This window comes from Mesorhizobium shangrilense (genome assembly GCF_028826155.1).
Classification (GTDB): Bacteria; Pseudomonadota; Alphaproteobacteria; order Rhizobiales; family Rhizobiaceae; genus Arvimicrobium; species Arvimicrobium flavum.
Window position 1 is genome coordinate 3078651 of sequence record NZ_JAQGPN010000001.1, and the last position, 57671, is coordinate 3136321.

Annotated in this window: 50 protein-coding genes and 2 tRNA genes (2 of these 52 cut by a window edge); 38 read left to right on the forward strand and 14 right to left on the reverse strand. The window is 62.9% G+C overall.

Going from position 1 to position 57671, the window contains the following annotated elements; genetic code table 11:
* From PD284_RS14900 to PD284_RS14910, 3 genes are all read left to right on the forward strand, one after another.
* A protein-coding gene (locus PD284_RS14900) for an alpha/beta hydrolase (protein ID WP_274628966.1) crosses the window boundary here: on the forward strand, positions 1-147 show its 3' end. 765 nt of this gene lie to the left of the window's left edge; 147 of the gene's 912 nt are visible here — the last part of the coding sequence; the start codon falls outside the window, past its left edge; it ends in the stop codon at positions 145-147.
* A gap of 197 nt (positions 148-344) precedes the next feature.
* Entirely contained in the window at positions 345-2216 is a 1872-nt protein-coding gene (locus PD284_RS14905; protein ID WP_274628967.1) for a L,D-transpeptidase family protein, read from the forward strand.
* A 146-nt stretch (positions 2217-2362) separates the two neighbouring features.
* Positions 2363-3877 (forward strand): malonate--CoA ligase, encoded by a 1515-nt coding sequence (locus tag PD284_RS14910; RefSeq protein WP_274628968.1) that lies wholly within the window; start codon positions 2363-2365, stop codon positions 3875-3877.
* Between the two features lie 237 nt (positions 3878-4114).
* Here PD284_RS14910 and PD284_RS14915 read toward each other — a convergent pair.
* Positions 4115-4189: transfer RNA gene (locus tag PD284_RS14915), tRNA-Val, on the reverse strand.
* A 117-nt stretch (positions 4190-4306) separates the two neighbouring features.
* Entirely contained in the window at positions 4307-5002 is a 696-nt protein-coding gene (locus PD284_RS14920; protein WP_274628969.1) for a phosphoglycolate phosphatase, read from the reverse strand.
* A gap of 134 nt (positions 5003-5136) precedes the next feature.
* Between PD284_RS14920 and rpiA the strand changes: the two genes are divergently transcribed.
* The 5 genes from rpiA (at position 5137) to PD284_RS14945 (ending at position 10670) form a co-directional block, all read left to right on the forward strand.
* Positions 5137-5859, forward strand: coding sequence for a ribose-5-phosphate isomerase RpiA (gene rpiA / locus PD284_RS14925; protein ID WP_274628970.1), 723 nt, complete (start codon positions 5137-5139; stop codon positions 5857-5859).
* Positions 5856-6440 (forward strand): DUF2059 domain-containing protein, encoded by a 585-nt coding sequence (locus PD284_RS14930; protein WP_274628971.1) that lies wholly within the window; start codon positions 5856-5858, stop codon positions 6438-6440. Before rpiA ends, PD284_RS14930 begins: the two co-directional genes overlap by 4 nt.
* A gap of 116 nt (positions 6441-6556) precedes the next feature.
* Entirely contained in the window at positions 6557-7948 is a 1392-nt protein-coding gene (gene gor, locus PD284_RS14935; RefSeq protein WP_274628972.1) for a glutathione-disulfide reductase, read from the forward strand.
* Between the two features lie 6 nt (positions 7949-7954).
* Positions 7955-9166: a gluconeogenesis factor YvcK family protein gene (locus PD284_RS14940; protein ID WP_274628973.1), complete on the forward strand. Its 1212-nt coding sequence runs from the start codon at positions 7955-7957 to the stop codon at positions 9164-9166.
* Positions 9167-9293: 127 nt separating this feature from the next.
* Positions 9294-10670 (forward strand): class II 3-deoxy-7-phosphoheptulonate synthase, encoded by a 1377-nt coding sequence (locus PD284_RS14945; protein ID WP_274628974.1) that lies wholly within the window; start codon positions 9294-9296, stop codon positions 10668-10670.
* 73 nt (positions 10671-10743) lie between these two features.
* Here the strand turns inward: PD284_RS14945 and PD284_RS14950 are convergent, their stop codons facing one another.
* The gene (locus PD284_RS14950; protein ID WP_274628975.1) at positions 10744-11817 is read right to left on the reverse strand and encodes a GGDEF domain-containing protein; all 1074 of its coding nucleotides are present in this window, start codon (positions 11815-11817) and stop codon (positions 10744-10746) included.
* A 331-nt stretch (positions 11818-12148) separates the two neighbouring features.
* Here PD284_RS14950 and PD284_RS14955 point away from each other — a divergent pair, with 331 nt between their 5' ends.
* Entirely contained in the window at positions 12149-12508 is a 360-nt protein-coding gene (locus PD284_RS14955; protein ID WP_274630648.1) for a diacylglycerol kinase, read from the forward strand.
* 27 nt (positions 12509-12535) lie between these two features.
* Here the strand turns inward: PD284_RS14955 and PD284_RS14960 are convergent, their stop codons facing one another.
* Complete coding sequence (locus tag PD284_RS14960; RefSeq protein ID WP_274628976.1) at positions 12536-13096, reverse strand: DUF1003 domain-containing protein; 561 nt, start codon at positions 13094-13096, stop codon at positions 12536-12538.
* A gap of 80 nt (positions 13097-13176) precedes the next feature.
* On the opposite strand from PD284_RS14960, the gene PD284_RS14965 reads away from it, so the two are divergent.
* The 5 genes from PD284_RS14965 (at position 13177) to gltX (ending at position 18922) form a co-directional block, all read left to right on the forward strand.
* Positions 13177-13890, forward strand: coding sequence for a DNA-3-methyladenine glycosylase I (locus PD284_RS14965; RefSeq protein ID WP_274628977.1), 714 nt, complete (start codon positions 13177-13179; stop codon positions 13888-13890).
* 53 nt (positions 13891-13943) lie between these two features.
* Positions 13944-15629 carry an NAD+ synthase gene (locus tag PD284_RS14970; RefSeq protein WP_411956216.1) on the forward strand — a complete coding sequence of 562 codons (1686 nt, stop codon included), beginning with the start codon at positions 13944-13946 and terminating at the stop codon, positions 15627-15629.
* A gap of 10 nt (positions 15630-15639) precedes the next feature.
* Positions 15640-16053 carry a GNAT family N-acetyltransferase gene (locus PD284_RS14975; RefSeq protein ID WP_274628978.1) on the forward strand — a complete coding sequence of 138 codons (414 nt, stop codon included), beginning with the start codon at positions 15640-15642 and terminating at the stop codon, positions 16051-16053.
* Between the two features lie 169 nt (positions 16054-16222).
* Entirely contained in the window at positions 16223-17431 is a 1209-nt protein-coding gene (locus tag PD284_RS14980; RefSeq protein WP_274628979.1) for an MFS transporter, read from the forward strand.
* Positions 17432-17548: 117 nt separating this feature from the next.
* A complete protein-coding gene (gene gltX, locus PD284_RS14985; RefSeq protein ID WP_274628980.1) occupies positions 17549-18922 on the forward strand; it encodes a glutamate--tRNA ligase in 1374 nt (457 codons plus the stop codon).
* On the opposite strand, the gene PD284_RS14990 is transcribed toward gltX, so the two are convergent.
* The 3 genes from PD284_RS14990 to PD284_RS15000 all read right to left on the reverse strand — a co-directional run bounded on the left by PD284_RS14990 (position 18840) and on the right by PD284_RS15000 (position 23250).
* Positions 18840-19970: a DUF2865 domain-containing protein gene (locus PD284_RS14990; protein WP_274628981.1), complete on the reverse strand. Its 1131-nt coding sequence runs from the start codon at positions 19968-19970 to the stop codon at positions 18840-18842. The genes gltX and PD284_RS14990 overlap by 83 nt on opposite strands.
* 100 nt (positions 19971-20070) lie before the next feature.
* Positions 20071-22392: an NADP-dependent malic enzyme gene (locus tag PD284_RS14995; protein WP_274628982.1), complete on the reverse strand. Its 2322-nt coding sequence runs from the start codon at positions 22390-22392 to the stop codon at positions 20071-20073.
* 93 nt (positions 22393-22485) lie between these two features.
* Positions 22486-23250: an SDR family oxidoreductase gene (locus tag PD284_RS15000; protein ID WP_274628983.1), complete on the reverse strand. Its 765-nt coding sequence runs from the start codon at positions 23248-23250 to the stop codon at positions 22486-22488.
* A 189-nt stretch (positions 23251-23439) separates the two neighbouring features.
* On the opposite strand from PD284_RS15000, the gene PD284_RS15005 reads away from it, so the two are divergent.
* Entirely contained in the window at positions 23440-23940 is a 501-nt protein-coding gene (locus PD284_RS15005) for a hypothetical protein (protein ID WP_274628984.1), read from the forward strand.
* A 42-nt stretch (positions 23941-23982) separates the two neighbouring features.
* On the opposite strand, the gene PD284_RS15010 is transcribed toward PD284_RS15005, so the two are convergent.
* Entirely contained in the window at positions 23983-24591 is a 609-nt protein-coding gene (locus PD284_RS15010; RefSeq protein ID WP_274628985.1) for a transglutaminase-like cysteine peptidase, read from the reverse strand.
* Between the two features lie 640 nt (positions 24592-25231).
* Here PD284_RS15010 and PD284_RS15015 point away from each other — a divergent pair.
* The 12 genes from PD284_RS15015 (at position 25232) to PD284_RS15070 (ending at position 41528) form a co-directional block, all read left to right on the forward strand.
* Positions 25232-26197 (forward strand): glycosyltransferase, encoded by a 966-nt coding sequence (locus PD284_RS15015; protein WP_274628986.1) that lies wholly within the window; start codon positions 25232-25234, stop codon positions 26195-26197.
* A 207-nt stretch (positions 26198-26404) separates the two neighbouring features.
* Complete coding sequence (locus PD284_RS15020) at positions 26405-28612, forward strand: glycosyltransferase (RefSeq protein WP_274628987.1); 2208 nt, start codon at positions 26405-26407, stop codon at positions 28610-28612.
* On the forward strand, positions 28609-30642 hold the full coding sequence (locus PD284_RS15025) for a polysaccharide pyruvyl transferase family protein (RefSeq protein ID WP_274628988.1): 2034 nt from the start codon (positions 28609-28611) through the stop codon (positions 30640-30642). Before PD284_RS15020 ends, PD284_RS15025 begins: the two co-directional genes overlap by 4 nt.
* Positions 30639-32681: a glycosyltransferase gene (locus tag PD284_RS15030; RefSeq protein WP_274628989.1), complete on the forward strand. Its 2043-nt coding sequence runs from the start codon at positions 30639-30641 to the stop codon at positions 32679-32681. The genes PD284_RS15025 and PD284_RS15030 overlap by 4 nt, the downstream gene beginning before the upstream one ends.
* 133 nt (positions 32682-32814) lie before the next feature.
* Positions 32815-33705: a class I SAM-dependent methyltransferase gene (locus PD284_RS15035; RefSeq protein ID WP_274628990.1), complete on the forward strand. Its 891-nt coding sequence runs from the start codon at positions 32815-32817 to the stop codon at positions 33703-33705.
* Positions 33702-35735 carry a hypothetical protein gene (locus PD284_RS15040; protein ID WP_274628991.1) on the forward strand — a complete coding sequence of 678 codons (2034 nt, stop codon included), beginning with the start codon at positions 33702-33704 and terminating at the stop codon, positions 35733-35735. Before PD284_RS15035 ends, PD284_RS15040 begins: the two co-directional genes overlap by 4 nt.
* Positions 35728-35961: a hypothetical protein gene (locus PD284_RS15045; protein ID WP_274628992.1), complete on the forward strand. Its 234-nt coding sequence runs from the start codon at positions 35728-35730 to the stop codon at positions 35959-35961. Before PD284_RS15040 ends, PD284_RS15045 begins: the two co-directional genes overlap by 8 nt.
* Complete coding sequence (locus tag PD284_RS15050) at positions 35945-37357, forward strand: methyltransferase domain-containing protein (protein ID WP_274628993.1); 1413 nt, start codon at positions 35945-35947, stop codon at positions 37355-37357. The genes PD284_RS15045 and PD284_RS15050 overlap by 17 nt, the downstream gene beginning before the upstream one ends.
* A gap of 246 nt (positions 37358-37603) precedes the next feature.
* The gene (locus tag PD284_RS15055) at positions 37604-38746 is read left to right on the forward strand and encodes an acyl-CoA dehydrogenase family protein (RefSeq protein ID WP_274628994.1); all 1143 of its coding nucleotides are present in this window, start codon (positions 37604-37606) and stop codon (positions 38744-38746) included.
* Positions 38743-39522 (forward strand): 3-ketoacyl-ACP reductase, encoded by a 780-nt coding sequence (locus tag PD284_RS15060; protein WP_274628995.1) that lies wholly within the window; start codon positions 38743-38745, stop codon positions 39520-39522. Before PD284_RS15055 ends, PD284_RS15060 begins: the two co-directional genes overlap by 4 nt.
* A gap of 9 nt (positions 39523-39531) precedes the next feature.
* Positions 39532-40683 (forward strand): dihydrodipicolinate synthase family protein, encoded by a 1152-nt coding sequence (locus PD284_RS15065; protein WP_274628996.1) that lies wholly within the window; start codon positions 39532-39534, stop codon positions 40681-40683.
* Positions 40680-41528, forward strand: a complete 849-nt coding sequence (locus tag PD284_RS15070) for a sugar phosphate isomerase/epimerase family protein (protein WP_274628997.1) — start codon at positions 40680-40682, stop codon at positions 41526-41528. The genes PD284_RS15065 and PD284_RS15070 overlap by 4 nt, the downstream gene beginning before the upstream one ends.
* Positions 41529-41636: 108 nt before the next feature.
* Here the strand turns inward: PD284_RS15070 and PD284_RS15075 are convergent, their stop codons facing one another.
* From PD284_RS15075 to PD284_RS15090, 4 genes are all read right to left on the reverse strand, one after another.
* On the reverse strand, positions 41637-42455 hold the full coding sequence (locus PD284_RS15075) for an aldo/keto reductase (RefSeq protein ID WP_274628998.1): 819 nt from the start codon (positions 42453-42455) through the stop codon (positions 41637-41639).
* A 129-nt stretch (positions 42456-42584) separates the two neighbouring features.
* Entirely contained in the window at positions 42585-43643 is a 1059-nt protein-coding gene (locus PD284_RS15080; RefSeq protein WP_274628999.1) for a LacI family DNA-binding transcriptional regulator, read from the reverse strand.
* Between the two features lie 57 nt (positions 43644-43700).
* The gene (locus tag PD284_RS15085; RefSeq protein WP_274629000.1) at positions 43701-44204 is read right to left on the reverse strand and encodes a MaoC family dehydratase; all 504 of its coding nucleotides are present in this window, start codon (positions 44202-44204) and stop codon (positions 43701-43703) included.
* Between the two features lie 8 nt (positions 44205-44212).
* Positions 44213-45370 (reverse strand): acyl-CoA dehydrogenase family protein, encoded by a 1158-nt coding sequence (locus tag PD284_RS15090; RefSeq protein WP_274629001.1) that lies wholly within the window; start codon positions 45368-45370, stop codon positions 44213-44215.
* Between the two features lie 156 nt (positions 45371-45526).
* Here PD284_RS15090 and PD284_RS15095 point away from each other — a divergent pair, with 156 nt between their 5' ends.
* Genes PD284_RS15095 through PD284_RS15125 form a run of 7 tightly spaced genes read left to right on the forward strand, consistent with a single transcriptional unit; the run spans position 45527 to position 52482 of the window.
* Entirely contained in the window at positions 45527-46501 is a 975-nt protein-coding gene (locus PD284_RS15095) for a TRAP transporter substrate-binding protein (protein ID WP_274629002.1), read from the forward strand.
* Between the two features lie 14 nt (positions 46502-46515).
* On the forward strand, positions 46516-47058 hold the full coding sequence (locus tag PD284_RS15100) for a TRAP transporter small permease (protein ID WP_274629003.1): 543 nt from the start codon (positions 46516-46518) through the stop codon (positions 47056-47058).
* A complete protein-coding gene (locus tag PD284_RS15105) occupies positions 47058-48332 on the forward strand; it encodes a TRAP transporter large permease (RefSeq protein WP_274629004.1) in 1275 nt (424 codons plus the stop codon). Before PD284_RS15100 ends, PD284_RS15105 begins: the two co-directional genes overlap by 1 nt.
* Before the next feature lie 19 nt (positions 48333-48351).
* Entirely contained in the window at positions 48352-49863 is a 1512-nt protein-coding gene (locus tag PD284_RS15110; protein ID WP_274629005.1) for an acyl CoA:acetate/3-ketoacid CoA transferase, read from the forward strand.
* Complete coding sequence (locus PD284_RS15115; RefSeq protein ID WP_274629006.1) at positions 49860-50633, forward strand: enoyl-CoA hydratase/isomerase family protein; 774 nt, start codon at positions 49860-49862, stop codon at positions 50631-50633. Before PD284_RS15110 ends, PD284_RS15115 begins: the two co-directional genes overlap by 4 nt.
* Positions 50576-51475: a shikimate dehydrogenase family protein gene (locus tag PD284_RS15120; protein WP_274629007.1), complete on the forward strand. Its 900-nt coding sequence runs from the start codon at positions 50576-50578 to the stop codon at positions 51473-51475. The genes PD284_RS15115 and PD284_RS15120 overlap by 58 nt, the downstream gene beginning before the upstream one ends.
* A complete protein-coding gene (locus PD284_RS15125; protein WP_274629008.1) occupies positions 51472-52482 on the forward strand; it encodes a Gfo/Idh/MocA family protein in 1011 nt (336 codons plus the stop codon). The genes PD284_RS15120 and PD284_RS15125 overlap by 4 nt, the downstream gene beginning before the upstream one ends.
* A gap of 36 nt (positions 52483-52518) precedes the next feature.
* Here the strand turns inward: PD284_RS15125 and PD284_RS15130 are convergent, their stop codons facing one another.
* Positions 52519-53172, reverse strand: a complete 654-nt coding sequence (locus tag PD284_RS15130) for a TetR/AcrR family transcriptional regulator (protein WP_338036686.1) — start codon at positions 53170-53172, stop codon at positions 52519-52521.
* A 337-nt stretch (positions 53173-53509) separates the two neighbouring features.
* Between PD284_RS15130 and PD284_RS15135 the strand changes: the two genes are divergently transcribed.
* Both PD284_RS15135 and PD284_RS15140 read left to right on the forward strand, forming a co-directional pair.
* Positions 53510-53764: a hypothetical protein gene (locus PD284_RS15135; RefSeq protein WP_274629010.1), complete on the forward strand. Its 255-nt coding sequence runs from the start codon at positions 53510-53512 to the stop codon at positions 53762-53764.
* On the forward strand, positions 53722-55158 hold the full coding sequence (locus PD284_RS15140) for a hypothetical protein (RefSeq protein ID WP_274629011.1): 1437 nt from the start codon (positions 53722-53724) through the stop codon (positions 55156-55158). The genes PD284_RS15135 and PD284_RS15140 overlap by 43 nt, the downstream gene beginning before the upstream one ends.
* 50 nt (positions 55159-55208) lie before the next feature.
* On the opposite strand, the gene PD284_RS15145 is transcribed toward PD284_RS15140, so the two are convergent.
* Positions 55209-55298 (reverse strand) — tRNA-Ser (locus tag PD284_RS15145).
* A gap of 434 nt (positions 55299-55732) precedes the next feature.
* Between PD284_RS15145 and PD284_RS15150 the strand changes: the two genes are divergently transcribed.
* Positions 55733-56941: a septal ring lytic transglycosylase RlpA family protein gene (locus PD284_RS15150; RefSeq protein WP_274629012.1), complete on the forward strand. Its 1209-nt coding sequence runs from the start codon at positions 55733-55735 to the stop codon at positions 56939-56941.
* An 86-nt stretch (positions 56942-57027) separates the two neighbouring features.
* Positions 57028-57671, forward strand: partial view of a D-alanyl-D-alanine carboxypeptidase family protein gene (locus PD284_RS15155; RefSeq protein WP_274629013.1) — the 5' portion only. It continues 523 nt past the right edge of the window; only the first 644 of its 1167 coding nucleotides appear in the window; it begins with the start codon at positions 57028-57030; the stop codon falls past the right edge of the window.

Genomic DNA, 57671 nt, shown 5'->3' on the forward strand with positions numbered 1-57671 from the left:
GCCCGGCGCTATGCCTCTGCGGGGGAGCATGTCCGTCTTCACTGGGCAGAGGGGCTCGGCCACCGCCGAATTCTGGCGGATGCGGAAGTGGTGGACGCGACGGTGCGCTTTGCGGCCGGAGCGGCTGCGCTGACGCCGGTGCATTGAAGCGCGCAACACCGTTGCCCGAGAGCGCCGGGGCTGTCACAGCCTAGTTTCATGCACATGGGCCGGGCGACGCCGCGGCGGAACTTCCGCGTGCGCAAATCCTTCACACTTTCGTGCGAGCGATGGCTGGTCGAATTGAGGACATCCGTCCTGTAGTATGACCGCCCGCTGCGTCGCGGATGCAAAGAGGGGAACGCATGACCAAGGGAAACCGCAACGGACGTGTCGTGGCCTGGACCTTGGCGCTCTCGCTGACTGCTTCCCTCGTTCCCCCGCCGGCAAGCGCGCAAAACCTTTTCGAGATCCTGTTCGGCGGCCCCGTCAAGCATCGCAAGCAGCGAGGCGAACTCCTGGGCCCGGTGTCTCGGGCCAAGTCGCGCGACGGCGCTAGGGCAGCCGCGCCCAAGATTGCCGCGCCGATCTATTATACCTACAAGGCCGCGTCGCCCGAGAAGGTCGACTTCACGGCCCTCCGGAGCCTGCCGCAGACGGTTTCCGCCTTGCCCGTGCTGACGCTCTCCAACTTCCGTGAGGCGGCAGCCGGGCTGACCGGCTTCGAGCTGTCGGCAGAGAAGGAGGTCGCCAAAGCGCTGACCGAGTATTACGCCGCCAATCCCGAATTCATCTGGGTCAGCGGTTTCAGCGCAAACGGCAGGGCGCAAGAGGCATTGCGCGTGTTCGGCGAAGCGGCCAGTCACGGACTGGTGCCTGCGGAGTATGCGGTCGCCGTCCCCCCAGCCGGGTTCTCCATCGACGATACTGCAAACCGGCTGCAGGAGCTCATCCGATTCGAGATGACGATGTCGGCCCGCGCCCTGCGCTACATACGCGATGCACAGAGCGGTCGCGTCGAGCCCAACAAGCTGTCGGGCTATCATGATTTTCCGGTCGAGGCGCTCGACATGCTGGGGGCCTTGAGGACGCTGGCGACGGGCTACGAGACGCGGGAGTTCCTCGAATCCTTCCATCCGAGGACGCCGGAATATGCTGCGCTCAGGGTCGAGCTCGAGGCGCTCGACGCGAGCGAGGAGAACGACATCGTCGTCGACGCGAAGCTGTTGCTTCGGCCGGGCGAAACGAGCGCCGAGCTTCCGAAGATGGTGACGCTGGTGTCGACAAAGGGCGACGAGGCGCTGGGGACGGAGTTTGCCGACGTCATCGCACAGCATGGCGCCTCGGAGGTCTACGCGCCCGAGCTCGTGCCGCTCTTCAAGGCTGCGCAACAGTCGGTTGGCCTCAAGCCGGACGGCGTCATCGGTCCGCGCACAGTCGCCGCGTTTGCGGGTCGCTCGAAGGCGGACAGACTGCAGAAAGTCCTCTATGCCCTGGAGCAGTTGCGCTGGCACCCCTCGGAGCTTGGTCCGACGCGCGTCTTCATCAACCAACCCGCCTATAGTGCGAGCTACTACGAGAACGGTGTCGAACAGCTGGCCATGAGGACGGTGATCGGCACGGCCTCCAATCAGACTACGTTCTTCTATGACGAGATCGAACAGGTGGACTACAACCCCTATTGGGGCGTTCCACAGTCGATCATCGTCAACGAGATGCTGCCCCGGCTGCGGCAGGATCCCGGCTATCTCGACCGCGCGGGCTATGAAGTGACGGACGCCAAGGGGCGGCGGGTGAGTTCGTCCTCCATCAATTGGGGCGCCTACGGGAGCAAGATTCCGTTCAGCGTGCGTCAGACCCCGAGCGAGGCAAACTCCCTCGGCGAACTGAAGATCCTGTTTCCAAACAAACACGCCATCTACATGCACGATACGCCGCAGAAGGCGCTGTTCGAGCGTGACGCGCGCGCCTTCAGCCACGGCTGCGTTCGGTTGCAGGATCCGCGTGGCATGGCCGCCGCCGTCCTCGGCAAGTCACGCGACTATGTCGCCGAGAAACTCGCCAAGGGACATTCCACGGAAAAGGTCGCGCGCAAGATCCCGGTCTATGTGGCCTATTTCACCGCCTGGCCAGCGCCGTCCGGCGAGGTTCAGTATTTCGACGACGTCTACGATCGCGATTCGCATCTGAAGGCGGCGCTCGACGCGACGGATGCGGCGCGGCTGCCGAGCAGCTGAACGATCTCAAGGAGCCGCCGGTTGTTCGGGCGCCACTTTGGCACGTGAGCCATCGTCTCCTTCGCTCCCGGCCTGAAGCATTTCCGGGAAATTCATGGCAAGTAGGAGACGCAACCAGCCGTGGAAAGCGCAGCCTGAGGAAGATCATGTCGCATAACCTGTTTTCACAGATTTTCTCTCGCCTCCAGGATCTCGACGTCCCGTTCATGCGCACCGCCGAGGGGCGGATCATCAGCTATCGCGACGCGTTCGCGCTCTCGGCGCGCTATGCAAACGTCCTGCGGAACAAGGGCGTCGACATCGGCGACCGTGTCGCAGCTCAGGTCGAGAAATCGCCGGAAGCGATTATTCTCTACCTTGCATGCCTGCGGTCAGGCGCGGTTTTCCTTCCTCTCAACACCGCCTACACCGCGGCGGAGCTGGAATATTTCATCGGCGACGCCACGCCCCACGTCTTCCTGTGCGACCCGGCCCGAGAAGCGCAGATCACGCCGCTTTGCAAAAGCCTGAACGTCGCGTCGGTGTTGACGCTGGGCGCGAGCAACGACGGCACCTTGCCGGAGCTTGCGGCGGAAGCCGGGGAGACATTTCCTACGGCAGCGGTCGAGGCCGGCGACCTCGCGGCGATGCTCTATACGTCAGGCACGACGGGGCGTTCGAAGGGCGCGATGCTGACGCATTCGAATCTGTCCTCGAATGCGTCCACGCTGGTGGACTACTGGCGCTTCACCAGGGAAGACGTGTTGCTGCACGCGCTGCCGATCTTCCACACTCATGGACTGTTCGTCGCCACCAACGTCGTGCTGTTCGCCGGCGCATCCATGATCTTCCTGCCGAGGTTCGACGTAGAGGCGATCAGGAAGGAACTGCCCGCCGCCACGACGATGATGGGCGTGCCCACGTTCTACACCCGCCTCGTCAAGGAGCAGTGGCTTAACCGTGAGAACACCGGCCACATGCGGCTGTTCATATCGGGGTCGGCGCCGCTGCTGGCGGAGACGCACCGTCAATGGACCGATCGCACCGGGCATCACATCCTCGAACGCTACGGCATGACCGAAACCAACATGATCACCTCGAACCCGTACGACGGAGAGAGAGTGCCGGGCGCGGTCGGCTTCGCTCTGCCCGAGGTCAACGTGCGGATCACCAATCTGACAGACGGCAGGACCGTCGCCGCCAACGAGGTGGGGATGATCGAGGTGAAGGGGCCGAACGTCTTCAAGGGTTACTGGCGCATGCCGGAAAAGACGCGGGCAGAGTTCCGCGACGACGGCTATTTCGTGACCGGCGACCTCGGTGTCGTCGACGATCGAGGCTACATATCGATCGTCGGCCGCAACAAGGATCTCGTCATTTCCGGCGGCTACAACGTCTATCCCAAGGAGATCGAAACCGAGATCGACGGCCTTGCCGGCGTCAACGAAAGCGCGGTGATCGGCCTGCCGCACGCCGACTTCGGCGAGGCTGTCACGGCGGTGGTGGTGCTGGAGCCGGGCGTCCAACTGACCGAGGCCGCAGTTCTGACGGCGCTCGATGGCAGGCTTGCCAGATACAAGCTTCCCAAGCGGGTGCTGTTCGACGAGGCGCTGCCGAGAAACACCATGGGCAAGGTGCTGAAGGCCGAACTCAGGAAGACATACGAGGATCTCTACAAATAGAGCGAATCGCGGTCTGCGCGGGATCCCAGGGGGATGCCGGCGCCATTTCAGCGAATCGTTCGCGCTCGCACGCATTCGCTGCATCGCGGGGCTATCTGGCGCGCACGATATTGCGGGAGCGCGGGACTGTGCGCAGAAATGCTCACCGAGCCGGATACTGCGGACTGGTCGCCAAGGTCTATTTTGTGGGTTTTGGTGCGGGGAGGGAGGCCGCCAGAGCAACGCTCATGAGCGCCATGGTGGGCGATGCAGGGATTGAACCTGCGACCCCACCCGTGTGAAGGGTGTGCTCTCCCGCTGAGCTAATCGCCCGCCTGAAGCCAAGTGGCTTGGCGCGCCGCGGATATAGTTCGGCTCGGTCTGTGAAGTCAAGCGATGCGAATGGCAGAAATTGACCGGCGTTGGGCGCGTCGGCCGTCGCGTGCCTTTTCAGGCCCGGACGCGCCCGTTGGTTGCCGCGATCAGTCCTGCCGCCATGTCGAGCGTGAGCGAATCGTAATGGGAGATGATGGCGGACGGCTCGAATTCACGGACGTGCCGGTCCGTGTAGCCGAAGTCCACCGCCACCACGGGAATGCCGGCGGCCTTCGCCGTATCTATGTCGGTCCGCGAATCGCCGATCATGAGCGCGCGCGCAGGATCGCCCTTGGCTAGAGCGATGGTTTCCAGAAGATGGCGCGGGTCGGGCTTGCGGAAGGCGAACGTATCCTGCCCCGTAATCGCGGCAAAGCGTGGGGAAAGTCCGAGCGCCGCGATCAGGCTGCTGGCAGTGGCAAAGTGCTTGTTGGTGCAGATGGCGAGCAGGTAACCCGCAGAGGCGAAGCGGTCGAGCGCATCGAGAACGCCGGGGTAGGGGACCGACTTGCCGGGAATGCCCTCTGAATAGTGATCGATGAACGTCTTGAAGAACTCGCGCCTGACGTCCTCCGTCAACGCCTTGTTCTGCGCCGCAAACGCCTTTTCGATCATGACCAGCCCGCCCAGGCTGACGAACGCGTTGAACCCTTCCGCTGAAACCGGCGGGATGCCGCCCGCCGCCAGGCTGTGGTTCAGGCTGTCGAGCAGATCGGGCGCGGTGTCGATCAAGGTCCCGTCGAGATCGAAGACGACAATAGGCTGGCTCATGGCTTCCTCGTTTCCATCCAGTCTCGACTAGCGCGTGTGTCTCTCCGCGGCAATTCCCTTCCAGGTGCGAGATGCTTTGCCATGGCCGGCAAAAATGATACGAGCGGCGCCGATACAACGGAACCCGACGCCGCATGGATGCTACAGCCCTGAAGATAGAAGCCGCCCGCATTGCGCTCGGCTATGTCGAGGACGGCGTGAAGCTGGGCATCGGCACGGGATCCACGGCGAACGAGTTCGTCCGGCTCCTGGCGGAACGCGTGGCGGCCGGGATGAAAGTGGTGGGGGTTCCGACGTCCGAGAGGACCGCTTCGCTCTGCCTGCAACTTGGCGTTCCGCTCGCGACCCTCGATGAAATGCCGCAGCTCGATCTCACCGTCGACGGCGCGGACGAGGTCGATTCGCACCTCTCGCTGATCAAGGGCGGGGGCGGCGCGCTGCTGCGCGAGAAGATCGTCGCTGCCGCCTCGGCGCGCATGATCGTCATCGCTGACGACACGAAGCTGGTCGACACGCTCGGCCGCTTCCCGCTGCCCATCGAGATAAACCCCTTCGGCATGCGGGCGACCGAACTCGCGATCGCTGGCGTCGCCCAGAGCCTGGATCTCACCGGGCCGATCACATTGAGGATGACGCGCGACGCGCCGTTTGTTACAGACGGCGGACATTTCATCCTCGATGCATCTTTTGGCCGCATTCCGGATCCAAGAGCGCTCTCGGATGCCCTTCATGCCGTCCCGGGGGTGGTGGAGCACGGACTGTTTCTCGGCCTGGCGACGACCGCGATCATCGCCGGCAGCGACGGCATCAAAACCTTGCACGCCAAACCCGCACCAGGGAGTTTGAGACAGACATGAAATTTGCCAATCGCGTCCGCCGCACTGCGGCCGCCGTCGCCGCAGTCGCCATGGTGGCTGTCGCGTCTCCGTCCTTCGCGCAGGAGATCTCCGAAGCCCACATGAAGGCGGCGCGCGCTGCAGTCGATGCGATCAACGCCACCGACTTCTACGACGACATCCTGCCGAACGCTGCGGCCGCGTTGAAGCGCGAACTCATCCAGAAGAACCCGGACCTGACGCCGGACATCACCGCGATCGTCGACGCCAAGGCGCTGGAGCTGGCCGGCCGCCGCACCGATCTCGAAAAGGAATCGGCGATGGCCTATGCGCGTGTGCTGTCGGAAGAAGACCTGAACGCGATCGCCGCATTCTACACGTCTCCGGCCGGTCTCAATCTCCTCAAGGATGGGCCGATCGTCACCCGCGAGGTCGCCAAGGCCGCGGAGATCTGGAAGAACGGCATCGCTCGTGATCTCGCCGAGCAGGTCGGCAAGCAGCTCGAAGAGAAGGTCGGTCCGCCGAAGCAGGCCGCTCCGGTGACGGTCGATCCGTCGGCCGCCGGCGCGCAGGCCCCAACAGAGGCCGCCCCCGCCAATTGATATCGGCTTGGGCATATGCCCGCCAGTCCTCTATCCGGCCCGGCTTCATGCCGGGCTTTCTTTTTCGACGTCCGCCTCCTAACTGTTGACCTAACTTTGCAGCCAGGAGTCGCGTGATGGCGAATTATGATTACGACCTTTTTGTCATCGGAGGCGGCTCGGGGGGCGTGCGGGCCGCACGCGTGACCGCCGGGCTCGGCAAGAAGGTCGGCGTTGCCGAGGAATACCGCTACGGCGGGACCTGCGTGATCCGCGGCTGCGTGCCAAAGAAGCTTTTCGTCTACGCTTCCCAGTTTCCCGAGCATTTCGAGGACGCAGCCGGCTACGGATGGTCGGTTCCAAAATCAACCTTCGACTGGCCGACGCTCATCGCCAACAAGGATCGCGAGATCGCGCGACTCGAGGAGCTCTATCGGCGCGGCGTCGCCGGAAATGGCGGAGACACGTTCAGCACCCGCGCCACGCTCGTCGATGCGCATACGATTCGGCTCGAGGGTGAAAACCGCACCGTGACGGCGGACCAGATCCTGGTCGCCACTGGCGGCCGTCCCAATCCGCACGCTGCGCTGCCGGGACACGAGCTTTGCATCTTTTCCGACGAAGCCTTCGACCTCCCCGAACTCCCGAAGTCGATCGTGATCGCTGGCGGCGGCTACATCGCAGTGGAGTTCGCCAACATTTTCCATGGGTTGGGCGTGGAAACCCATCTGGTTTACAGGGGCAAGGAAATCCTCAGCCGGTTCGACATGGACCTGCGCCGGCTTCTCCACGAAACAATGGAGAAGAAGGGAATTCACATCCACTGCGAAACCCATTTCGAGCGCATCGAGCGACGCGAGGACGGCCGCCTCGCGGCGCATCTGATGGACGGCGGCGTGCTGGTCGCCGACCAGGTCATGCTTGCGCTCGGGCGCATTCCAAATACCGAGAACCTGGGTCTGGAAGCGGCAGGCGTCGAACTCGGCAAGCTCGGCGAGATTATTGTGGACGCGTATTCGCGCACCAGCGTCAAGAACATCTGGGCGGTCGGCGATGTCACCAATCGCGTGCAACTCACGCCGGTCGCGATCCACGAGGCCATGTGCTTCGTGGACACCGCTTTCAGAGGCAAGAAGACGGTCCCGGATCACGATTGCGTGGCGACGGCGGTCTTTTCTCAGCCCGAGATCGGCACCGTCGGCCTCTCGGAGGACGAGGCGGCGCACCGTTTTGCGGATCTCGAGATCTATCGCGCCCATTTTCGACCGATGCGCAATACGTTGGCTGGGCGCGACGAGCGGACGCTGATGAAGATCGTCGTCGATGCAGAGACACGCCTTGTCCTCGGCGTCCACGTGCTCGGACCGGATGCAGGCGAGATGGCGCAGTTGCTTGGGATCGCCTTGAAGGCCGGTCTCACCAAGGAGGATTTCGACCGCACCATGGCGGTGCACCCGACGGCGGCCGAGGAGCTTGTAACGATGTATTCGCCGAGCTTTCGGTTGAAGGACGGAAATCGGGTGGGCTGAACGCGGATGGACCAAGCGGCGAAGCCGACCCCGACCACGTCTGAACGTCCTCCGCGGATCGTACTCTTCTCCGGCGGAACGGCGTGCCGCAACATCAACATCGCGCTCTCACGCACGTCCGTCGAGCTGACCCGCATCGTGCCTGCGTGGGACAGCGGGGGCAGTTCGAAGGAGCTGCGCGTGGCGTTCGACATGCTGCCCGTCGGCGATATCCGCCAGGCCCTGATGACGATGGCGCACGGCGAGGGCCGGGCAGGGGAGGTCGTGAAAATCTGCAATGCGCGCCTCTCGGACGCTCTCGGCAATGAGGAGGCGCGCGCAGAGTTTGATTACTATGCGCGTGGCGAGCATCCCCTATTGCTGAGAATGGAGCCCGCCCTGCGCGAAGCAATTCGAGCCTATCTGGGACTTTTCCAGCGACGGATCCCGCGCGACTTCGATTTCCGCAATGGCAGCATCGGAAACTTCATCCTGACGGGCGCCTACCTCGCGCATGGCGAGGACATCAACGCAGCCATTCTCAAATTTCGCGATCTGTGCGCCGTAAACGGTCACGTCTGGCCCGCATCGACCCGACCCGACGTCCACCTGAGCGCCTTGCTGAAGGACGGACGCCGGCTCGATCGCCAGCATCTCGTCACGAAGATGGCGAAAAGCGACGCCGAGATCGGTGTGGCCTCGATTGCGCTGACGTCGGGCGCATCGAAAATTGAGGCAAATGCCAAGACGCTAGAGGCGGTGGCAAACGCCGATGCGATCGTCTTCGGACCGGGCAGCTTCTACACCAGCATCCTGCCGCACCTGCATGTCGAAGGCGTCGCCGAGGCCATCCGGCAGAACAGCGCTGCGCCGAAGATCTTCGTCGGCAACATCCTGGAGTGCGAGGAAACCTCGGGTATGACTCTGGGCGACCAGGTCGAAGTGCTCGAGGCTACGGCCGCACGCGAAACGAGCGTGCCGTCGCCTTGGCTCACTCACGTCGTCAGCGACAGCGAGTTCTTCCCGTTCCAGAAAACGGTGGGCAAGTTCCGCTATCTGCGCCACGGCGATGTCGAGCGGTGCTGTGGCAATCTGGGCATTCGGCATGTGTCTGACGACCTGGAGGACGCCTGGATACGCGGGCAACACGACGGGCGTGCGGTCGCGTCCATCCTGACCGAGCTTGCAATGCAGGCGATCCGCACGGCGCCGGAAGTCGAGCCTCTGTCTCCCATTTGATCGTCCAGCTCGGATGCGCTGTACTTCCCGGTGGAATAGGGGCCGGGCTTCCTGTATAGAGCCGCGTCCCCGCATGGACAAAGTTGGCGGAACGTGACGTCCGCATCGTGGAAGCGTAGGTGCTGCAATGACGAAATGGTCGCCGAACTCGTGGAGAAGCAAGCCGATCCAGCAGGTGCCCGCTTATCCGGACGCTGCCGCGCTCGTCGCGACTGAAAGCCAGCTCGCTACCTTTCCGCCCCTCGTCTTTGCGGGCGAAGCCAGGAAGCTGAAGAAGCAGCTTGCAGCGGTCGCCAATGGCGAGTCCTTCCTTCTCCAGGGTGGTGATTGCGCCGAGAGTTTCGCCGAGCACGGCGCCGATAACATCCGCGACTTTTTCCGTGTCTTCCTGCAGATGTCCGTCGTGCTCACCTTCGCCGGATCGCAGCCGGTGGTGAAGGTCGGCCGCATTGCCGGACAGTTCGCCAAGCCGCGCTCGTCCGACAACGAGACCAAGGGCGATGTGACGCTGCCCAGCTACCGCGGCGACATCATCAACGGCATCGATTTCGACGAGAAGTCGCGCGTGCCGGACCCCTCGCGCCAGGAAATGGCCTATCGCCAGTCGGCGGCAACGCTGAACCTGCTTCGGGCGTTTGCCCAGGGCGGCTACGCCAGCCTCGAGAACGTGCACAAGTGGATGCTCGGCTTCGTGTCTGACAGCCCGCAGGGCGAGCGGTATGAGGCGCTTGCCAACCGCATCACCGAAACGATGAATTTCATGCGTGCGATCGGCATCACCTCCGAAACCAATTTCGCGCTGCGCGAAACGGATTTCTACACGAGCCACGAGGCGCTACTGCTGGGATACGAAGAGGCGCTGACGCGCGTGGATTCCACCTCGGGCGACTGGTACGCGACCTCCGGCCACATGATCTGGATCGGCGACCGGACCCGCCAGCCGGACCATGCCCATGTGGAGTATTGCCGAGGTATCAAGAACCCGCTCGGGCTGAAGTGCGGACCTTCGCTTACGCCGGACGGCTTGCTGAACCTGATCGATCTGCTCAATCCGGAAAACGAGCCCGGCCGTTTGACGCTCATCGCGCGCTTCGGCTACGACAAGGTCGAGGACCATCTGTCGAAGCTGGTGAAAGCCGTCGAGAGGGAGGGCCGCAAGGTCGTCTGGTCGTGCGACCCCATGCACGGCAACACCATCACGGCGGCCGGCTACAAGACGCGTCCATTCGAGCGAGTCCTCAAGGAAGTGCAGTCGTTCTTCGACGTGCACCGCGCCGAGGGGACGCATCCGGGCGGCATCCATGTCGAGATGACCGGAAAGAACGTCACCGAATGCACGGGCGGCGCGCGCGCGATCACTGCCGAGGAACTGCAGGACCGCTACCACACGCACTGCGATCCGCGCCTCAATGCAGACCAGGCGATCGAACTTGCCTTCCTCGTCTCGGACCTTCTGAAAAAGACCCATGTCGCACAACCTCAGAAGCAGGCTGTCAGCGCCTGACAGGCATTGAAACGAAAGGCGCCGGTATGGCGCCTTTTCCTTGCCGCTGCTGCGATAGGCGGGGATCGGCTCGCTATTCCGACCTGTAGAGCATCCAGTTCTTCCCGGGCCGCGTCTCGATCAACGAGGCGTATGCGGTGATGCGGTTGCGGCCGTTCACCTTGGACCGGTACAGTGCTCGATCCGCCTTGGCATAGAGGTCTTCGGCGCTGTCGGCCTCTGACGCCATGCAGATGCCCACGGACACGGTTATCGATCCCAACGGCGCACCGGTCTGCGGGTTGGAGAAGGGCGTCTGCGCAATGGCGTTGCGGAGGCGTTCGGAAATGCCCATCACCCCTTCCTCGCCAACGCCATCCAGGATGAGCGCGAACTCCTCGCCGCCGGTGCGGGCGATGAAAGTCTGCCCACGAATGCTGGCCTGGAGAATATTCGCGATCGCCTGAATGATCTTGTCGCCGATCGGATGGCCAAAGCGGTCGTTGATCTCCTTGAACCTGTCGATATCGACAAGGATCAATGAGCTGAACATGATCACCTTCGGGTCGCTGTAGACATAGGCGAGCTGGCGGTCGAAAGCACGGCGGTTTGCGACCTGTGTCAGCGCATCGGTGTCTGCGAGCTTCTTGTATTCCTCCAGCTTCGACTTGACGTTCTCAAGCTCGACTGTCTTCTCGCCGAGGGTAGCGGCAAGCTGCCGGCCATGGTCGATCGTGGTTTCCGTCGCCACCGCCATGACCGAAGCTATCTTGGCGAGGATGTCCTTGTTGACGACGCGGGGATCGGCCAAGCCGTTCGACGTCTCGTTCAGGATCTCGCCATATCGCTCCAGACTGGTGCGCTCAGTCCTAAGCAGTCTGGCGACGTCCTCAAGCTCATGCGCGATGATCTCGCGTGCCTGTTCGACGATGCGATGGCCGTGGTTCTGTCCGAAATGCTTACGGCCGAGTTCGTCCAGCTCACTTTGAGTCGGCCGCTTGCTGAGTGACACCAGGTCAAGCGCCAATTGCTGGTTGGCTCCCGTTAGTGCTTCGTAGAAGATCTCGTAGTTGCGGGGCAACGCAACGACGCCCATCTGGCGCATTGTCGCAACGACTGTCGAGGCGATGTCGGTTGTGCGTTCGCTCTGGACGCTGGCAGCCTGCATATGTCGATCCACCCACCCCCTGCGGCGTCCATCTCTCGCTTTCGGTGTCTGACGACCTTTCAGGTCGGCGGCTGATCGAATCGCGAGGATGGAAATCGAAGCTTGAACGCCAGCGGCTGTTTACTTTAGAGACCTCTAATTCTTTATTAAAATCAACGGATTTGGACGAGGTCACAGTATATCGTCACTGTTCGAATGGTCGTCCTACTTGTCCCGCCCTCGCGAGCCCGCTCATCGCGAGTCGTTGAGCGCCCCTGCCAGCCTCGTTGTGCTGCGTCTTGTCAGGCTCGGCTTTTTGTTCAATGACGAGCCCGTTTCTCGAGGCGATGCGATGAATCGACTGTTAAAAGCCTTCCAGAATTCCCTACGGGCCTTCCGCCGCCTGGCCGCGACCGAGGCGGCGTTTCAGCAGGAGCTGATGCTGCTCGCCGCAGCGCTGCCGATCGGCTGGTTCGTGGCCACCAGTTGGCGTGGCTATGCGCTGCTGATCGGAGCGATTCTGTTCCTGATCATCGTCGAGGTGCTGAACACGGGCATCGAGGCGGCTTGCGATGCGGTGAGCCGTGAGTTCAACATCGACATCCAGCTTGCAAAGGACTGCGGATCGCTGGCCGTGCTGATCTCCATCGTGCTCGTCGTCGGCGTATGGGCGGTCGCGGTCGTTGAACGGGTGACGGGTCTGCTCCTCTGAAGCGAACCGGACCGGCGCCGAACACGTTCACCGCCGCCTCTTGACCGTGACCAACTGCTCGATCCGCTCGAGCTGTGCGGCCATCTCGGACAGTCTGCCGCCGAGTTCTTGCACCTCGCGATGGCGCAGCTCGTCGAGCTTCTCGTGCAGGGCCATGATCTCGATCTCGGCCTTGAGATTGACCTCATAGTCATGGGCGGCATCCAGCCGGTCGCGCGCTGCCTGGCGGTTCTGCGACATCATGATCACCGGCGCCTGGATCGCCGCCAGCATGGACAGCACGAGGTTGAGGAAGACGAACGGATAGGGATCGAAGGTGTCTCTTCCGAACATCCAGACATTGATCAGGATCCAGACGAGGAGGAAAAGCAGAAAGCCGATGATGAACGTCCAAGAGCCGCCGATCCGGGCGATGGCGTCGGCCACCCGGTCGCCGGTCGACGAACCGTCATCGTAGCTCTTGTTCTTGTCGCGGGTGATCGCGTGGCGCTCCAGCGCGCTGCGAAGCACGCGGTCCTCGGTCGGGGTCAATGTCTGCGGCTGCCGGCGCAACCAGTGATGGGCGAGTTCGGCGAATGTGTGGTTCATGCGCGTCTCCCGGTATCAGTGCAGCGCTGGCCGCTGCCGCAGGCCATGCTAGACTGCTCCGAGGCTAAAGGTGAGGGGCAATGCTCGCATTCTCGAAAATCCGCGCACGCGCCGCAGACCGCAAGGGCGGCGAGGCCGTGCTCGCAACCCTGCTCGGAAAGGGGCCGGACAATGCCGCCGTGGCGAGGCTTGACGACGACCGGATCCTCTCGCTCATGGCCGAGCGCGTGTTTTCCGCCGGCTTCGTGTGGAGCGTCATCGAGCAGAAATGGCCGGGCTTCGAGGAGGCGTTCCTCGGTTTCGAGCCAAAGCGCCTGATTTTCCAGCCGGACGACTTCTGGCACGACCTCGCGTCCGACAAGCGCATCGTCCGGAACCCACAGAAGATAAGGTCAGTGAGGGAGAACGCCGCTTTCGTGGAACGCGTCTCGAAGGAGCATGGCGGCTTCGGGCAATTTCTCGCCAAATGGCCGGCGGACGATCAGGTCGGCCTGATGGACTATCTCGGCAAGAACGGCAGTCGGCTCGGTGGCAATACCGGCCAATATTTCCTGCGCTGGGTGGGCTGGGACGCCTTCATCATTTCGGCCGACATGTCAGCCGCGCTGCGCGACGCCGGGCTCGACATCGCCGAAAGCCCGACATCGAAAAAGGATCTGGTGAAGATCCAGCAGCAGATCAATGCATGGGCGGAGGAAACCAAGCTGCCGCGCATGCACATCTCCCGGGTGCTTTCCATGTCGATCGGAGTGAACCATTCGGCGGAAGAGCTTCGACAATACATGGGAGAGTAGTGGAGCAATCGGCCGCCATTGCCGGTAGCGGCGATGCGGTCTAAATCCTTTGCATGATGGCACATCACGCTCCCGACATTCTCCGCATCGCGATCGCGCAAATGAACCCGACGGTGGGCGACGTCGCCGGCAATCTCGCCAAGGCGCGCGAGGCGCGGGCGGATGCCGCTAGGCAAGGGGCCGACCTCGTTCTCTTCACCGAACTCTTCATCGCCGGCTATCCGCCTGAGGATCTCGTCCTCAAGCCGGCCTTCCTCGCGGCCTGCGAGAAGGCGGCGGCGGATATCGCCAGGGATACCGCTGATGGCGGGCCGGGCGTCATCATCGGCACGCCATTGAAGCGCAAGAGCGGCGTCCACAACTCGATCATTGTCGCCGACGGAGGCAGGATCATCGGCGAGCGCTTCAAGGTCGATTTGCCGAACTATGGCGAGTTCGACGAGAAGCGCGTGTTCCAGGCCGGTCCGGACATGCCCGGGCCCGTGAATTTCAGGGGCGTTCGGCTCGGGATTCCCATCTGCGAGGATATCTGGGGCGAGCACGGGGTGTGCGAGACGCTTGCTGAAAGCGGCGCCGAAATGCTGCTCGTGCCGAACGGATCGCCTTACTACCGCGGCAAGATGGACGTGCGCCAGCAAGTGGTGATCCGCCAGGTCATCGAATCGGGCTTGCCTATGCTGTGGGCGAACCAGTTGGGCGGCCAGGACGAACTGATCTTCGACGGCGCCTCTTTCGCCATCAACGCGGACAAATCGCTCGCCTTCCAGATGAGCCAGTTCGAGGATGCCGTCGCCGTCACCACCTGGAAACGCGACGATGAAAATGAATGGCGCTGTGTCGACGGCCCGATGTCGAAGCTGCCGGATCATGAGGAAGCGGACTACCGGGCCTGCATGCTGGGCCTGCGGGACTACGTCAACAAGAACGGCTTCAAGAATGTGGTGATTGGCCTATCGGGCGGCATCGATTCGGCGATCTGCGCCGCCCTTGCTGTCGATGCGCTCGGTGAAGAACGCCTTCGCGCCGTGATGATGCCTTACAAGTACACGTCCGGCGAGTCGCTGAAGGACGCCGAGGACTGCGCCCGCGCGCTCGGCTGCCGCTACGACATCGTGCCGATCCAGGAGCCTGTGGAAGGTTTTGCACACACGCTGACCCAGCTCTTCGAGGGCACGAAGGAAGGTATCACCGAGGAAAATCTGCAGAGCAGGGCGCGCGGGACGATCCTGATGGCGATCTCCAACAAGTTCGGCTCGATGGTGGTCACCACCGGCAACAAGAGCGAGATGTCAGTGGGCTACGCCACGCTCTATGGCGACATGAACGGCGGCTTCAACCCGATCAAGGACCTCTACAAGATGCAGGTCTATGCGCTGTCGCGCTGGCGCAACGATCACGTGCCGCCGGGCGCGCTGGGTCCCTCGGGGGAGGTGATCCCAAGAAATATCATCGACAAGGCGCCTTCGGCCGAGTTGCGGCCCAACCAGACAGATCAGGATTCGCTGCCGCCATATCCGGTACTGGACGACATACTCGAATGCCTTGTCGAGAACGAGATGGGGGTCGACGACATCGTGGCGCGCGGCCACGACCGCGACACCGTTCATAGGATCGAGCACCTTCTCTACGTCGCCGAATACAAGCGCCGCCAGGCCGCTCCGGGCGTGAAGATCACCCGCAAGAATTTTGGCCGAGACCGCCGCTATCCCATCACCAACAAGTTCCGAGACCGCGGGTAGGAGCGAATCCGTGCCCGATACCGATTGCGACTTCGAGATCACCTTCGACCAGCAGCGTCTCGATTTCCGCACGGTGTCGGATTGGCTGATGGCAAGCTACTGGGGCGGCAAGCGGACTGATGCTCTGCACCGGAGTGCCTTCGCCAATTCGATCTGCGCAATCGCCCTGGCCGAGGGGAGGCTGGTGGGGTTTGGCCGCGCCGCGGGCGACAGAGCGCTGTTCGCCCGCATCTCCGATGTCATCGTTGCGCCCAACCATCGCGGCAAGGGCATCGGCAAGGCGCTCGTGCAGGCGCTGCTGGCGCATCCGGAGCTTGCCACGGTGAGCACATGGACCCTGAACACCGCCGATGCGCATCGGCTCTACGCGCAATTCGGCTTCCGGCGCGTCCATGACGGCAACGAGATGCGGCTGGATCGCTGAACTCGCCGGATCGCCTGTTCAATGCACACGCTTTGCGCATCCGTGGAGCGATGCCGATGAGCCGTTCATCGCAATCGGCGATAGTGGCCCAACGTTTGTCGGATGAACGTTTGACGCTGCGGGAGCATTCTTCCAAGGAGGGAAAACCTCTCCGCGAATCGCCCCTCCGATGTCATTCCTGTATTTTTTCAAAGACAATGCCCGCTGGATTGCGGGTTGCTTTCTGCTGACCTTCCTGTCGACCACCGGACAGACGATCTTTATCTCGCTGTCTGCCGGCCACATCCGCTCTGAATATGACCTTTCGAATGGGGCCTGGGGCGTCGTCTACATGATCGGGACGCTGGCGAGCGCAATGACGCTGCCCTATCTGGGCCAGATCGTCGACAGGCTGAGCATACGGCGCGTCGTGCTGCTGATGGCGCCGATGCTGGCGCTCGCCGCTGCGTTGATGGCGCTATCGACGAACGTAGTGCTGCTCGTCATCACCATCTATCTGCTGCGCCTGTTCGGGCAGGGCATGTTTCCGCACGCCGCCTACACGGCGACCGCGCGTTGGTTTTCTGCCCAGCGCGGCAAGGCGCTCTCGCTCGTCATCCTCGGCCACAATGCCGGAGACGCCCTGTTCACCAACATATTCGTCATGCTGGCCTTGTGGATAGGCTGGCGAAACGGCTGGCTGGTGGCGGCCGGGCTCGTGCTGATTGTCGCTTTGCCGGTGGTTTCGGTCCTGGTCGCGGTCGACCGCACCCCGCGGTCGAGCGACCCCGTGCCGCGGCTCGTCGACGCGCGCGACTGGACGCGCGCCGAGGTGCTTCGCGATCCAATGTTCTACCTGGCCATGACCGGCATCATGGCTCCCGGCTTCATCGTCACCGTGGCGATATTCCATCAGGTGCACCTGGTGGAGTTGCGCGGCTGGTCGCTGGAGATCTTCGCGTCCGCCTTCATCGTCTGGGCAGCAACCAACAGCGTCTTCACCATCGTTTCCGGACAACTCATCGACCGATTTTCAGGGTTGGCCCTGCTGCCCTTCGTGCTGCTTCCGCTGGGCGCGGGATGCATCGTGCTCGGCACGGTCACCGAACCGTGGACCCCGTTCGCATTCATGGCGCTCGTCGGCATGTCGAACGGCATGTGCGTCACCCTGTTCGGCGCGGTGTGGCCGGAATTCTACGGCATCAGGCACCTGGGTTCGATTCGGGCACTGGTCGTCTCGGCCGGCGTGTTCGCGTCGGCGGCGGGACCTGGGCTGACCGGCTTCATGATCGATGCAGGGATCTCGTTCCCTGGCATCCTGGTCGTCATGGGCGTCTATTGCTTCGCAATCTCGCTGGTGATGCTGCACGTGGCCCGACGCGTCAGGGCCCGGAACTAGGCCGTCAACGCCGCAATTGCCGGGTGACCGCGACAGCCAAACATGAACGATGGGCGGCCGCGCGGGCGGTCGCCTGCAGCCTTGCCAAGCGGGGCCGCATCGTTTACGCCCGCCCGCATGAGCGTCACCGTCCGTTTCGCACCGTCGCCGACTGGAAAAATCCATATCGGCAACGCGCGCACCGCCCTTTTCAACTGGCTCTTTGCGCAGAAGAACAACGGCCGCTTCATCCAGCGCTTCGACGACACCGATCTTGTGCGCTCGAAGCAGGAGTATGCGGATTCCATCCTCTATGACCTGCACTGGCTGGGCATCTTCCCAGACGCGACCGACTACCAGTCGCGTCGCTTCGACCGCTACAACGAGGCGGTGGAGAAGCTGAAGGCCGCGGGGCTGCTCTATCCCTGTTACGAGACGACGGAAGAGCTGGACCTCAAGCGCAAGATACGGTTGTCACGCAAGCTGCCGCCCGTCTACGGACGCGAGGCGCTGAAGCTGACAGACGAAGAAAAGGCGCATCTCGAGGACGAGGGAAGGCGACCTCACTGGCGTTTCCTGTTGCCGAATTTCGCCGACGACCCCGCAGAAACGCAGCGCACCGACGTGACTTGGAACGACGTCATCCGCGGTGAAGAGACCGTAGACCTCGCGTCGCTGTCGGACCCCGTGCTGGTGCGCGAGGACGGGACTTACCTGTACACGCTGCCGTCGGTGGTCGACGATATCGAGTATGGCGTCACGCACGTCATACGCGGCGACGACCACGTGACCAACACGGGCGTCCAGATTGCCCTGTTCAGGGCGCTGGGTGCCGAACCTCCGGCTTTCGGACACCACAACCTGCTGACGTCGACCACGGGCGAGGGGCTTTCCAAGCGAAGCGGCGCACTGTCTATCTCCGGGCTGCGTGAGGATGGCATCGAGGCGATGGCGGTTGCCTCGCTCGCGGTGCTGGTGGGAACCTCCGAGAACATCGCCGCGATGGAGAGCCTGGACGAGCTTGCCGCGCATTTCGACCTCGCCAGCACCTCGAAATCGGCGTCGAAGTTCGACCCCGCCGAACTTGTGACGCTCAACAGAACGCTTCTGCACAAGATGCCCTACGACGAGGCACGGGAGCGGCTGAGTGCGCTGACGATCTCCGGCGAGCTCGCGGAGCCCTTCTGGAACGCGGTGCGGGGCAATCTGGACCGCCTTCGCGATGCGTCGACATGGTGGTCGATCATACGCAGAGGCCCCGCCGAGCCGGTGGATCTCAACCCCGAGGACCTCGCTTTCGTGCGCGAAGCGTTTGCGCTGCTGCCGGAAGAGCCGTGGGACGGCTCGACCTGGAAGGCGTGGACGGATCGCGTGAAGAAGCAGACGGGACGCAAGGGCAGAGCGCTGTTCATGCCGCTGAGGCTGGCGCTTACGGGCCTGGCTTCCGGTCCGGAACTGGCGGATCTTCTGCCGTTGATTGGTCGGGAAGGAACGCTGGCCCGACAACCCTGACCCTGCGCTCGTCGGCGGGCAGTCGTTTGGCCGCCTTCGGCTTCAGCAGTTCCCTTAACTGGCCTGCGCTGAGCCCGCCGTCGGCATTGGCGAGCGTTTCCGGATCCGCACCCGCATCGGGACGGGTCCACGGTCGCGGGATGCGCCGCTCGGTCCGATCTTCGGCGGCCGAGCCCTGGCCCGCGATGATGGTGTAGTTCTTTTCCGTCGCCATCTGTCCGCAGCCGCATGCAGCCGGTGGCCCGACGTCGTTGCGCTTGTAGAGGTAGGCTGTTGCGAGTTCGGAGTAGGGTTCCTCGCTGGCGGTCGACATCATGGTCTCCACACCCTGAACTTCGGCGCGCTGGTAGTAGGTCCGCATCTCGGTTCCGGGGCAGATCGATTCGCAGTTCTGCTGATCGCGGGCAAAATCGTTGCGGGAGGAGGACGGCGACATCGGGAAGTAATAGCCGTCGCAAGTTCGCACGCAGATCGTGCGATAGGCAGGATAGGCGTCCTCCGGCACGGCCAGCACCGCGCCCCCATAGTCGTCGTCATCGTCCGCGTACAGATCGTCTTCGAAGCTCCCAGACCTGAGACGGTCGAACAGATTGCCGTCGACATCGCGGCCGAGTTCGGCAGCGCGTGCGGCGCGCCTGTCCGTGCCGCAGCCATTGTCTTCCAGGGCCGCGAGCAGTTCGCGATGCTCTCGCCCGCCGTCCCCGCCACGCGCCAACGCCTGACGCTTCCTCTGAAGATCGGCGAGGTTAAACTCCATCTGCTCGATCTTGAGGTTGATCGCCTGGCACTGGCTGGCGCCGAGGCCGAGCGCGAAACCGCATCCAGCCCCCCGCGCGCGCTGCCTGGCGGCCGCGATTTCCTCCCGTTGCTGGCCCACGGCTTCATCGTATCGTCGGTAGAGCTCCGAGCCGCCGCCTTCCGCAGGCAGGGACGCGAGCTTCGCCTGCAATTGGCGGCACAGACGTGAATCCGCCTCGGCGGGCTCGCCCAGGGCAAGGATCAGCAGGCCAACGCCCGCCAGAAATATTCGATTGTGTCGCGCCACCATCGCCCGTCGTCCGGCATGGCTCCCTGTCGGTCATGCCCGCTTCAAGACTAGCCGGGTCGGCGCAATCTGTCGATTTCGCGTCCAACGCAGCCTTCATGCATCACGTGGTCTTGACGCCTTGCAGCTTCTGGCTGGCCTCTACCACTGCGAGGGCAGTCATGTTCACGACGCCACGCGAGGTCACCGACGGTGTCAGGATATGCGCCGGCTTGTCGGTGCCGAGAAGGATCGGCCCCACATGCAGGGCATCGGTCATCTGCTTCACTGCATTCAACGTGATGTTTGCCGAATCGAGATTCGGGAAGACGAGAAGGTTCGCCTCTCCGGTGATTTTCGAATGCGGGTAGACGCGGTTGCGCAGCACCTCAGACAGGGCCGCATCGGCATGCATTTCGCCGTCGCACTCGAGATCGGGAACGATTCGATGTATTATTTCAACCGCTTCCCGCATCTTCCTCCCGCTGTCTGAGCGGCGTGAGCCGAAATTGGAGAGTGAGAGGAGGGCCGCCTTCGGCTCGATGCCGAAGCGGCGGATCTCCTCGGCCGCAAGCAGCGTCATCTCGACGATTTCCGCCGCGGTGGGATCGAGGCTCACATAGGTGTCCGTGAAGAACAGCACGCCGCGTTGCGAGATCAGCATCGAGAGCGCCGACAGATCCCGGTCCGTCACGTCCGCACGCGGCCCGATGATCAGGCTGACGTTGCGCAGATGCCTTTCGAAGCGCCCTTCGAGACCGCAGATCATCGCATCGGCATCTCCGCGCTTGAGGGCAATCGCCGCGATCACGGTGTTATCCGTGCGCACCATCGTGCGGGCCGCTTCTTGTGTGACGCCCCGGCGGCCGGCGCGCTGGATCAGCAGTTCCACATACTCGCGGTAGCGCGGATCGTCCTCCGGATTGATGAGTTCGAAGTCGATCCCGGGTCGGATCTTGAGACCGTAGCGTTGCAACCGTACATCCACCACATGCGGTCGTCCGATCAGGATCGGCCGGGCGATCGCCTCCTCGATGCAGACCTGGGCGGCGCGCAAGACGCGCTCGTCCTCGCCATCAGCGTAAATCACGCGCTTCGCACTTGCGGACTTCGCCGCGGAGAAGACCGGCTTCATCACCAGTCCAGATTTGAAGACGAAACGATTCAGCCGGTCGACATAGCCGGGCCAGTCTTCGATCGGTCGCGTCGCCACGCCTGTCTCGCAGGCGGCCTTGGCAACGGCCGGCGCAATGCGAAGGATGAGCCGCGGGTCGAAGGGAGAGGGAATAAGGAAATCCGGACCGAAGGTCGGCGTCTCGCCGGAATAGGCGCGCGCCGCGACGTCGGATGGCTCTTCGCGAGCGAGCCCGGCAATGGCCCGCACCGCCGCCATCTTCATGGCTTCGTTGATGGCGCTGGCGCCGCAGTCCAACGCACCGCGAAAGATGTAAGGGAAACAGAGGACGTTGTTGACCTGATTGGGGTAATCCGAACGGCCGGTGCAGATCATGGCGTCCGGACGCGCGGCGCGCGCCACTTCCGGCATGATCTCGGGCGTCGGATTGGCCAGCGCGAGGATCAGCGGCCTGTCAGCCATTTCCTTGAGCAGTTCGGGTTTCAGCACCCCTGCGGCGGACACGCCCAGAAAGACGTCGGCGCCGCCGATCACATCGGCCAGCGTGCGTGCGTTCGTGTCCTTGACGTAGGGGTCCTTCCAGCGGTCCATTTCCTCGGTGCGGCCCTTGTAGGCGACACCATGCCGGTCGGTTACCCAGATGTTGTCGACCTTGGCCCCGAGTGAAACCAGCAGGTTGAGGCAGGCGATGGCGGCGGCGCCAGCGCCGGACGTCACGATCCTGGCGGTCTCGATCTTCTTGCCGGCCAGCTCCAGCGCGTTGAGCACGGCCGCGGCCACGATGATCGCCGTGCCGTGCTGGTCGTCATGGAAGACCGGGATTTTCATGCGCGCCTTGAGGCGCTCCTCGACCGCGAAGCACTCCGGCGCCTTGATGTCCTCCAGGTTGATGCCGCCAAAGGTCGGCTCCAGAGCCGCAATGGTCGACACCATGGTCTCCACCTCCGGCGCGTCGATCTCGATGTCGAACACGTCGATGCCGGCAAATTTCTTGAAGAGGACAGCCTTGCCCTCCATCACCGGCTTGGAGGCGAGGGGGCCTATGTCGCCGAGGCCGAGCACGGCGGTGCCGTTCGAGATGACGGCAACGAGATTTGCCCGGCCGGTGTAGTCCGCGGCCGCCGCGGGATTGGCATGGATCTCGATACAGGGCGCGGCCACCCCCGGGGAATAGGCGAGCGCAAGGTCTCGCTGATTGCCAAGCGGCTTCGTCGCCTGGATTTCGAGCTTTCCGGGCGTAGGATGGCGATGGAAGAACAATGCCGCTTCGTCGAGATCTGAGCGGGGAGATTTGCTCGCCTCTTTGTCCATCCGCCTGGTGACTCCTAGTATGAGCTATGCGCGGGCTCTTAGCATACCCGCGCCTAAACGATGTGGGAAAACAGCGCCGGGCGCAGCCGAGCGTCAGAAGGCGCTGATGTAGGAGCCGCCGTCCACCGGAATGTTCTGGCCGGTGATGTAGCCGGCGTGCACGGAGCATAGGAACGCGCAAATCTGGCCGAACTCTTCGGGCGTGCCCAGCCGTTTGGCAGGGATGTCGGCCGTGAGCCTTGCAATCCGCTGCGCGTCGGTCTCTTCGGCGCCCATCACGCCCTTCAGGCGGTCAGTGTCGAGCTTTCCCGGCAGCATGTTGTTGATGGTCACGTTCCGATGCGCGACGGTGCGCGCTACACCGGCCAGAAGCGAGGTCAGTCCCGCCCGGGCACCTGACGAGAGGTCGAGACCTGCAATCGGCACATAGACGGACAGCGACGTGATGTTCACGATACGGCCAAATCCGCGCTCCGCCATGCCCGGCAGCAACGCCTGGACGAGTTCGACGGGCGTAACCAGGTTCTGGGTAAGACCCGCGAGTATTTTCTCCCGGTCGAGTTCGCCAAAGTCGCGTCGCGGCGGGCCGCCATTGTTGTTGACGAGTATGTCGGCTTGTGGTGCCGCCTCGATGAGGGCCTTCTGAATGGCGGGGTCCGATACGTCCCCCGGCACCTCGATGACCTTGACGCCGTATCGGTTGCGAATGTCGCTGGCGGTGGTCGCAAGAATGTCGGCGCGGCGGCCGTTGACGACGAGGTCGCAGCCGGCTTCGGCGAGCGCCGTTGCGCAGCCACGCCCGAGCCCCTTGCTGGACGCGCACACGATTGCGGTCTTGCCGCGTATTCCGAGGTCCACGATGCTCTCTCCATGTGACTTACGGGCCCTACAATAGCGCCACCGTCCGGTGCGTCACCCGCGTTATTTTGTCCAAAGCGCGAATACCCCTTTGGGCGCGGTCGCGCCACCCGGCTCTCGTCGGATGTGATGGAACCATGTCCGCCCGCGGTTGGTTATCGTCCCACCTTTCAAACAGGGAACTCGGCCATGTCGAATCTCAATAGAGCCCAGCCAGACCAGATCGAACGCATGAAGCTGGATGCATGCACCACATTCGGTCCCCTCGTCGTGAGAGAGGCATTGCACCACCTTTGCCGGACGCATGGAGTGGAATGCCTGGACAAGTTCGAGAAAATGGTGGTCGAGCGGATCGAGGCGTACGATGCGGACATTGCGGACCTCGATGACGTCAAGGAGTTTGCGATCGAGCAGCTCTATGCTGCGATCAAGGAGGCGCGCGAGTTCCCGGATCGGAAAGAATCGGTCGAGAAGGTGAGAGAACGGCGCACTCAGGGTCGGTCCGAGAACTGCGACACGTTGGAGGAACAACTGCAAGCGGGCCTAGAGGACAGTTTCCCGGCGAGTGATCCCCCGGCCGTCGTCTCTACCGCCATTTCCCGTGGCACAACCAAGCATGAGGACGATGGTGAGCAACTGAGCCGGAAGCGCGAGGCTCAGACAACTCCGCCAAACGGGCGGGCTGCGTAATCCCGGGATGGGATGGCGAACCCGTTCCCCTCGCAGCGGGACTTACCGCCTAGCGCCGGAAGCGGCCTCGCGTTTGAGCAATTGCCGAGCGCGAGGTCCGGCCACAGACACCTTCCATTGGGACTTCTTCTGAAAACCCTGATGCGCTACGAACGTGTAGCCTGTGCGGTTCCAAGGTTTCACGCTCCCGGCGAGGCTATCGAGGACGACATCCCCGGACTCCATCCGGGCGACTAACACCACGTGGTTGTTGCCCCGCTTGTCGAGCACGACGGATAGCGCGAGGTTGCCGTGATCGAAGCCGGCCTCGACCAGGCGCTTGTATTTCAGGAGCGCGTAGTCCTCGCAATCTCCGGTGCCGTCGGTCGGCAGCGACCAACTCTCCGAAAGCCCCGTGCCGCTGAGATCGTCGACCGGGCGGACGGACGAGTTGACCCTGGCGTTGACCTGTTTCAGGAGAGTCAGCTGCGAACTGTCGGCTCCCCGGGTTGGTCCCGCGTTGGAGCATAACCACCCATAATGGGCGCAGGCATCGATGAAGCCGGCAGGGGCTCCTACCGACCGACTGGAGGGAAGATAGTTGTCCGCGACGCTCGCGGCGGACGATGCCAGAAGGAATATGGCTGCGGGAACAAGCAGTTGTGGCTTCATTTGGACCGACCTCCTCCGCGCGTTGAGTTCCCCGCCGCGCGTCAATACCACCCGCTACTTGAGAAGAATGGACGTCTCCCGTGTCGTGGCGGGCGAAGACAAGCAGCGCTTGTTCTCCTTACACATTGGCGCGCCCGCGCTCCCGCTTCTTAAGAAAGCATGGAGCATCGCGGTTAAGGCTTCATTAGGGCCCCGGATGGGCATGCAGCCGCCTGAGGAAGCCACCAATCAAGGACGCGAAGGCGACAAGATTGAGGCGCCCGTGGATAGGAAACCAACGGCAAATTCGCTTCAACAATAATGAAGACGCCGTGCGTTGCGCGTATCAGTTTTCAGTGGGTATTCTTGGTCCATTCAAGATCTCCGGACCATGTTCCCGGTGTTCAATCACCGGAAGATCTTGACATGGGCTTCAGGTTGTAAAAGGTTGTAGCTGCAGGTGTATGAGTCTAGAGGGAATTCTACTCAGGGCGGACCGTGAGCGGCTAGGGGCGAGAACTCGTTCGGCAGTGGGGTTGGTTGTCCGATGCGGCGCGACAGGGGTACGCCGCATGGTCGACGTTGGAACTGGGTATCAAATACTGCTGGCCGCAGGGGAACGCACAATGGCTGAGGGCTCTCAGTCCGTGCGAGGGGGATCTTGGGCGACCATCTGGAGGTCAGTGTCTTGATGCCGGTACGAAACGCCGAGCGTTTCGTAGGGCAGGCCATCGACAGCGTCCTCCGACAAATCACCGTCGGACTCGAACTGCTCATCATCAACGATGGGTCCGAGGACGGCACGGGAGATATCATCGACGGTTACGCCGGCCGCGATGACAGGATCCGTGTCGTTTCCGATGAGCGCATCGGTCTCGTGAACGCCCTAGAGGCCGGTCGAGCCGTCGCACGCGCTCCGCTCCTGGCGCGCATGGATGCAGACGACGTAGCCGTGCCGGATCGCCTCGCCAAGCAGATTGACTTCCTACGGCGTCATCCTGGCATCGTCGCAGTCGGTGGGCAGGTCGAGAAGATCGACCGCACCGGCCAGATCATCGGGCACGGCGCCTATCCGTTGGATGAGCGCGCTTGTCTCGGCCACTTGGAAAGAGGGGCGCCGTTCTGCCATCCCGCCGTGACGATGCGCGCGGGCGCAGTGGCGCGCTGCGGCGGCTACCGGCACCGATTTGCAGCTGCCGAGGACTATGACCTCTGGCTGCGTCTGTCGAAGCTTGGCGGCTTCACAAACCTGCCGGATGTCGTCCTCCACTATCGTATCCACGAGCAGAGCCTGTCCATGGCAAATGCCGGTTCCAACGCCGTGGCCGCGGCGCTGGCCCTTACGGAACACCTCCATGCAGGTTCACTCGTCCAGTTGGAGCGCCATGCATCGCACATCGGTCCCGCTGGCTGGCCGACCGAATGGGGCGAGATCGAGCCCCACCTTCCCGGGCACCTCCGCATCTTCGCTCGCACCGCGTTCCTGCGTGCGCTCTCGCTGAACGGCGCGATTGTCGAGCCTCTGGAAACGCTGCGTTTGCTAACATCCGTCGAACTGCTGGTCAGGGATGCTGCGGGTCGGAACAAGGACGACGACCTCCTCTTCCTGTTCTCCCGCGCCGGGTAACAGTTCATGAACAGCCGAAACTTCGGTGCGTTGACGCGGCTTGTCGCAAGTTTGATGCGGCAGCCGCGCTTCCTGATCCGATCACTCGCAATTGGCTAGGCGCCATCCGCATACGGGGTCTTCCGCCCCGAGACCCCGGCGCAAGGACCCCGGTCGCGGGTCCGTGATCCACGCTTGTATCGGATACGCCGATCGGGAAGGGCGGCCATGATCGAGCGGCAGCGCCTTCGCAGATTAATCGTCCGCACTTTGGATCTACTCCTGCGAGGTCGGGTCAGCGAACTGGCGCGACTGCTTGTTGTCAGGGCGCGACCGACCGTTTGGGCGTCGCGAGCGCGCCATTTGAATCCCGCGCCCACGATCTGCATCGATGCGAAGACGCAGAGACTGGCTCGTGACGGCTCTGTCGCACCCAAGCGCAGCATCGTCTTTCCCGAAACGGCGTCGAAGTTGGTAAGCGTCATCGTCCCCTGCAACAATTATGGGGCGTATCTCGCGGAGGCGGTTGCATCCGTGCAACGTCAGACGCTCGATTGCGTCGAGATCATTGTCGTCGATGACGGATCGACCGATCCGCATACTGTCACCGTCCTTGGAGAACTGGCGAACGACCCGGCGCTGAGGATTATCTCCAAACCGCAGGAAGGACTTGTCAGCGCCAGGAACGCGGGCATCGCGGTGGCGAATGGCGAGTATGTCTGCTGCCTTGACGCGGATGACCGTCTGCTGCCGGGTTATCTGGAGGCGGCGGTGTTGGCGCTGGAGACCGATCGATCGGTCGGGTTCGCGTACTCCTGGGCACAGTTGTTCGGCGATGAGCATCGCGTCTGGCATACCCGGGATTTTCGCATCGACGAGGGGCTTGCAGACAACCATACGGCGGTCTCGGCAGTCTTCAGGCGGGACGATTGGCACGAGATCGGCGGCTATCGACCCCAAATGCGCCATGGCTACGAAGATTGGGAATTCTGGCTCCGGTTGGCGGCCCTCGGCCGCAACGGAAAGGCGGTGCGGGCGCCGTTGTTCGAGCACCGGCGGCACGGGCGCACGATGACGCACGACGCACATGCGATGCGCCGACGACTGGTCAGTGACATGCGTGCGCTCAACACTGAAATCTTCTCAGATCGATCGCTCCAGTCAAGGATTTCGCGCATCGGCGGGCCTGCCAACGCGGACCGGTCGGCAACAGCGATCCCCGTGCGATTGCCCGTGGAATCTGGCAAGCCGCATCTGCTCGTGGTTGTTCCGTGGCTCGAGGCGGGAGGCGCGGAGATGGTGCTTCTCGATGTCCTGGACCACCTCAAAGCGTCCTGGACGATAACGATCGTGACCACGCTGCCCGACCGCCAGCCGCTCTGGTCGGAGTTCGTCAAGATCACCACGGACATCTTTCCGTTGGCGGGTGCATTTGACAGTGACGGCGGCCTGCGACTCCTCGAACATCTCGTCGCGAGCCGTCAGATCAGCGTCGTTCTTTCGTCCGGTTCAGGCTGGCTCTACCGCAACGCGGCACGGCTGAAGTCGAGGTTTCCCGCGCTGAAGCTCGTGGATTTGCTGCACAACGCGCTGCCATCCGGTCACTTGGCCGACGCCGTAGCGGCGTCCGCGGTGTTCGACCGTCATATCGCAGTTAGCCCACATATTGAAACGGCGCTGGTGCGGAGAGGCGTTTACGCGGACAAGGTGCGCACGATCCTCAACGGGGTCGACTGTTCGGCGGCTAGGCTCGACGGCGAACTGCGCAAGCGCTGCCGTGCGGAGTTGGGACTCGATCCAGACGTCTTTGCGATCGGCTGGGTTGGGCGCTTTGCAGCCGAGAAGCGCCCTCTCGATTTTCTTTATCTCGTCAGTTCGTTGCCTGACTCTCGGCGCGTCGCGGCGTTCATGTGCGGCGAGGGCCCTCAGTTGCAGGGGACGATCGACCGCTCGGTGCGAATGGAAAGCGCCGTTCCGGTCAACTTTCTCGGTCGTCGTTCTCGGCCTGACATGCGGGCGCTCTACGCCGCGTTCGATGTGCTCGTGCTGACCTCGGAACTGGAGGGCATGCCGCTTGTCGTGCTGGAAGCGCTTGGGGCCGGCTGTCCCGTGGTCGCAACGCGGGTCGGCGATATCGAGCTTGCGGTTCACGACGGCAGGAGCGGGTGGCTTGTGCCGCCGGGCGACATCGCCGCGATGCGTCGGCGCATCCTGGAGATGATGGCGAATACATCCGAGCATCAGGCAATGGCGGCGTACGCGCTTGCGACGATGGACGGCGGCGACTTCTCGCGAAAAGCCATGGCCGAGGCCTATGCGCGCGTTTTCGTGGAGCTTGTGTCGTGGCCGGCAGGTGGCAGCGGGCCGGGAAAGACGTGCAACAGCCCGCGCTCAAGCCAGATCGATAGGGCGACGGCGATGGGTGGCGTGCGGTGAGGTACGGCCTGATTGTTTTCCCGAGATCGGAGAATACGGGCGACGCGGTCCAGTCGCTGGCCGCGCTGCAGTTTCTGCCACACCTGGATGCGCTTCTCGATCGGGAAACGCTGCATGACGTCCGCTCTCCCGATCTGATCCGCGCGATAGGGAATGGCTGGTACGCCCACAACGTCGACAACTGGCCTCCTGCACCGAACATAGAGATGCTGCCAATCAGCATGCATTTTTCTCCGCGCGCACTGGAGTCCTACGCGGACCCTGAAAAGGGAAGCTATCTCCGGTCTCTCGCCCCGATAGGAGCCCGCGACGCATTCACACGCCGGGCTTTGATGGCGCGCGACGTGGACGCCTTCATGTCTGGTTGCCTGACCCTGACCCTGATGCGGCCAAGCGACCTCGCATCCGAGGGCAACATCGTCGTGTGCGACGTGCCTGACACGGTGCGGCTGCAAGTTGAGGCTCGAGCCAGGCGGCAGGTCATCACTGTGACCCATGACGAACCCGACGATGTCGGCATCGAGGGCAAGCTCCACCGCGCCCGAAGGGCGCTGAGAGCCTATGGCTCAGCCCAATGCGTGATCACGTCACGGCTTCACGCAGCGCTGCCAGCCCTGGCTTTCGGCACGCCGGTCCTGCTGGTTGAAACGGCTGAGGACGCCTATCGATTCGATGGCCTTAGGGAACTTGTCCGGCACACGACAGAAGACCAGTTCCTCGACGATCGTTCGATCTTCGACGTCAACGATCCTGAACCCAATGGCGATACGTTCCGTCCGGTACGGGAGCGGCTGGCGGAACGCGTTCTGGACTTCACGATCACGCCACCGCTGTGCCGGTTGAAGCGCGAGATCCTTGCCGCCTTTCGAGACGACGACCGCGCGGCATTCCGGCGTCTGATTTCTTCGGTGCGTTCCAGGAAGGAGGCTCCCATGTATTTTGGCACCACAAAGAACGGAGAGGCTGGCCTGAGCTGGCGGGCGGTGGCTCCCGATGGCGGCGCCGATACACGGTTCATCGAAGAAGTCGCGAGCCTGCAGGTTCGGAACGATGTCCTGATCCACAGAAACAACACGCTGACTCAGGAACTTGTCGCGGAGCGAGAGCGAGTTGGCCAATTCCTCGCGGATCATGCGCGCTTCCAGATCGTCGAGGAGCACCTGAGAAAGCAGATCGCCGAGGCGGCCAGCGATGCCGAGGAACTCAATCGCCTGCGGAAGGCCCTGGTCGAAGCTGATGGCCGTGTGTCGAGCAGGGACCTCGATATCGAGAACCGCGCGAAGGCGATAATCGCTCATGTCGAGGCGGAGAGGGTCTTGAAAGCCGAGATCGCGAGACTGCAGCGACGTCTCGCCGACTCCCGCGTGGCGAACGCTGTTGCCGAGGTTCGCAACCGAGCGGTCGCTGACGAGAACGCCGAGCTGAAGAACCAGGTCTCAAGTCTCGGAGGCGACAAGAAGCGTCTGGAGGACGCAGCCGCGGAGGCTGCCAGGCGTCTCGAGGCACTGGCGGCGTTGGAACTCACAGCCCGCGAAGAGCGCGATCAGGTGTCGGCCGAACATGCCGCGCTGCTCGCTAGGGGCGAGGTGACGGAGCTCCAGGCGGCGGAGGCGGAGACGCGCCTTCAAACGGCGTTCGATCAGATCCAGCATCTTGAGCAGCAACTCGCCAACCTCGAGATGGACAGAACCAAGCTGGAAGAGCGCCTGAAGACCAGCACCGGCAGCGAGCTGGTCGCCAAGCGGCTTGGCACGAGGCTCGCGGCAGCTGAGGCCGAGAATTTGACGCTGCGGGACAATGTCTGGCGCAGGACAAATCAGGCGGAAGAGCTCCAGCTGCGCCTTGCGGAAACGTCGGCACAAAATCTTGCGCTCGATGGCCACGCCAGCGCGCTCCAAGCGAAACTCGACGCAATGCCCTGGCGTGTGATCGCAGCCTACTGGCGCATTCGCCGCTTCATCCCCAAGCGGTTGCTATCCGGAGTTGGCCAGATCCTGGGCAAGTCTCGCGAACAGTGGCAGGCGCCATGAACGACATCCCACTCATCGAGGGTCTGCACGCGCTTCCCTACGTGTATGCGAACGAGCACGCATACCTGGCCGAGGATTTCGGAGCTGGAACGGGTCCCAATATCGGCGGCGCGGGCGAAAACCTCACGATCATGCTGCTGTCGATGGACCGCGCCAACCTCACTGCGCGGCTTTGCCGAAGCATCGTCGGGCACGTTCCCCACTTCGAGGGCCAAGTGCTGGTGGTCGACAACGGTTCGCAGCCCGACCAACTCCTCGAGATCGAGAAGCTTCTCGCCGAACTCCCTCTGCGCAGCAAGCTCCTCAAACTCGGACAGAACCACGGTGTGGCCGGAGGCAGGAGCATCGGCATAGATCATGTCGAAACCGAATGGGTGATGAGTCTCGACAACGACATCTATTTCATCGCCGACCCCTTCAAGCATTGGCAGCACGAGATTGCGACGTTGGGCTGCCGGTTCTTTTCGCTGGCGCTGCTCGATCCCGATCAACAAAGCATCTTCCTGCGCGGCGGCCACCTCTACGTGACCTATGGCGAAGGCCAGATCCATCTCGGCGGCGGATCCGCGGGCGCACTGGGGGACGCCAGGACCGTGAGCGGGCCGCCATTCCTCGGAACCTGCATGATGGGCGGCGCGTCAATTTTCGATGTCGCGCTCTTCAAGGAAATCGGCAGGTTCGACGCGGGGATGTTCGTCGGCTTCGAGGACATCGAGCTTTCCCTGCGCCTTTTCCGGAAGGGCTATAAGATCGGGTGTACGGCCCTGGCGGCCCTCGTTCACGATCATGCCAAGCCCGAAACCTCGGTGGACAGGGACTACGAGCGCATCCGGTTCAGGCGAAACGACATCGAGGAGTCCGCGCGTCATTTCGAGAGCAAGCACGGCTACAAGGTCTGGAACAGGGGAGTCGATGACTGGCTGACGGAAAGGGAGAGAGCGCTGGGGCTGCAGGAAGCAAGGGACGCAGGCGTCCCGCGGGCGCATGTGTCACGCAATGAGCGTCCGAACATCATGCTTGTCGCCGACATTTTCGGCTGGGCGTTCTCCAACATCTGCGACCAGATCCATACCCAACTTTCGGATGAGTTCAACATAACGGTTCACGCAACCGATGAGCTGAAGAACCACGGCGACCTTTGCCTGCTGGCGCGGAACCAGGATCTGGTTCACCTCTTCTGGCGGCCCCAGGTGCGCAATCTGTTCAGCGAGAATGTGCTGGACTATGCGCGGGGGCTGGGCTTTCCGGTTCCGGAGGACATCTTCGGGCTCATTCTCGACAAGCGGGTCACCACCGCGGTCTACGACCATCTGTACCTGTCTTCGGATGAAGTCGAATGGCTGAGGCCCGTGTTCGATTTCGTCGATGGCTACTACACGTCCTCACGAAAGCTCGACGCCATCTATCAGCGCGTCTACGGGGGCACGCCGCCTCAGGCCGTCATACAGGACGGCGTGGATCTGTCGTTGTTCAGGCCGAGAAACCTCGGGCGTTTCCAGGACGACAGGCAAACGCTCACGGTGGGCTGGGTGGGCAACTCCGACTGGGCGGCAGAAGTCGAAGACTTCAAGGGTCTCCACACCATCATCAATCCGGCGCTAGAGAATCTCCGTGCAAAGGGCCTCCAACTGGAATCGCGTTTCGCCGACAAGAAGGTCGTCCACATTCCTCACGCCGACATGCCGGACTACTACGCCGGCATCGACGTTCTTCTCTGCGCGTCGAAGATCGAGGGCACGCCGAATCCGTTGCTCGAGGCCATGGCCATGGGCGTTCCGGTCATCACCACGGATGTCGGCATCGTGCCGGAGGCGCTCGGGCCCAAGCAGTCCGGGTACATTCTTCCGTCGCGTGACGTGCATTCGCTGATGACCATGATCGAGCGGCTCTACCGCAATCGCTCCGATTTGGAGCAGCTTTCCGACGAAAATCTCGACTACGTGAAGCCCTGGGACTGGTCACTACGCGTGGAGGGCTTCCGCAACTTCTTCCGCAGCGTTCTCGCTGCTCCAGCCCGCCACAAACAGAGACTATCGTGACCCTCTACGCGTCCGCCCCGGATCTCGAGCGAGCCAGCGCAGAAGATCTGTTCACACGAGGGCTGCTGCCCTGCGCCAATGGCCGTTCAGCTTCATGTTGCAGACGGCACAGGTTCATCCTCGGGGCAGCCTGATGTCAGACCTTGCCCCCGCGCAGATAGAGGTTCTCCAGCGCGCCCTGAGAGGCAAGTACGGGCAGGGAGAGCTTTCCCAGGGTCAATTGGCGGACCTCGAGCGGCACACGACCGGACGCTTGAACGAGTTTCGCGAATTGCTCATTCCCTGGCTGTCGAAAAACGCGGGACTTGCTTCCGCAAACGTCCTCGAGATCGGGGCAGGGACAGGGGCCTCGACGGTTGCGATGGCCGAGCATGGAGCGCGCGTCCACGGCATAGACATCGATGCCGAATCGCTCCGCGTCGCTGAGCTGCGCTGCAGCCTGCACGGCGAGAAAAGGACCTCATTCGAAGTCCTCAACGCGACCGAGATCGGCAAGTTCGATGACGGTTTCGACCTGGTCATCTTTTTCGCCACGCTGGAACACATGACGCATGCGGAGCGCCTTTCGGCGCTTCGAAACGCCTGGTCGATGCTGCCGAGCGGTGGCTTCCTCGGGGTTGTCGAATGCCCGAACCGGCTCTGGCACTACGACAATCACACGACGCTGCTGAACTTCTTTCACTGGCTCCCTGACGATCTGGCCATCGACTATGCCAGGTTCGTCCCGCGGGCGGAGTTCCGTGATGCGATGACAGAGACCGCGGATCGCACGGAGCTGGCGACCGGGCTGGCAAGATGGGGGCGGGGCGCGAGCTACCACGAGATCGAGCTCGCCGCGGGCCCGATTGCCGAACTGGTCGTGCTGGAAGGCATGGACGACTTCAGGCGGCGCGCCGATCCGGTGCTCGACGATTATTGGAGGCACTCTGCTGACGGGCGCTATCGCGACGCGCTCATGGCGGTGGCCCCGCACGTCCCTTCGGCATTTTTCTATCCTTGGATGAACATCCTGATCCGCAAATGAAGTATCTACGAGATCTGCTTGTTGCTGCGGCGTTTTCCGCTCTCGCCGTTCTTGCCTGGCAGCTGCTGTTCCCAGGCGGCTCCCAGCCGGACACCGACATCGAGATCACTGCGCTTGGAACGAAAAACCCCCAATCGCAGGGCACCGAAGTCTGGTTTCATCCGGAAGTGAGCATTCCGGGTATGACTGCCGAAGCATTCGCAGCGTCGATGTCGAACGGCGAATGGGAGCTTCGCGACAAGTCACTGGTCTCCTACAAGGGGCAACCCGCAACACTCTCCTGGTCGGGTCCGGTGCCGGACGGCGCAACCTTGACCTTCACGCGGCATGGCTGGTCCGGTCATGTCCGGGTAACAATCAATGGGACAACAAGCGAACACGACCTGTTTGACGCCAACCGGGGCGCTCCCAATCTGGCGCTTCGATTGACCGAGGCTCCCGGCGGGCAGGCTACCATCTCGGAGAGCATCTCGCGCTCCGCCATGCCGGCGGCATCATCGACCCTGCTTCTCTTCACGATCCTCTCCTTGGCGAGAGCGGCGCGCGCACCGCTTGCGCCATCGGTAGCCGAGACACGCTCCCACGTGATGATCCTGGCGGCGGCGACCTTGGGCTGGACGGCCCTGACGCTGTACATGGCGCGCACCGACGTGCCGGCTGCCGACGTCCCCCGCATATTCGCCTATGTCGGCATCGTCGTTCTCCTTCAGGCTTGCCTGATACAGCTGTTTTACTTGCACACGCGGGTGCTCTCATCCGTCGCGATGACGGCCAACATGTTCTTGTGCAACGTGGTCTTCTCGACGGAACTCATGGGGCAGCCGACCTATCTGCTGGCTGCGTTTGCGATCGCTACGCTGGCCCTCAACCACGTCCTCATGGACCTTCTGGTGCGCCTGAGGGCGCTGAGGCTGACGTTCTTCGCTACGTTGGCGATCTTCTGCGTCTTCGTCTTGGCGTCGTTCGCGCTCGGCCGTTCGCTAGTTCCTCCTTCCGAGGCGGCCCCTTCCGAGACTGCCTTCGAGGGCGTGCGCATGGTCGACTTCGAGCGGACGCCGAATGTTTATTTTCTATCGTTCGACGCCATGATCCCGGAGGTGTTGGCGCAAGAATACTTGGGGTTCCGCCCCACCTATCTGGATGCGGTGGCGGCCAGCGGCGCCCATGTATTCGCCAACATGTTCGCCGATGGCATGTCGACCAAGATGTCGTTCACACAGATCCTGAAATTGCGACCAGATGCGTCCTTAGATGACGACGATCTGGTCACCGGCAATATTCCATCTGCCCTGCGTCAGGCTTTCAAGCATAACGGGTACAGGACATACTTCGTCTTTACGAATACATATTTCGGCTTAAGGAAAGGCGTATATCTCGACGAGTATGTGTTTCATGACGACTATACTGTGTGCTCGTTCCTTGCGGGATCGGCAGCAATTGCGGGATTCTTCGGATACTGCCCCGTGCAGGGTCTATTTATGGCGACAGGCGTTGATCGTTTCACACCTTCGATCGAAATGGGCGTACGGCTTCTCAACGAAGTCACCACCTCGTCGGATGATCCGACCTTCTACATGCAGCATTTCCTCTTTCCGGGCCACACCTGGAACAATGTGACGACGGAGCAGCATATGACGGAGTTCGTTGAAGCCTACCGCGAAAATTCGGTGATCGCCGCGCAGACGATCGACACCGCGGTTGGCATCATTCGCACGAACGACCCTTCGGCCATCATCCTCCTGTACAGCGATCACGGATCCTGGACTTCACGCGCCGTAAGCCTCGCCGACGATCCGCGGTTCTACGTGCAGGACAAGTTCGGCATTCTCGCCGGCATCATCAACGCGGATATGTGCCTTCCGTACTTCCGGCCGCCCGAAGGCCAGAGTTTCCAGACCAACGCGCGCATCGCGGCTGCACTGATCCAGTGCCTGGCGGGCGGACAGTCGCCGCTCAGCACCCCTTTCGATCACAACGTGATCCCGCTCTTTGAAGGCAAAGAGAAGTATCAGGACTACGTCTATGAGTAGAACAGCACGAGCCGACGTCGTGATGGGCGCGACAGTGTTCACGCTGCTCTCGCTCCAGCCGGCGAATGCCTATGTCGACCCCGGATCGGTGAGCGTCGTCGTCACGGCGGTCCTGGGCGCAATCGCAACCATAGGCTACGGCGCGCGGCTCTACTGGGCGAAGATCGGCGCGTTCTTCCGGCGTCAGCCCGCAGCGAAGACGGACGACAATGACCGTTCGCGTTGAAGCCGATCCGGGCTCCTTTCGTGATCCCTCCAGTCGCGTCTTCGAGATCGAGGGACGCATCGTCCGTGGTCTGGACGAGAAGACCGCCGCTGACTTTGCGGAACTCGAAGCTACCGGCTTCTACAGGGAACTGCTGGACGGCGGCGCGATCGTGGAAACACGCCGGCTGTCCGCCGAGGATCCGATCGCTCGCGCGATCAGGTCGCGTGGCTGGTCCGCCGCGGTCGAGCATACGAGACTGCCGCTGATCTCATATCCCTATGAGTGGCCGTTCTCCATGCTCAAGGATGCCGCGCTGCTGCATCTGCACCTGTTGGAAGCCGGCTTTGCGGAGGGCTGGACCCTCAAGGACGCGACACCGTACAACGTTCAGTTCGTTGGCGCGGCGCCGGTATTCATCGACGTGCCGTCATTTGTCAGGCGCGCGCCAAACGAACCCTGGCTTGCATATCGGCAGTTCTGCATGTTGTTCCTCTATCCCCTGATGCTGAAGGCGCATCTCGGGATCGATTTCCAGGGAGCGCTGCGCGCCGATCTTGATGGCCTGACGCCAGTGGAGGCGGCGCGCTACTTCCTCGGATCAGCGCGTTTCAAAAAGGGCGTCCTGTCCCACGTCATCTTCCCAGCGGCGATGGAAAGGCGAGTGGAGGCAGCGGAAAGCGACCGCGCGCCTGCGCGGAAACGATCAATGCGACAGTCGGATCTGCTCGTCCGCAGCCTGCTCTCGGGCATGCGCAGGCTGGTCGAGGCGCTGGACGTCCCTCTTCGTCACACCGCCTGGTCCCAATATGCGAAACTGCACTCCTACGAGGAGCAGGACGTTCGGTTGAAGGAGGAGTTCGTACGGAAATGGACGGACGCTCTTCGCCCGGACACGGTGTGGGATCTGGGCGGCAACACGGGCGCATTCTCAAGGATATGCAGCGAGTATTGCAACCGCGTCGTGACGGTTGATGGCGATTACGATTCGGTCGAGGCCCTTTACTGGGCTGAAAAAAGAGACGGTGGCCGCAAGATACTGCCGCTGGTCATGAACCTTGCCAATATCTCGCCCAGCCAAGGCTGGGGCGGGAAGGAGCGGGCGGCATTCGACCAGCGCAACCGGCCAAAGCTCGTGCTCTGCCTTGCACTCATCCATCACATGGCGCTGGCGGCGAACGTTCCGATCTCATTGTTCCTCGGTTGGCTGGCGACGCTCGGCGCCAACGTCATCATCGAATTCGTCGATCGGCGGGATGAAATGGTCACGAAGCTGCTCGCCAACAAGACCGAGAGGTATCCAGATTATCACAGGAACACGTTTGAAAGCGAACTGGGCGAGCGGTTCCTGATACGCGACTCGATCCCGCTGAAGGGCGGGTTGCGTCAGCTCTATTATTGCGAGACGCCCGCCTGATGGCGCCACTGTCCTGCATGTGCGAACCGGGGGCTGGACGCCGGGCCTTCTGAGTCCGTTGCAGGCCATAGCCGGACAAATCCCGCTGCTCCGTTCTTTCCGGACCTTGCATCCGTCGCCCCAGGCGGCGCCCTATTTCTCGAACTGAACAGCGTTTCGCGAACGGCAGATCGCAAGTGGCCGCTTGCCGACGACTCCGCCATAAAGTATGTCACCAGTTAGTTACTATTGAATCGGGGAACCCGAATGTACCTCAACGAAATGCAGCTTCAGGTGCGGGACATGGCCCGCAACTTCGCCGACAGCTCGATCCGCCCGCTGGCCGAGGCGCTGGACCGGGACGAAACCTTCCCCGTGGCGCTCTACGACGAGATGGCCGAGTTGGGTCTGTTCGGCATCGGCGTGCCCGAGGCGCTTGGCGGGCCGGGCTTCGACACGCTGACCTATGCGGTCGTGATGGAGGAACTCTCGCGCGGTTATGCCAGTGTGGCCGACCAATGCGGGCTGGTGGAGTTGATCTCCTCGCTCCTGGTACGGCATGGCACGCCCGCCCAGCAGAAGCTGCTGCCCGAAGTGCTGTCGATGCGCCAGAAAGTGGCCTACTGCATCACCGAAACCGAAGCCGGGACCGATGTTTCGGGCATCCGCACCACCGCTGTCAGGGACGGCGACGGCTGGCGGCTGAACGGCGGCAAGATGTGGATCCACAACGCGCCGGTGGCCGATATCGGCTTCGTTCTGGCGGTGACCGACAAGGCGGCTGGCAACCGCGGCATGTCGATCTTCATTGTCGATCTGCACGCTGATGGCGTCACCCGTGGTCCGAAGGAACACAAGATGGGGCAGCGCGCCTCGCAGGTCGGGGGACTCGACTTTACGGACGTGAAACTGGGATCCGACGCCCTGCTCGGGCAGGAGGGTCGCGGCTTCCACATGATGATGTCGGTGCTGGACAAGGGCCGCGTCGGCATTGCCGCACTGGCCGTGGGCATCACCCAGGCAGGCCTCGAGGCGGCGGTGGAATATGCCGGCACCCGCAAGCAGTTCGGCAAGGCAATTGCCGAATTCCAGGGCGTGCAATGGCTTCTGGCCGACATCGCCAAGGATGTCGAGGCAGCGCGGCTCCTGGTACATTCCGCCGCGACCAAGATCGACCGTGGCGAGGATGCGACCCGCGCCTGCTCGATGGCCAAGTGCTTCGCAGGCGACATGGCTGTGCAGCGTACGGCTGATGCGGTGCAGGTCTTCGGCGGCTCAGGCTATATTCGCGGCTTCGAGGTCGAGCGCCTCTACCGCGACGCCAAGATCTGCCAGATCTATGAGGGCACCCAGCAGATCCAGCGCATGATCATCGCGCGCGAACTGTTGAAGAAGGGAGCACGCGGATGAGCGCGGCGACGAAACAGGTCGCACTCGTCACCGGCGCTTCGCGCGGCATCGGCCTTGCCGCCGCCGAGGGGCTGGCCAGGGCCGGTTTTGCGGTGGCCCTGAACGGCCTGCCCGGCGATGCCGAGCTGGACGCAGCCGTCGCGCGGCTTTCCGCAGGCGGCGCGCGGGTTGTGGCGACGCCTTTCGATGTCTCCGACCTGTCGGCGTATGAGCCGGCGTTGCAGTCCGTCGAGGCGGCGCTCGGCCCCTTGACCACGCTGGTCAACAATGCCGGCGTCGGCGTGCTGAGACGCGGCGACCTGCTTGAAGTCACCGAGGAGAGCTGGGACCGCTGCCTGACCGTCAACACCAAGGCGATGTTCTTCCTGAGCCAGTGCTTTGCGCGGCTTCTGTTGTCGCGCACTCGCGCCGCCGACAGCTTTCATGCCATCGTCAACGTCACCTCGTCCAATGCGACGGCGGTGGCGGTGCAGCGGGCGGAATATTGCGCCTCGAAGGCGGCGGCGGCCATGGTTTCGAAGGTTCTGGCGGCGCGGCTCGGCGCCGATGGGATTGCCGTCTATGACGTGCAGCCCGGCCTGATCGCCACCGAGATGACCGCGCCGGTCATCGATGGCTACCGCGCGCGCGCCGAGGCCGGGCTGACACTCATCCCGCGCGTCGGGCAGCCTGCCGATATGGGCCAGATCATCGTTTCGCTGGCCGAAGGCCGGCTTCCCTACACCACAGGACAGGTGATTTCCGCCGATGGCGGCATGCTTGTTCCGCGCTTCTGAGGTTCGACAATGATAATACGTCTCCCGGATCAGACCGGACGGATGGCGGACTATGCCCTCAAAGGACAGCCGATCCCCGCCGGCCGCATTTCCGCAGATCCCGCCCGCATCGTTTATTCGGCGGCCCATGTGGTCGCCGATCCATTCACTGCCAACGATCCCACGGGTCCGGCCGGGGTGGATTGGGAGGCGACGATGGCCTTCCGCCGCCATCTGGCGGATCTTGGCCTGGGCATCGCCGAGGCGATGGACACTGCGCAGCGCGGCACGGGCCTCGACTGGCCCGGGGCGCTGGAGCTGATCCGCCGCACCCGCGAGGAGCTTCCTGATGCGCTGGTCGGAAACGGCTGCGGCACCGACCATCTGAACCCGGCCGATGCACGCAACCTTGACGATGTGGTCCGCGCCTATCTGGAGCAGGTCGAGGCGATCCAGAAGCTCGGTGGACGGCTGATCTTGATGGCCAGCCGCGCGCTGGCGCGTGTGGCCAAGGGGCCGGCTGACTACATCGATGTCTATGATCGCGTGCTGTCGGCTTGCGACCAGCCGGTCATCCTGCACTGGCTGGGCGAGATGTTCGACCCGGCGCTGGCCGGCTATTGGGGCGCTGCCGATTTCGACGCCGCGCTCGAGACCGCGCTTGAGGTGATCCACCGCAATGAGGCCAAGGTGGACGGAATCAAGATCTCGCTTCTGGACAAGGAGAAGGAGATCAGGATGCGCCGCCGGCTGCCGGCAGGCGTGCGTATGTATACCGGCGACGATTTCAACTATCCGGAGCTGATCGAAGGCGACGAGCAGGGCTTCTCGCACGCGCTCCTGGGGATCTTTGATCCTCTGGCGCCGGCCGCGGCCCATGCGGTCAATCTGCTGGGGCAGGGCGACAAGGCAGGCTTCCGCGCCACGCTGGACCCGACCGTGCCGCTGGCGCGCCACATCTTCCGCGCGCCCACCCAGTACTACAAGACCGGCGTGGTCTTCCTGGCCTGGCTGAACGGCTTCCAGGATCACTTCGTCATGCTCGCCGGCCACCAGGCGCTGCGCCCCTTGCCCTATTTCACCGAGACCTTCCGCCTGGCGGATCAAAGCGGGTTGCTCCGCGATCCGGATCTGGCAATCGCGCGGATGAAGTCGCTTCTTGCGGTTTATGGCGCCCAATGAGGGATTTTGGGCAGGACCACTCGGCCCTTGCGCTGAATACTGCGAGCCTGGGCCATAACCTGGACGGGGCAGGGGCCGGGTGGTCGTCCGAGCAACTGATCGATGCCTGCGCCGAACGGGGTTTTGGCGGTATCGTCTACTGGCGGCGGGAACTGGGCGATCGCGCGCAACAGATCGGCGAACGGACTCGAGCGGCCGGTCTTGCCGTGGCGGGGCTGTGCCGCACGCCACTGATGGTCGGGCCGGGCACGCCGCAGCCGCTGGAGGACGAGGTCAGGGCCTCGATCGACATGGCAGCCGCCCTTGGCGCGCCGGTGCTAACCATCGTCACCGGCGGAACCGAGCCGGGCACCAAGGGGCTTGGTCCCAGCTGGGATTTGCTGGCCGAACGGGTGGCTGTGGCCTGCGACCATGCAGCCCGCCAAGGGGTGAAGCTGGCGCTCGAGCCCTTGAATCCGATGTTCGGGGGCAACCGGACCTGCCTATTCACAGTGGCGGATGCGTACGAGATCTGTCGCCGCGTGAACCATCCGGCCCTGGGCATCGCCGTCGATGTCTACCACGTCTGGTGGGACAGCCGGCTTACCGAAAGCCTGGCGGCCGCAAAGGGTCTGATCCTTGGCTACCACCTTTGCGACTGGCTGGCCGAGACCAGCCACATGCTGCTGGACCGCGGCATGATGGGTGACGGGGTGGCCGACCTGCGGGCGATCCGCGCCGCGGTCGAGGCTGCGGGCTATGCCGGCTTCTGTGAGGTGGAGATCTTCTCGGCTGAGGATTGGTGGAAGCGTGATCCGCGCGAGGTTCTCGACACCATGGTCGACCGCTTCCGTCGTTTCTGCTAACATCTGCAGAGCTAAAACAAGCGGATACCCCCTTTTCTCATCGATTGGTTCGTGGGGCGCTTGCGTGATTTCAGGCCCGGTTCGCCAAGCGGACCGGACCCTTCTCATTCAGTCAAATAAGGGTGCATGAGGGACCCGCTCGCGCGAGACCACCCGATAGCCAGTGGTTGTCATCGCATCGATGCGGTCCATGTCGACGAAGGAGAGCGTGAAATCCATGACCTCGAAGTTCGCCCGGATGTTCTCGGGCTTGCTCGACATGCAGGTGACCGCCACGCCCTTCTGCAGGATCCAGCGCAGCACCACCTGCGCGGCGCTGCGGCCGTAGCCGGCGCCGATCTCGGCAAAAATCGGGTAGCGGAACACCTCGCCGCGCGCCACGGCGCAGTAGGCGGTCAGCGGAATGCCGGTCTCGGCGGCGGCAGCCTGCAGCTTCGACTGGTCAAGCAGCGGATGGAATTCGACCTGATTGGCGACCAGTGGCACCGAGAGTCGCGCCCTGGCCTCGCGCATCTGGGCGGCGGTGAAGTTCGAGATGCCGATATGGCGTGCATGACCCAAATGATGCGCCTCCTGCAGCAGGTCCAGCGCCTCGGCAATGGCGCCGCCCGGTGTCGGCCAGTGCAGGAGCAGCACATCCACCTGATCCATTTGCAGCGCCTCAAGCGAGGCTCGGACCGAGGGCATGAACCTGTCCCGCGAGAAGTTCCCGACACTGACTTTGGTGATCACGCAAAGCGCGTCCCGCGCAAGCCCGCTGCGGGCCAGGGCGCGTCCGGTCGCGGCCTCGTTGCCGTAATCCTGTGCCGTATCGAAGGCGCGGTAACCCGCTCCGACTGCATGCGATATCGCGGCCTCAAGGGCATCATCCTTCAACGGATAGGTGCCAAAGATGCGCTGGAAGCTGGGCTGAAACAGGATGTTCATTGGATCTCCGGCCATGCGTCAGGGCAGTGGGAAAGGCGAAACCGCTCGAAGACCATTGCCCCAAACGGACATTTCATCGGAAAAACATAGATTTGAATAATTCTGCTGCACGCACCGATCTGAGCGAGTTCAGGGTACGGGGCTGCCCGTCGCGATCCGCGCGCTGCCCCGCGCCTGCAGGGTGCCGTTGATCAGATGACGCACCGGCGGGGCGTCGTAGTTACGCATCCTCTCGACCAGAAGTTGCACCGCTTCACGGCCGATCTCGTCGGTGGCGACGTGGTTCGAGGTCAGCGCCGGCCGCCAGAGCGAAGCTTCGACCACGTCGTCGAATCCCGTGACCGCGACATCCTCGCCGACGCGCAGTCCGGCATTCTGGATCGCGAGCATGACGCCGAAGGCCAGCACATCGTTGAAACAGGCGATCGCGGTCGGCGGATCGGGCAGTTGCAGCAGGCGCTGCACCGCCTGATAGCCGTCAGGTCTGGTCGAGGGACAGGAGACGAGCAGTTCCGGGGCGAGGGCAATGCCGGCCAGATCCAGCGCCGCGACATAGCCTTCAAGCCGTTCGCGGCCCGAAGAGATCGTCTCGTTCACGCCGACGAAGGCGATGCGGCGATGTCCGGCCCCGAGCAACCCGCCGGTCAGGCGGCGCATGTCCGAGACGTTGTCGCAGCCTACATAGTCGAACTCGGGCGCGTCCAGGTGGCGGGAATAGAAGACGCAGGGCAGCCGCCAGAGCTTCAGCTTCTGGCGCAGATGCTCGCGGTTGGTGCCGGCAGCCGGAGACATCAGAATGCCGTCGACATTGTATTCCTGCATCAGGTTCAGGAAGGCCATCTGTCGATCCGGGCAATCGCCGGAATCGCCCAGAAAGGCCACGAAACTGATCTGGCTGAGCGACTGCTGGATGCCGGCGACGATCTCGGCGAAATAGGGATTGGTGATGTCATGGACCACAAGCCCGACCGTTCGGGTGCTGTGGGTGCGCAGGCTGGCGGCGCTGCGGTTGTAGATGTAGCCAAGCTGATCGGCCTTCTCGAGCACCAGCACCTTGGTGCGCTTGGGAATGGCGGGATTGTCCCGCATCACCAGCGAAACCGTTGCCCGTGACACTCCGGCGGCCTCCGCGATGTGCTGGAGGGTAATGCGGCCGGTTCCCCGTGTCGTCTGACTGTCTCCGGTCAACTTATTGTCCTGCAAGGCATCTGGCTAAAGGGCTGAAGCGGTCAAGTTTTTCAACGATTACATGGGTTTCGCGTTCAGGCATAGCAGCTCGGTTTCACCTTCCTGAACACATTCGCCCTTCTGGTTAAGGACACTGAAGCCCAAGGTCAGCCGGCTCTGGCCCTCGCGTCGGGGATGGGGTGTGCAGGCCCTGACGGTGATCACCGCTTCGATCGTGTCGCCGATCATGATGGGCCCCCGGAATCGCCAGTTCCAGCCCATGGACGCCACGGCCGCGAAGCTGACCTTCGCTCGATTCTTTAGCCCGTCGACCATCGAGAGGCCCAGAAGCCCGTGCGCGACACGGCCGGAAAAGCCGTGACTGCGGGCGAAAGTGTCATCGACATGGATATCGAAGAAGTCGCCCGACAACCCGCAGAAGGCGGTGATATGGGATTCCGTCACGGTGATTCGGCCGGTGCGGTAGTGATCGCCAATGGCTACCTCGGTCGCGCCGTAATAGCCGGGGGGCAGGGCGCGGCCCGTGGGGTGCCCGTCCGCGGTGGAAGTTGCGCTGGTCATCTCGGTCCTCATTTCAGCAGATGGCGGGCGATGATCTGTCGCTGGATCTGGTTAGTGCCTTCATAGATCTGGGTGATCTTGGCGTCGCGATAGAGCCGCTCGACCTCGATGCCGCGGATGAACCCGATGCCGCCGTGGATCTGTACTGCGTCCGAGACATGGCGCACGGCCGCATCGGCCGCGTAGCATTTCGCAATCGAGCAATAGACGGTGGCGTCCTCGCCGGCGTCCAGCCGGGCGGCCGCATCCAGCACCAGAAGCCGGCTGGCCTGCAGAGATTGCGCCATGTCGGCGATCATCCACTGTATCGCCTGGAAGTCGCTGATCGGCTTGCCGAACTGGTGGCGCATCTTGGCATATTCGATCGATGCCTCGATGGCGGCCTGGAGAATGCCGACCGACAGACTGGCGATGCCGACGCGTCCCTTGTCCAGCACGCTCATCATCATCTGGAAGCCGCGACCCTCCTCACCCAGGAGCGCCTCTGGGGGCAGGTCGATTGCGTCGAAGGTCAGCGCCCCTACCTGCGAGGCGCGCTGGCCCATCTTGAATTCCTTTGGACCGATGCCGTAGCCCGGGCGGTCTGCATCGACGATGAAGATCGACATGCCGCGCTTGCCCGCTTCCTTGTCGGTCAAGGCGAGCACAATGGCGAAGTCCGCCACAGGGGCGTTGTGGATCCAGATCTTGCCGCCCTCGAGCCGCCAGCCCTTCGCCGTACGATGCGCAGTGGTAGTAATGGCGCCCACATCGGAGCCGGCTTCGGGTTCGGTGATCGCATAGGCGCACTTGCGCTCGAAGCGCAGCATGGGGCGCAGATAGGCTTCCTGCTGCGCGCGCGTGCCATGCGTGGCAAGCAGTGATCCGACCATCTCGAGCAGCCCGCATTGATCTGCCACCGAGGCGTAGCCGCGAGACAACTCTTCCATGACCACCGAATACGCGCGCACATCGGCGCCCACACCGCCCATGTCAGTGGGAATGGTGATGCCGAACAAGCCGAGGCGCGCCATCATCTGGTACAGGTCCTCAGGGAACTCCTCCCGTTCATCGAGGTACTGGGCCCGGTCGCGCAATTCCGCATCGACGAACTGACGCGTGCTGCGCGCCAGTTGCTGGTATTCCGCTCCGTTGATCCGGTCATACCAACCCGGTTCGAAAATCATGCAGCACCTCCCCTTTCTGCAGTGGGCCGGCGGGTGAAATTTTGGGTAGACACCAGCACAGCTCCTTACTATATCGATCTAGTGGATCGGTCTAGTAACCGGTTAGTGCGATTCTTAGGGAACGCAGCTGGACCGGTCAATCCAAGGGAGGACACCATGAAGCACTTTATCCGGGCCCAGCTGCTGGCCGCAGCCTTCTGCGGATTCGCAGCCATGCCCACTGCCGCGTTCGAGCTCACCGCAGCCCATGTGAACCCGGCGGGCGAGCCCTCGAACGTGGCCTTCGCCGAGCTTGCCGAGCGGCTGAAGGACTCGAAGACGGGCCTTTCGATGCTGGTCTTCCCGCAGGGGCAGGTCGGTGACGAAAAGGACGCGATCGAGCAGACCCTGCTGGGTGCGATCTCGATGACGACGGTCAGCACCTCGAACCTGTCGGCCTTTGCGCCTTCGGCAGGCGTGTTCGACATCCCGTTCCTGTTCAATGAGTCGGCGGTCCAGCCCTGGCAGGTTGCCGATGGCCCGATCGGGACCGAGATCAAAGCCAAGATCGAGGCCGAATCCGGTCTCAAGGTCCTGGGCTGGTGGTCGGGTGGAATGCGCCACGCCTTCACCCGCAACGTCGACATCAAGGCGGCGGCGGATCTGGATAACCTGAAGATCCGCGTGATCGGCAGCCCCGTCTATATCGACACGTTCAACGGTCTTGGCGCCAAGGCGACGCCTATGCCTTATGGCGAGGTCTACACGGCGCTCGCGACCGGCACGATCGACGCGGCGGAGAACGACACCTCGGGTTACCGCAACATGCGCTTCTATGAGCAGGCGCCCCATTTCTCGCTGACCGGACACTTCTTCCTCTACAAGGTCGTCGTCATGCAGCCGGCAATCTTCGAGTCGATGAGCGATGAGCAGCGCGCCGAATTTCTCGAGATCTTCGAGGATGTCACGAAACGCCAGCGCAAGCTCTTCGACGAGAATTTCGCCGCAGACATCGCCTTCATGAAGGAAAACAAGGTCACCGTGACCGAGCCGGACCGCGCTTCGCTGATCGAGGCAGCCCGTCCTGTGATCGAGAAGTATGAAGGCGTCTTTGGCGCGGATCTCGTCGATCGCATTCGCAACACGCGCTAACCGCGGCAACTTCCATGAAATCGCTATACAAAACGATCGAGAGGGTGGTTCACCCTCTCGAGGAGCTGGGGATCTTTCTGGCCCTTGCCGGGCTGGTGGTCGTGATGCTGTCGCAGGTCTTCTTCCGCTTCGTGCTGGAGAGCCCGCTGGACATCAGCGAAGAACTTTCGCGCATGTGCATGATCTGGCTGGTCTTCCTGGGTGCGGCCCGGGCGCTTCGGACCTGCGAGCATTTCATGGTGGATGCCCTGTTCAAGGCCTTTTCGCCGCCGGTGGCGCGCGTGGTCAGCTTGCTGATCGACGTGATCACCCTCGTCTTCATCATGATGCTTCTCTGGGTCAGCGCCTCGACCAGCTTCTTCGGCGTCCGCCAGATCCTGCCTTCGCTGGGGATTCCTGTTGTCTGGCAGACCGCGGCTTTGCCAGTCGGTATGGGCCTGATGCTGTTCCATTCGGTCGGCTTCATACTGAACCGTCGCGCCATCGGCATCCCTGAGGCTGGAAGCTTCGTCGACGAGCATGGCCACGCCCATGATCTGACCGGAGGAAATGGCTGATGCTATTCATTGTCTTCGTGGGGCTGTTCGCCCTGATCGCGCTGCGGGCGCCGATTTTCGTCGCCCTTGGCGCACCCGCGCTGGCCTATCTCCACTTCAAGGGCATCCCGATGGGGATCGCTTCGCAGCGGATCACCGGCACGGTGAATGACGCGATCCTCGCCGCGGTCCCGATGTTCCTGCTCGCCGGTCGCCTGATGAACTTCTGCGGCGCGACCGAGCGGATCTTTGGTCTGGCCCAAGCCTTCGTCGGCCACATCCGGGGCGGCCTGGGCTATGTCACCGTGCTTGCCAGCATGATTTTCTCGGCCATGTCGGGTTCGGCTGCGGCCGATGCCGTCGGTGTAGGCACCGTGACCGTCAAGGCCATGCGCGAACGCGGCTACGACCCCAGCTTCGCCGCCGCCGTGACGCTTTCTTCTTCGACGCTTGCGCCGATCATCCCCCCTTCGATCATCATGATCATCTATGGCGCCACGGCGAATGTCTCGATCGGCCGGCTGTTCATGGGCGGGATCATCCCCGGCCTGATGATCGTGCTGATGCTGATGGCCATGGTCGGCTTCCTGAGCCACCGCCGAGGCTATCCCAAGGGCGATCGCTTCTCGTTCAAGACGCTGATCAAGTCGGGACGTTCCGCCTTCTTCGTGCTCTTGACGCCGATCTTCATCATCGGAAGCATCTTCCTCGGCATCTGCACGCCGACCGAGGCCGGTGTCCTGGCTGTGGCCTATGTGATGATCCTGGGCTTCTCCTACCGTACGCTCAGCTTCCGCGATCTCTACCGCGAGATGGTGGGCGCTGGCACTGCCGTGGGCGCACTTCTCCTGATCGTCAGCATCTCCGGACTGGACGGCTGGATCTTCTCGCGGGAGCAGTTGCCGAACCTGCTGACCGGCTCGGTCACGGGGATCACCACCGATCCGACGCTGATCATGATCATGATTCTGGCGGTCGTGCTGGTGCTTGGCATGTTCATGGATGCGACCCCAATCATCCTGATGGTGGTTCCCGCCATCACCCCGCTGATCGCCGTTGCCGGCATCGATCCGCTGCATTTCGGCGTGCTCTTCTGCATCATGTGCGTGATCGGCCTGATCACGCCGCCGGTGGGGGTCGCGCTCTATGGCGTGTCGATGGTCTCGAAACTGCCGCTCGAGCGGGTGTTCTGGGCCTCGCTGCCGTTCTTCGCCATGCTGCTGCTTTCGATCGCCGTGATGGTCTTCGTGCCCACCATCATCACCTTCTTGCCTTCCCTGATGTTCGGTGACTGAGACTATGACGAGTAAGCTGATGACAGCGGCCGAGATGGCCGCTGGTATCCCCGATGGGGCGGTGATTGCGGTCGCCGCCTCGGGTGGGGGGCTGGTCGAGCCGGACGAGATCTTTGCCGCGATCGAAGAGCGCTTCCTGGCCACCGGCGCGCCGCGCGATCTGACGTTGATCCATGCTCTCGGCTTCGGCGACCGGGATCGGCGCGGGGCGAACCGTTTCGCCCATCCGGGCATGGTGCGCCGGGTAATCGGCGGCCACTGGACATGGTCCAAGGGCATGCAGGATCTGGCGCGCGAGAACCGGATTGAAGCCTATTCGCTGCCAGGCGGCGTGATCTCGCTCTTGCTGCGCGAAAGCGGGGCCGGGCGGCCGGGACTGATCACAAAAACCGGGCTCGGTACTTTTGTCGATCCTGACAATGGCGGCGGCCGCATCAACACGGCGGCGACCGAACCCCTGGTCCGCCACATCACGATCGAGGGCGAGACCTATCTCCACTATCTGCCGCTGAAGGTGGATTTCGCGATCCTCAAGGGCACCTATGCCGATCTGCGTGGCAACCTGACCTTCTCGGAAGAGCCGGCCGATCTGGACGCGTATGCCGCAGCCCTGGCGGCGCACAACAACGGCGGCAAGGTCTTTGCACAGGTGCGCGCGAGCCTGCAGCCCGGCGCGCTTCATGCGCGCGAGGTGCGCGTGCCGGGCATCATGGTAGACGGCGTTCATGTGGTCCCCGAACAGAGCCAGACGTATCGTGGCGGCTACGATCTATCGCTGGCGGGCAGGCTGCTCACCGCGTCGGATACGCCGCCTGATCTGCCCCCGACCGGACTGAAGCGCATCCTCGCGCTGCGCGCGGCGGAAGAGCTCGTTGAGGGCGCCGCCGTCAATTTCGGCTTCGGCGCCTCTGCCGGTATCGCCGCGATCATCGCCGAGCGGGGCCAGAACGGCGCCTATTGGACGACGATCGAGCAGGGCATCCATGGCGGCACCATGATGATCGGCAATCTCTTCGGCATGGCGGTCAATCCGATGGCCATTCTGGGAGCAACCGACCAGTTCGACTTCTACCATGGCGGCGGGCTGGATGTGGCCTTCCTCGGAATGGCCGAATTCGACCGCGCCGGGAATGTCAACGTCAGCCATATCGGCGGCCAGTTCATCGGGCCGGGCGGTTTCATCGACATCACCCAGAATGCCCGCAAGGTGGTGTTCTGCGGCACCTTCGACGCCAAGGGCAGCCAGATCGAGGTGGAAGAGGGGCGTCTCGACATCCGTCGTCACGGCCAGATCCGTAAGCTGCGCGACCAGGTCGATGCGATCACCTTCAGCGGCGCGCAGGCCCAGAAGCGTGGCCAAACGGTAATTTACGTCACCGAGCGCGCCGTCTTCGAACTGCGGCCGGAAGGCGTCACGTTGACCGAGATCGCGCCGGGCGTCGATCTGCAGCGCGACATCCTCGACCAGATGGATTTCGCACCGATCCTTCAGGATCCGCGTCCCATGAATCCGGAGCATTTCCGCCCATGACCGAGACCTCACTCTCCATCGAGGATCGCGGCCCGGTCCGCATCCTGACCATGACCGGCCGGCCGAAGCGCGGCAATCCGCTCTCAGCCGCATTGACCCGGGCGCTGCATGACGCCGTGCTTGCCGCCGAACGCGACCCTGAAGTGCGCGTCATGGTTCTGGCCGGAACCGAGAGCTACTTCTCGGTCGGCGCCGATCTGACCGAGGTGCACGAGTTGAGCGCCACGCAGGCGGTGCTGGACGACTGGTTGGCCGAGTTCGACCGCATCGCCCAGGCCCGCAAACCACTGATCGCGGCGGTTCGCGGCGTGGCGCTTGGCGGCGGCTTTGAGTTGGCGCTGACTTGCGACATGATCGTCTGCGCCTCGGATGCGAAACTCGGCCTGCCCGAGACCGGCATCGGGGTGATTGCAGGGCAGGGCGGCACGCAGCGCCTGCTGCAACTGGCAGGCCGTTCGGTCGCGACCGACCTGATCCTGACCGGCCGCAATCTCTCGGGCGCCGAGGCGCTGGCCATGGGCATCGTCGCCCGGTCGTGCCCGGCCGATCAGGTGCTGGATCAGGCCGTGGCTGTGGCCGAGGCTATCGCCGCCAGGTCGCAGGTCGCCGTGCGCTTCGCGCGCGAGGTGCTGCGTGAGGCGGCCGATCATCCGATCCGCCAGTCGCTCAAGGTGGAGCGGCTTTTGGCTTCGCTGGTGCTGGATAGCCAGGAATGCCGCGATGGCATCGGCGAGTTCCTGGCCCGCAAATCCGCAGGAGCAAAAGCGTGATCGATAACCAAGATCTACCCGATCTGCCTGGTCTGCCGCTGCCGCTGAGCGGCCGGACTCGACTTTTCGCCATCCTGGGTGATCCGATCCATCAGGTCGGCTCGCCCGGGCTTTTCAACCAAGCGTTCCGGCGGCGCGGGCTCGAGGCGGTGCTGGTGCCTGCCCACGTGACCTCGGGAGATCTGGCGGCGTCGGTTGCTGGGTTAAGGCTGATCCGCAACCTGGATGGGTTGGTGGTCACCGTCCCCCACAAGATCGCCATCATGGATCTGCTGGACGAGATCGGCCCAGCTGCCCGCAAGATCGGCGCGGTCAATGCGATCCGCCGCATGGAGGACGGCCGCCTTGTTGGAGAGAATTTCGACGGCGAGGGCTGCGTCCGGGCGCTGAAGAGCAACGGCCAGAGCATTGTCCGTCGCCGGGTGTTCCAGCTTGGCGCCGGAGGCGCAGGGCGCGCCGTGGCTCATGCCTTGGCGGATGAGGGGCCTGCAAGCCTGCGGATCGCCGATCTGGATGCGGCCCGCGCCAATGAGCTTGTCGAGAGCATTCTGCGCGCCCATCCGGCGATGGATGTCGCGATCTCGGCCCCCGCACCGGAAAATGCCGATCTGGTGATCAACGCAACCCCCATCGGGATGCAGCCGGAGGATGTCTACCCCTTCGATCCGGCCGAGATCGCGGAAGGCGCCTTCGTGGTCGATGTCATCCTGAAACCGTCCTTCTCGCCGCTTCTGCAGGCGGCACAGGCCCGCGGGCTTGGCATCCAGCAGGGTCCGGCTATGCTGGAGGGCCAGATCGAGGCGGTCTGCGAGTTCCTGACCCGTCCGGAGGCCCGCGTATGACGAAACTTGCCATCGTGGGGCTTGGCCTTGCGCTTGCGCCGCATATGCAAAGCCTGAAGGACCTGAAGGGCCGCGTCAGTTTGGGCCATGCGGTGACCCGCAGCCCCGAACGCGCAGCAACCTTCAACGCAGAATACGCGGCGGAATTCGGCATCGAGGCGGCGTCAGATCTGGCCGCCGCTCTCGCCGATCCAGAGTTGGACGGTGTGATCCTGCTGACCCCGCCGCAAAGCCACCTGGCCCTTGGTGCGCAGATTCTTGCGGCGGGCAAGCATCTGCTGATCGAGAAGCCCGCGGGCCTCACCACCGACGACAGCCGTGCGCTGCTCGCCCAGGCGCAGGCAGCGGGGCTTCTGGTCGCGCCGGTCCTGCAGCACCGCTTTCGCCCGGCCATCCGTACGCTCGAGCGCCGCATTTCAGCGGGCGAATTCGGTCGCCTCTGCGGCGGCAATTGCCTTTTCCCCTGGTGGCGGGCGCAAAGTTACTACGACACTCCCGGCCGCGGCACCTATGCGCGCGACGGGGGCGGCGTTCTGCTGACCCAGGCGATCCATACGCTGGATGTGCTGCGGGCGCTGGCGGGCGGGATCCGCATCGTGGCGTCGCGGGCGGTCACCTCCGCGCTGCACCGGATGGAGGCAGAGGACATGGTCGCGGCCTTGGCCGAATTCGGCCCCGATGCCGCGCCCGGCACCATCTTTGCCACCACCGCCTGCTACCCTGGCATGAGCGAGACGATCACCCTGATCTTTGAGCGCGCGACGGTGCACATAGATGCGGCGCTCGGGCGCATCAGCCATCACGACGGCAGGGTGGAGGTTCTGGGCACCGAAGGCGCGAGCGGCAATACAGCCGACCCGATGGCCTTCCACCATGGGCCGCACCGGGACCTGATCGAGAATTTCGTCGATGCACTCGAGGGCAAGGCGGCTCTTTCGGTGGGCCTGTCTGAGCTCGTCGCCACGCGTGAGGTGATCGACCAGATGCCGCGGCCCTCGGCCGGCTGAACCTTCCGGGGCTGCCTGGCGACCTCCTGCGCCAGATCAGGCGGCGACCATCCGCAGGATCGTGTCGATATTGAACCCGAGGCGTTCGTCCAGCGCTTCGGGTGTCATCATGTCGCGTTCATACAGGATCGCGCCCGTGTAGCGGTTGGTCAGGTAGAAATAGCCGATGGCCGCGATCGAGATGTTCAACTGCACCGGATCGACGCCAGCGCGGAATACGCCTGCGGCGACCCCGCGCTCTAGAATTCCGGCGACCATCGCGACCATCCGGCGACTGGCGTCCTGCACCAGTTCGGACCTCTTCAGATGCTTGGCGCGGTGCAGGTTCTCGCTGTTCACCAGGGTGATGAACTCAGGGTTCTTCAGGTAGTAATTCCAGGTGAAGCGGACCAGGCGCTCCAGCGCTTCGGCGGGGGGCAGGTCGTCCAGTCGCAACTGCTGCTCGGCGGTGCGGATGTCGATATAGGCATTCTCGACGACGACGAGGAACAGGTTCTCCTTGCTCTCGAAGTAGTGGTAGATCATCCGCTTGTTGGCCTTGGCCTTTTCGGCGATCAAATCAACCCGGGCGCCCGCCAGACCGTTGCGCGCAAATTCGCGCTTGGCGGCGGCAAGGATACGCTGCTTCGTCGCCTCGGCGTCGCGGACCCGCGACTTGGCTTTCGCCGATCCAGCTTCGGCCTGGGGCATTGATCCGGCGCTCTCGTCCAATCCGCTTCTCCGCAGTGGCTGCCTCTCGGGGCCCGCGGTGTCTGCTGCGGGGAAACGCTTCCGCGAAAGGTCCGCGCCGATCCCGCAGGCACCTCCAACCTCATATACAAGCCGGATTGGCGGAGCCAGTGGCGTTGAAGGATGTTATGCAACGATTGGTTACTTCGAGGCCCCGACAGCAGCTCGCCTGCTTCCGCCTGGCAAGCCGCCACAGCACAATGCTCCATTTCGGCGGGAGCCTTGTTGGTCACGGCGAGTGGCGCGAATAGCCAAAAAGGGCGATGGAAACATGGCTTTGGCATGCAGAAACCGACAAATGGAGAACTACGCCGAATCGATAGACCTCCAAGAAGGGCCGGATGTGACAATGTTCAATGGAGGCGAAACACTTTGCCGTTTGGATTTTGCCATGATCTGGCATGATGCGCTGATGCAAAAACCATCGTCGCGCAACCGACGCGATGTTTGGGTATGCAAAAATCGACATCTATACTTCCAGATGCAAAAAAAGGGCAGGGGTGTGGGATTATGGGTGGGATTTTCCAAAGCGCCGAGAATCGTTCACGCGTGATCTGGTGCGTCGGCATCGCGTTTGCAGCGGTGCAGGTATCCCAGTTAATTCGGGGCTACAGGATCACTGCAGATGATGTAGCCTTTTTCCAAGCAGGTCTTCAAGGATGGGACGCTTCGGTTGAAGCAACTCGGGGCATCGCAGAAGGCCAAGGGCGGATCGGGGCGTTTGTAATAATTCCGATCAATATCCTGTCTGCGCTGGCGTCAGACTTTGTTTCGTTCCGAATCTTCTCCGCCGTGCTGTATATTCTTAATTTTCTCTTATTATCGTTATGGCTTGAACGCGTGATTGCGCACCGGATTGCTGCGCCGATGTTCCTTGTGTTCGCTGCATTCAACATAACCGATTTCGTGCATCTGCCGCCGATATCCTATCCTCTCCAGAACACCCTTCCTTTCTTTTTTGTCATTGCCTCCCGGTTGTATGTTGTGAGAGGGGAGGGCCACTCATCTGCCGGGACCGCCTTATCTCTTGTCTTTTTTGGTTTCGGGATGGTTGCTACGGAATACGCGTTTCTGCTCGGGACCGCGATGCTGGGAGCTGAATGGCTGAAGCAGGTAGGCGGCCGCCTAGAACTCGTTTCCTTGTGGCGGGGCTTGTTGTCGACGCACATACTACCCGGCGTGGCAATGGCGGCGCTGGTGTTTGCAGTATATGTCGGTTGGCGTCTTGCGTTCCCGTCTAGGTACCCCGGGAACCAGATTGCATCGTTTTCTGAGTTGCCGAGGGGCATAAGAACGGCGGCGTGGCACGTCATCAGCCTGCATCTCCTGCCATACTTGGACACATTTATATCATTGCCGTACAGCCCTTTGAGACCAAGGCCTCTCTCCTGGTTCAGTTGGCTCGGCGCTACCATCTACGGCGCATCACTCGGTATGACGGTATACCTTGCGCGTCACAGCTTCTCGGGGTTGCGGCGCCCGTTCGTCGTGGCTGTCTTGGCTCTCGGAGCCGCCTTTTACGTGGTCTTCCCGATCTCTTTGACGGCGACGCACCAGTCGTGGTGCCTGGATCACCGGGTGTGTGCCTTTCTTGACAGTCAGCTTGCCTATCTGGCGTTCACAGTATTTCTGGCGGCGCTCGGAACATGGCTGATCGCCCGGCCGACTGCCGAACGCTGGAAGATGCGTATCGCTATAGGAATTTCGGCATTCGCCGCCCTGCACGCGGTGATAGTGTTTATTGCCAACCAGCGCGTCCTGGATGCAATGGAGCGGGTTACGAATGTCTGGGAATCCGCGAAGGTGACCGTCTGTCGTCACGATCTGCCCCAGCAAGATTTGTCGAAAGTCTTTGACCCATCCGACCTGCTCGTCATGCATCCCGGATTTGATCGCAATGCCTTCTGGGCAGATTATGTCGACGCTCGTCGGCCGGCATGTTTTTGACCCGTGGGAGCTAACCCTAGGCTATGTCTCCGGGGCGTACACAAGTATTCTGGCGGAGGGAGTGGGATTCGAACCCACGGTGAACTCGCGCCCACGCCGGTTTTCAAGACCAGTGCCTTAAACCGCTCGGCCATCCCTCCGAGGCTTGATTTCGCTAGCTTTCCGGATCTCCGGCTTCCGGCAATTTGCCGTCCGCCACCATGCCGCTACCGAACGCCATCAGGATTGCGGCTTTACCGCCTTCCGGCTCACGACGTCAACCTCTTCAGCCGCGTCCGCCCGCATTGTCCGCCTTGTTCACGCGTAATCAATGTTCCCGCAGGTTGCCGGCGATTGCACATGGTCGAGCCGCCTGGACGAGGGGCGGTTCGTGGCAGAACCCCAATCCATGGCTGGGGAGGGGTCACACTCCCGGGCTGCTGCGCCACATTCTGGCCGCGTTCGCGACATAATCCCTTAACAGCCCGCTAAGTAATTGATGCATATACGGACTGTTGGCGAGGGTGGGGGATGCTCCCGCGCCAGAGGTCCAGTCGACAGGCGGGCCGACAGGAACACTGAGGGGCAATCCGGTATGCAGGCTCTGACCCGTGGGCGTTTGTCCCGCACCACATCGGTCACAATCCTTGCAATGGCTGCAACACTCCTGGCGGCGTGCAGCACGTCCGAGCCGAACGCTGTGGTCGCGGAGAAGCCGCGCTCCAAGGAGTATTTTCCCGAATCCGTGTATGGCGTGAAGGCGAGCCCGCGCGTCTCGAACCTGCGCAGCAGGCTCCCGCGGGGCGGCGGTCGCGACCAGATCGGCAAGCCCTACAAGGTACGGGGCAAGTGGTACTACCCCAAGCCCTACAAGAGTTATGAGAAGGTCGGCACGGCCTCCTGGTACGGCGACGCTTTCCATGGCCGCCTGACCGCCAACGGCGAGGTCTACGACATGACGCATCTGACGGCTGCGCATCCGACGATGCCGCTGCCGAGCTACGCGCGCGTCACCAATACCGAAAGCGGCAGCTCCGTGATCGTTCGCGTCAATGATCGCGGGCCGTATTCGCACGGCCGCATCATCGACCTCTCGCGGCGTGCAGCGGAAATGCTGGACTACACCCATTCCGGCACCGCCCAGGTGAAGGTCGAGTATGTCGGCCGCGCTCCCCTCGACGGGCAGGACGATCAGTTCCTGATGGCGTCCTACCAGCCGGGCAACCGTGCGCCTGATCCGTCCGATGGCCTGCCCGAAGGCGTCATGATCGCCATGAACGGGCCGACGCCCAGTTCCGCCGCCGCAGGCGGTGCTCTCGCGGCCTTCCCGGGCGAACTCACCGATACGGGCATCCCGGATGGAGGTTCGGCTCCTACGGCAGTGGATATGCCGCTTCCGGACCTCGGTCCGATTGCGCCCGAACGGCCGGCTCTCGAAATCTTCCCGACGCAAGTGCTCATGGCGTCGGCCACGATGTCCTATGCCGGCGAGCCGGTTTCGAACGCGGTTGCTGCTTTTGCGGCTCTCGACGGACGCGCCAGCGACGCAGGCGTGCAAGGGGAGGGCGCAGCTCTTGTTCCAGCGCCCTACGTGGCGGCCGGCTCCTACAGCAGTTCGCGCGAGGCCGAAATGGTCGCCTCAAGCCTGTCGCAGTTCGGCCGGATCGAGGTCGAGACGAGCGCATTCGAAGGCGAAACCTGGCACACGGTCAACCTCTACCCGGCTCCCGGAGCCTCGGTCGACGACGCTCTCGAGTCCGCGTGGGAGAATGGCGCACCCGACGCCTTTGCTGTTCGCAACTGAGCCGCGTTCCAGGCCCTTGTCGCGCGACCGGGCGACTTGCTAGCCTGGGTGGACGCTGAATCAGGCGACTCGACGGGTATCTTTCCATGCTCCCACGCCGCGCGGGGATCGTTGTCGCCGCACTTTCCATCCTGCTTGCCTGCGGATCTCAACTCCGCGCGCAGCCCTTCGAGACGAAGGCTACGGAAGCTTTCGTGATTGACGTCGGCACTGGCAGCATGCTGCTGGACCAGCAGGCCGACCGCCCAGTGCCGCCAGCCTCGATGGCGAAGATGATGACCATGGCGGTCGTTTTCGACGCGATCAAAACGGGCAAGCTGTCGCTCGACGCCATGTTCACCGTCAGTGAAAATGCCTGGCGCACCGGCGGGGCGCCGTCCGGAACGTCGACCATGTTCGCAGCCCTGAAATCGTCGATCCGTGTCGAGGACCTGATCAAGGGGGTCATGGTTCAGGGCGCCAATGACGGCTGCATCATCCTGGCCGAAGGCATTGCCGGAAGCGAAGCCGAATTCGTGAAGATGATGAATGCGCAGGCCCGCGCCATCGGTCTGAAAAAGTCGGCCTTCGTGAACTCGACCGGGCTGCCCGCAGAAGGCCAGCAGGTGACGATGCGCGAACTCGTGACGCTCGCTAGGCACCTCTCCGAGCAATATCCGGACCTCTTCGCCTACTACGCATTGCCGGAATTCACCTGGAACAAGATCACGCAGCGAAACCGAAACCCGCT

Coding starts and splice junctions, on each gene's coding strand:
- PD284_RS14910 (WP_274628968.1), top strand. CDS start 2,363: ATGTCGCATAACCTGTTTTCACAGATTTTCTCTCGCCTCCAGGATCTC.
- PD284_RS15065 (WP_274628996.1), top strand. CDS start 39,532: ATGATAATACGTCTCCCGGATCAGACCGGACGGATGGCGGACTATGCC.
- PD284_RS15135 (WP_274629010.1), top strand. CDS start 53,510: ATGGAGAACTACGCCGAATCGATAGACCTCCAAGAAGGGCCGGATGTG.
- PD284_RS14980 (WP_274628979.1), top strand. CDS start 16,223: ATGTCATTCCTGTATTTTTTCAAAGACAATGCCCGCTGGATTGCGGGT.
- PD284_RS15055 (WP_274628994.1), top strand. CDS start 37,604: ATGTACCTCAACGAAATGCAGCTTCAGGTGCGGGACATGGCCCGCAAC.
- PD284_RS15100 (WP_274629003.1), top strand. CDS start 46,516: ATGAAATCGCTATACAAAACGATCGAGAGGGTGGTTCACCCTCTCGAG.
- PD284_RS15110 (WP_274629005.1), top strand. CDS start 48,352: ATGACAGCGGCCGAGATGGCCGCTGGTATCCCCGATGGGGCGGTGATT.
- PD284_RS14970 (WP_411956216.1), top strand. CDS start 13,944: ATGATGGCACATCACGCTCCCGACATTCTCCGCATCGCGATCGCGCAA.
- PD284_RS14965 (WP_274628977.1), top strand. CDS start 13,177: ATGCTCGCATTCTCGAAAATCCGCGCACGCGCCGCAGACCGCAAGGGC.
- PD284_RS15010 (WP_274628985.1), bottom strand. CDS start 24,591: ATGAAGCCACAACTGCTTGTTCCCGCAGCCATATTCCTTCTGGCATCG.
- PD284_RS15050 (WP_274628993.1), top strand. CDS start 35,945: ATGACCGTTCGCGTTGAAGCCGATCCGGGCTCCTTTCGTGATCCCTCC.
- PD284_RS15085 (WP_274629000.1), bottom strand. CDS start 44,204: ATGACCAGCGCAACTTCCACCGCGGACGGGCACCCCACGGGCCGCGCC.
- PD284_RS15130 (WP_338036686.1), bottom strand. CDS start 53,172: ATGCCCCAGGCCGAAGCTGGATCGGCGAAAGCCAAGTCGCGGGTCCGC.
- gltX (WP_274628980.1), top strand. CDS start 17,549: ATGAGCGTCACCGTCCGTTTCGCACCGTCGCCGACTGGAAAAATCCAT.
- PD284_RS15150 (WP_274629012.1), top strand. CDS start 55,733: ATGCAGGCTCTGACCCGTGGGCGTTTGTCCCGCACCACATCGGTCACA.
- PD284_RS14955 (WP_274630648.1), top strand. CDS start 12,149: ATGAATCGACTGTTAAAAGCCTTCCAGAATTCCCTACGGGCCTTCCGC.
- PD284_RS15035 (WP_274628990.1), top strand. CDS start 32,815: ATGTCAGACCTTGCCCCCGCGCAGATAGAGGTTCTCCAGCGCGCCCTG.
- PD284_RS14920 (WP_274628969.1), bottom strand. CDS start 5,002: ATGAGCCAGCCTATTGTCGTCTTCGATCTCGACGGGACCTTGATCGAC.
- PD284_RS14930 (WP_274628971.1), top strand. CDS start 5,856: ATGAAATTTGCCAATCGCGTCCGCCGCACTGCGGCCGCCGTCGCCGCA.
- PD284_RS14945 (WP_274628974.1), top strand. CDS start 9,294: ATGACGAAATGGTCGCCGAACTCGTGGAGAAGCAAGCCGATCCAGCAG.
- PD284_RS15060 (WP_274628995.1), top strand. CDS start 38,743: ATGAGCGCGGCGACGAAACAGGTCGCACTCGTCACCGGCGCTTCGCGC.
- PD284_RS15120 (WP_274629007.1), top strand. CDS start 50,576: ATGCCGCGATGGCATCGGCGAGTTCCTGGCCCGCAAATCCGCAGGAGC.
- PD284_RS15030 (WP_274628989.1), top strand. CDS start 30,639: ATGAACGACATCCCACTCATCGAGGGTCTGCACGCGCTTCCCTACGTG.
- PD284_RS14950 (WP_274628975.1), bottom strand. CDS start 11,817: ATGCAGGCTGCCAGCGTCCAGAGCGAACGCACAACCGACATCGCCTCG.
- PD284_RS15045 (WP_274628992.1), top strand. CDS start 35,728: ATGAGTAGAACAGCACGAGCCGACGTCGTGATGGGCGCGACAGTGTTC.
- PD284_RS14990 (WP_274628981.1), bottom strand. CDS start 19,970: ATGGTGGCGCGACACAATCGAATATTTCTGGCGGGCGTTGGCCTGCTG.
- PD284_RS14905 (WP_274628967.1), top strand. CDS start 345: ATGACCAAGGGAAACCGCAACGGACGTGTCGTGGCCTGGACCTTGGCG.
- PD284_RS15070 (WP_274628997.1), top strand. CDS start 40,680: ATGAGGGATTTTGGGCAGGACCACTCGGCCCTTGCGCTGAATACTGCG.
- PD284_RS14960 (WP_274628976.1), bottom strand. CDS start 13,096: ATGAACCACACATTCGCCGAACTCGCCCATCACTGGTTGCGCCGGCAG.
- PD284_RS15090 (WP_274629001.1), bottom strand. CDS start 45,370: ATGATTTTCGAACCGGGTTGGTATGACCGGATCAACGGAGCGGAATAC.
- PD284_RS15020 (WP_274628987.1), top strand. CDS start 26,405: ATGATCGAGCGGCAGCGCCTTCGCAGATTAATCGTCCGCACTTTGGAT.
- PD284_RS15105 (WP_274629004.1), top strand. CDS start 47,058: ATGCTATTCATTGTCTTCGTGGGGCTGTTCGCCCTGATCGCGCTGCGG.
- PD284_RS15075 (WP_274628998.1), bottom strand. CDS start 42,455: ATGAACATCCTGTTTCAGCCCAGCTTCCAGCGCATCTTTGGCACCTAT.
- gor (WP_274628972.1), top strand. CDS start 6,557: ATGGCGAATTATGATTACGACCTTTTTGTCATCGGAGGCGGCTCGGGG.
- PD284_RS15125 (WP_274629008.1), top strand. CDS start 51,472: ATGACGAAACTTGCCATCGTGGGGCTTGGCCTTGCGCTTGCGCCGCAT.
- rpiA (WP_274628970.1), top strand. CDS start 5,137: ATGGATGCTACAGCCCTGAAGATAGAAGCCGCCCGCATTGCGCTCGGC.
- PD284_RS15040 (WP_274628991.1), top strand. CDS start 33,702: ATGAAGTATCTACGAGATCTGCTTGTTGCTGCGGCGTTTTCCGCTCTC.
- PD284_RS15005 (WP_274628984.1), top strand. CDS start 23,440: ATGTCGAATCTCAATAGAGCCCAGCCAGACCAGATCGAACGCATGAAG.
- PD284_RS15115 (WP_274629006.1), top strand. CDS start 49,860: ATGACCGAGACCTCACTCTCCATCGAGGATCGCGGCCCGGTCCGCATC.
- PD284_RS14995 (WP_274628982.1), bottom strand. CDS start 22,392: ATGGACAAAGAGGCGAGCAAATCTCCCCGCTCAGATCTCGACGAAGCG.
- PD284_RS15140 (WP_274629011.1), top strand. CDS start 53,722: ATGGGTGGGATTTTCCAAAGCGCCGAGAATCGTTCACGCGTGATCTGG.
- PD284_RS14940 (WP_274628973.1), top strand. CDS start 7,955: ATGGACCAAGCGGCGAAGCCGACCCCGACCACGTCTGAACGTCCTCCG.
- PD284_RS15095 (WP_274629002.1), top strand. CDS start 45,527: ATGAAGCACTTTATCCGGGCCCAGCTGCTGGCCGCAGCCTTCTGCGGA.